Source organism: Corynebacterium sp. NML130628 (genome assembly GCF_001875665.1).
In the GTDB taxonomy this organism is placed as follows: Bacteria; Actinomycetota; Actinomycetes; order Mycobacteriales; family Mycobacteriaceae; genus Corynebacterium.
This window is the reverse complement of record NZ_MLAL01000040.1, coordinates 1-46150: the sequence shown is the minus strand read 5'-3', so window position 1 is coordinate 46150 and position 46150 is coordinate 1. Positions and strand designations below refer to the sequence as shown.

Here is a 46150-nt window from a genome sequence, read left to right as displayed (position 1 = left end):
CAAGGTTCGCGGCTTCACGCCGGTACTCCGGCGTGTACTTCTTGCGCTGTTGACTCACAATGAACATCCTCTCCTACGGACACAAGATCCGCACAAATAGGGTGTCCACTAAACGAGGGTAACCTCATAACGTGTAAGCGTGGCTTCTGATTCCGACGGACCTGGCGCCTCAGCGTGATCAGCACTACCCGTTCATAGCCTTCCACCAGCACGTTCGGCACTTTGAAACGGTTTCACTCGTCATTTTGGAGGCCCATCCCGACCGACAGCACAAAGCCTTCAACCGACGCCCATGCCACTTCACCCTGACAGATGCTCTAGAGTTGTTTGAAACAACTCTGCAACAACCCTCCTCTGAAAAGCCTGGAAAATAGGACATATTAGCAGCTCACAGTAGTTGTTTCGAGTTGTTTGCAAGTTGTTTTGCATTGCCAATTACCTCAATCTCCAACGTGGCTATCATCAGCCACCCACGCCAAACCTAACAGCACACCCACCTGCGGGTTCGACACTTTAAAGCGGTTCCACTCGGCGCATTGCACTCCTAGAACACTCCCTTCGTCGCCCCGAGAGTTGTTTCGAGTTGTTTATTACTCCCATTTTTGCGCCAAATCGGGGTATCCCCCAAAAAGACCACCCTCACCACTCACGCCCACGCCAACTGTAGTGCCAATACAGACATGCACACCACGCAGGAGACCTCAATTGAAACAAAGTGTTCGCCATACATTTGAGTCACACCACCCCAAAGTCTCCTACCCGAACCTCCAACCCTAAAACAGGGCACAAGCGGACCCACATTCACAGTATTTGTGAACATAGATAATCTTGCCACAATAGGAATCGGCAACAGCGCAAATGAGACGCCATCCAGGCCTTTTCTAGTGTGAATATACATGCGCTTGACGCGACTGTGAACGTAGGTTAATCTTTTTTACAGCAAACGCGAACACCACGAAAGGAATCCGGGCAATGAACACACTCCAAAGCGCCCCCAACCCCCAGTCCGACACCCGACCTCGCCGCCTCATTCTGATTGACATTGAAAATTTCAATGGCCAGCCGATTCATAGCGCTGCCCAGGCCAAGTGGTGCAAGAAGATGCTCACTCTTTGGCTAGATATCCAGGAAGGCGAAATCGTAATCATCGCATCGGACAAGAGCGGAATCCTGAATGTGAACGCAGGTTGGAAAGGTCCGCGTTTGCTCATGGGGATGGGGCCCAACGGAGCAGATCATCGATTGATCGAAGAGATTGAACGTATGAATTTCGGACAGTTTGACGAAATCGCATTAGTCTCCGGAGACGGAATCTTCGCCAACCCTGTCGCTTTCGCCGCAGAGTTCGGAGTACCTACCAAGGTGTATTCACACGGAGTGCAGCTTTCTCAGCAACTCTGCTTCGCGGCATCCGAAGTTTTCCTAGCGGAAGATGGGTACATTCCAACCAGCACCAACCTCGAAACCACCCCGACAATGAACAACAATGTAATTCAGCTTCACCCACACACTGAGGAGACAGCATAAATGGTTGCAACCACCGGACACCTCACGCTCAAGGACATCGCAGAGCTCGCACAGGTCAGCCGACCGGCAGTGAGTAACTGGCGCAAGCGCTACGAGGACTTCCCTTCGCCCGTAGAGGAATCAACCCCGCGTAAACCTTTATTCGAGGCGGAAGCCGTTGTGAGTTGGCTCAAGCGCAACGACTTCTTCCCTAAAGATGCTGAGCAAGACCTACAACTCACTGCGCTGTGGGCGGCCGCAAATTTGTTGCGTAATGAGATCCCAATTGAAGATATTCCGCTAGTAATACTGACTCTGCTTGCTCTCGATAAAGATCCCTCCTTTACGCCCCCAGCGGAATTCGAGACATTGCGGGCACACATCAACGAAGAAACAATCAATGACGTCGAGCATGGCATTTCCAAACTTGGTGTCATCGAATACGGCAAAGCTGCCCAGTTAGTAGTCGATCGATTCCTTGGTCTAGGCGCGCGTGGCGCGCGTAGCCAGTATGGGACCTCTCATTCGCTTTCCAGTGCAACAATTGCAGCGGCCGCTTCGACTACCACTAAGGACGTCAAGACGGTACTAGACCCAGCGTGCGGTATTGCCGGAACGCTTCTCGGCGTCGGCAAGCACGCGCCAGGTGCAAAGCTCATGGGCACAGAGATGATGCCCGACTCCGCGACCCTAGCCCGTCTGCTTGTATATCTCACTGGTCAGGTAGCCACCATCAAAACCAGTGATTCTCTTCGCTACGATCCGTTTTCCAACGCCCACGCCGACCTCATAGTCTGTGAACCCCCGATAGGTATGCGCTTTGCGCGAGATGAGCTAGATCACCTGCAGCGCGTTTTCCCGAAATACCCGTTGAGGGGACTTATGAGCGACGAGCTCTTCCTGCTTTACTGCGTGCAACACCTAGCTGCCGACGGTCGCGCGTACGTCATCACGGGGCTTGGTACAACGTTCATCAATCAGTTCAAGGAACACCGGCAGCGCCTCGCAGCGGAAGGGCAAATCGAAGCTGTCGTGCAACTCCCTGGCGGGATACTCTCTGCATCGCGTATTCCAGTTGCACTGTGGGTACTGAGTGCAGGGGGTATCGAAGAGCCGTTGCTCATTGATGCTTCTCACCAGAAGCCGGAATCTGTCCCCCAGCGAATCGCAGATTGGCTCACCGCCGCACGTAACAGGCGAGACACGGACGTGCCGTACGAGGCAGTTACCTTGGCAGATGTTGTTACCAACGATGGATCACTTCACCCATCAACGTATCTCGTTCAGGCCATCGCTATCGACCCCAGCGACGCAGCCGCCGAGTTCGATGCCGCTTTCCAACGCTTACAAACAACCACAAAGGACTTCATGAAAATCTCCGCCCCCCGCGTCTCCGCAGACGCAATCCCGTCTTCAGCCTCGTCCACCACTATGCGCGAGCTCGTCAACGCCGGCCACTTCATTCGTATTCTCGGCAAGTACCGCTTCGACGACAGCCAAGACCAGGGCAGCGCCCGTCTCGCAACTCCGAACGACAATGCGGAGCCCGCCTTTGTTAATGACTTCGATCCCGAAGATGTACTGCAACCTGGTGACATCCTGATGCCCCGGTTGGGAACCATCCCGGTGCGGGTGCACGAGGACGATAGCCAGACTTGGGTCCCTTCAAAGCATTTCACCGTTTTCCGTGCTGTCTCCGATGCCTACGACCCGTACTTCATCGCGGCATGCCTCAACGCCCCGGTGAATCTCGACAGTCGCGGCCAGGTGCCACGACGAAATCCAATAGCACGTCTTGTCATCCCAGAGCTCAATCGTGATCAACAGGCGGTCGTTGCAGAGACGCAGCGTTCGCTCGACAGCGCCCGTTCGGCTGCACACCATCTGGAGCGGGAAACCAAACACGCGAGCGAAGCCCTGATCAATCTTGTCTTCGCAGGAAAGTAGGATCCCAGATATGACTCCGACCCCCGTCAAAGAATTCCAGGACACCCTGTGGAAAGCAGCCGATAAGCTGCGCGGCTCCATGGATGCTTCGCAATACAAGGACATCGTCCTTGGTCTTGTGTTTCTTAAGTACGTCACCGATGCTTTCGATGCCCGCCGCGAGGAACTTCGAGCTGAGCTCGAAGAAGACGGCGCGAGTGAAGAAGATATTCTCGATGATCTCGAAGACCGTGATGCTTACTTGGAGAAGAACGTCTTCTGGGTAGCAGAGACAGCCCGCTGGGATTACCTCAAGCGCCATTCAAAGGGCAAGACTGAAGGTGCTGGCGGTGAGTTTAAGAGCATCGGCAAGCTTATCGACGAAGCCGCTGAAGCCCTCATGGCCGATAATCCTTCCTTGGAAGGCACGCTGCAGCGAAATTACAACAGCGAGAGCGTGGACCAGCACCGGCTTGGTGAGCTCATTGACCTCTTCAGCACCACCCGCTTTACCGCAGAGGGCCCGGAGCGTGCACGCGACCTGTTGGGGGAAGTGTACGAGTATTTCCTCGCCCGCTTCGCATCTGCAGAAGGCAAGCGTGGCGGCGAGTTCTACACCCCACGTTCCGTGGTACGCACACTTGTGGAGATTCTCGAACCGACTGAGGGGCGCGTCTACGACCCGTGCTGTGGCTCAGGTGGCATGTTCGTCCAAGCAGAAAAGTTCCTCGACGCCCACGACAAGGACCCGTCTGCGATTGCTATTTACGGCCAGGAGAACAATGAGCTCACTTGGCGCATGGCGCGCATGAACCTTGCCATTCACGCCTTGAGCGCGAGCGGCCTCGGCGAGCGCTGGGGCGATACGTTCGCCCGCGACATCCACCCCGGCGTGGAGATGGACTACGTGCTGGCCAATCCACCATTCAACATCAAGGATTGGGTGCGCAACACCGACGATAAGCGTTGGATGTACGGTGTGCCGCCGAAGCGCAATGCTAATTTTGGCTGGATGCAGCACATAATCTCGAAGCTGAGCGCCCAAGGAGAAGCAGGTGTTGTCATGGCGAATGGCACCATGACTTCAAATACCTCCGGTGAAGGCGAGATCCGTAAGAACATGCTCGAAGACGACATCGTTTCTTGCGTGGTAACGCTGCCGGCTCAGCTGTTCCGCGGCACTCAGATCCCAGTGTGTGTCTGGTTCTTCGCCAAAGACAAGGGCGTCGGCGATAAGGGGGGGGGGATCGATCGCCGTGGTCAGTTCCTCCTTATTGACGCCCGCTCACTCGGCTACATGGTTGACCGTACCGAGCGTACTTTCTCGGATGAGGATATCCAGAAGATCGCGAACACGTTCCGTACCTGGCGCGGTCGCCCGTCTGCCGAGGGCGTGTACGAAGACGTGCCTGGCTATTGCAAGTCGGTTTCTCTGCAGGAGATCCGCGAGGCGGACTACGCACTCACCCCAGGCCGTTACGTAGGGTTCGTCGAGGCTGAAGAGGACACCGAACCAATCGACGAGAAGATCGCTCGTCTCAAGACAGAACTCACCGCCGCCCTGGACGAGTCCGCGCGCCTCGACGCCGTGGTCCGCGAGCAGTTGGGGAGGTTGAAGTGGTGAAGTCGTTAAAGCTCAGTGATGCCACTATCAAAATCGGTTCTGGCGCGACTCCGCGTGGTGGAAAAAGCGCGTATGTTGGCAGCGGCACCGCTTTCATTCGTTCCCAAAATGTTCTTGATCTTGAAATCACGCTTGACGGCTTAGCATTCATCGATGAGGCCGCAGCCTCAAAGCTTGCTGGAGTTACCGTCAAACAGGGTGATGTTCTGATCAATATCACTGGAGATTCAACTGCCCGTGTAGCGCTTTGGGATTTGGATATGCCAGCTCGAGTCAATCAGCATGTTTCCATTCTGCGGGCTGACCCTAGTCTGCTTAATGCTCGGTGGCTGCAGTATTGGCTCGTTCAGCCAGCGGTGAAAAATCATTTGTTGGTGCTCGCATCCTCCGGCGGATCACGACCAGCACTCACTAAAACTATGCTGGCGAATCTCGACGTTCCACTGCCCCCTATTACACAACAAAACAGAATCGCGACAGTTCTCGGTTCCCTCGACGCCAAGATCGCAGCAAACAAGCACGTTGTTTCCGCTTCTAACGAGCTGATCAGGAATCTCTATCGCGCCCTCCCGGCATCCAGGCGCACGCTAAATGATGTGGCAAGCCTTGCGAAAAATAACGAGCAACCCCATCGCTTTCTGCCAGATAAGCGACTCGTCGGCCTTGAGCATTTCGATCCTAAGTCGCTCTGGCTTCCACGCAGCTCAGCACCGGAAACGGCTACTTCTGCAAAAACTGAATTCCAAGCTGGCGACACCCTGTTCGGAAAATTGCGACCTTACTTCCACAAAGTCGCGATTGCCCCATTCGACGGGTACTGTTCTACGGATATTTTGGTGCTACGCGCGAAGAATCCACTGCACAGTCCACTCGTTGCCGCAGCAGCCAACAGCGACGCAGTCGTGCAGCAAGCGGTCAATTGCTCTAACGGGACCAGGATGCCCCGAGCCAAGTGGACCGACATCGAGGGGCACCCGATCCCAGATCCCGATGCACCAGCAACACTCGAATTCATAGGTTTTGCCGCGACATTGATTCAGGACGCAACAGCGCGCCTTGAAGAGAATAAAGCCCTCGCCAAAACCCGCGATGAGCTGCTGCCGCTCCTTATGAATGGCAAGATCACAGTAAGAGAAGCGAAACAGGAAGCCGCTGCTGCAGGTGCGGAAATCCTGAATGAGGAGAACGAGGCGTAGAGCCATGATGTACAGCGAAGCGATGTTCGAAGTCGATGCACTTGAGCTGCTCGGAGAGCTCGACTGGAAGCCCACCGAAGGCAAAACTCTCGCTCCCGGTAGCGGCGAGCGCGAGAATTGGCACGACATCGTGCTTCGCGGGCGCCTCCTCAACGCACTCCGTAACCTCAACCCCGAGGTACCAGACGAGTACCTGAGGCAAGCGATGGCAGAGGTTGTCACACCGCAATCGCAAAGCGCGATCGCCGAAAACCACCGCCTACATGAAATTCTCGTGGAGGGATACCGCGGGATTGAATACGTCGACGCTGATGGGAAACGCCAGAACCCCACCATCACATTCTTCTCCCGCAACCCATCCAAGAATGACTACATCGCAGCGAACCAGATCACGGTACGAAACCTCGATAAAGAGCGTCGCTTCGACGTCGTACTCTACGTCAACGGTCTTCCGTTGGCGATCTTTGAGCTCAAGCAATCTGGTTCCACAGCAACCGTCGAAGACGCTTACAACCAGCTACGCACCTACGTCGATGAGTTCCCGCTAGCCTTCCGCTTCGCAAACATCGTTGTCTCATCCGACGGCATCGATGCACTCTACGGAACGCCATTCACCCCACGCGAGCACATGAGCAGCTGGCGCGTCGACGACGACGGCATCCCCTTCGAGCAGGGCCCGCTCGTAGTCGTGGACGGGGAAGAAATGACCGAGTTCGACATGCTCATGTGGGGCTTGTTCAACGTCGAACGCTTCGGCCAGATCTTTGTGGACTTCACCGCATTCGACGAGATCAACGGCGAGCTACGCATGCGCGTCGCAAAGCCCCACCAATACTTCGCAGTGACGAAAGCCGCTGGCAGAACTATCCAAGCCACCCATAGCGACAAAAAGGCCGGCGTTGTGTGGCACACAACCGGGTCCGGCAAATCCATGGAAATGGAAATGTACACCGCGAAAATCATGCGCGATGCACGGATGGATTCCCCCACCATCGTGGTACTGAACGACCGCAACGAGCTGGACAAACAGCTTTTCGACACATTCTCCGTCTCAACACTTCTGCCTGAGTCACCAGTCCACATCACGAGCCGTGAGGACTTGCGTGAACAGCTCAGTCAACGCCAATCTGGCGGCATTTACTTCGCCACTCTGCAGAAGTTCGGTCTGCAGGGCGCAAACAACGAGCGCGAGCTGGAACACCCCGTGCTTTCGGAGCGGCACAACATCGTGGTCATCTCAGACGAAGCACACCGCTCCCACTACGGATTCGGTGACACGAACGCGGACGGATACGCACACCACCTGCGTACCGCACTGCCGAACGCCACCATGATCGCATTCACCGGTACCCCAATCGACGAGTGGGACCGAAACACCCGTGAAGTATTCGGTGGTGAAATCGACGTCTACGACATGAATCGCGCCGTCGCCGATGGCGCCGTGGTCCCTGTCTATTTCGAGCCGCGGCTCATCCCTCTCGAGCGAATCCAAGGAATCACGGATGAAGACATCGACGAAGCAGCTGCAGATATCCTCGCCGATATTGATGAAGAGGACCGCGAGAAAGCGCAGCGCTCAGTCGCCGTGCTGAACACCATTTACGGATCGGACCAGCGCCTCACCACACTTGCCGAGGATTTCATACGCCATTGGGAAGACCGTCGTGAAAACATGAGGCAGTTCATCGGCGCACCTGGCAAAGCAATGATCGTGGTACAGACCCGCGATATCGCGGCCAACCTATACGAAAAAATTATCGAACTCCGCCCAGAATGGCACAGCGACAACGACCTCGACGGCAAGATCAAAGTCATCTACTCCGGTTCAGCATCCGATCCAGCTCACCTGCAGCAACACATTCGCAACCAGAGCCGAATGGACGCTATCAAGGACCGCATGAAAGACCCCGATGACGAGCTCGAAATCGCCATCGTCCAGGGCATGATGCTGACCGGGTTCGATGCACCCCCGCTACACACGCTGTATCTGGACCGCCCGCTGAAAAGCGCGCTGCTGATGCAAACACTCGCCCGGGTCAATCGGAAGTTCCGCCAAAAAGAAAGCGGTCTCCTCGTTTCCTACGCACCGCTGATCGACAATCTCCAGGCAGCAATTGCCGAGTTCACAAAGAGCACCACAGAAGAAGACGAAAAAGTTGTCGGCCAAAGCATTGAAGAAGCGCTGAAGATCGTACGGGGGTTCGTCGAAAAGCTCGATGCCCTCGCAGGCGAAGAGTGGCGGGCGCTCGAAGCGGACGGTGAGCACCGCACAGCACGCCTCCAACTACTTGCAAAGCTTCGCGATCCCAAGACTGCTGACGAGAGTGGTGGCTATCCGCTCGCGAAGCAATTCAACGAACTAGCTGGCAAGCTCGCTCGAGCATGGTCCTTGGCATCAGGCAGCCCGAATGCCGACGAATACCGTAGCGACGTCCGCTTCTACTCCGACATCCGCAACCAACTTATCAAGATGGACGCTGCAGACCGGCGTGCCAACGGCGAACCCCTCAGCGAGGAAGTCCTCACAATGCTCAGCCAACTCGTCGTAGACTCAAGCGCTTCTTCAAAGGTCATTGACATCTATGAAGAAATCGACCGCGACCTGCCAAACCTACAAGACCTCAACATCGAAGCACTGCAACTCGAAAAGCAAGGAGGCTCACGTACCGCCCTCCTTATCGACGCCCTCCGCCGCGACCTCCTCCAAGAATCACGCGCCGCGACCGGCAACAACGAAGTACGAGCGAAACAGTTTTCCGAACGCATCCGCGAACTGATGAACCGCTACACCAACCAGCAGCTCACCTCCGCCGAGATCATCGCTGAACTCATCGAGCTATCAAAAGAAATCGTTGCAGAATCCCAACGTGGCGATCAATTCCATCCACCGCTAAGCAACGACGAGCTCGCGTTCTACGACGTTGTTGCCTCCAACGGTTCCGCCGACGAAGTACTCAGCGACGATGTCATCGCCCAGATCGCCCGCGACCTCGTGGAAACACTCCGCCGCGACGCCAAAACTGACTGGACCGTGCGCGACGACGTCCGAGCCAAACTCCGCCGCTCAATCAAAACCCTGCTGCGCAAAAGCGGCTATCCCCGAGAACAACGCAACGAGGCAATCGTGCTCGTTCTAGAACAGATGGAGCGCTTCGCTCCCCGCTGGGCGGAGGTGGCGTAGTGGACCAGCTACTTCCAATCCTCCCAGGCCCCCGAGCTACTAGCGAGGACATCGTGCGCCTCAAACAGATCGAAGGTGTTCGGCTAGCCCTGCGACTCTTCGACCGTCAGCTCGAGGCCAGCGCGAAAGCAACGGCAAACGGCACCCCACAACAACGAGCGTTTGATACCTCCTGCCAGAAGTTTCTGGAGAGCCTCTCCAGCCTCCGATCCGGAGACCGCCTCGAACAGATCCGCGGCAAAGTGGAGAAGACAGTGCAGGAGAAAGCGCAACCATCAGGCGATCAGCCTGCTGAAAAGCCGGATGGTGATTCATCAGCCACTCTCACCCCGTACGACCGTGCACAACTACTGGTCGATAAGGAGGCCGTCGAAGCTCGAACCAAGTATGAAAACGACCGCACGGTATTACTTGACAAACCCAAGCAAATCCAGGAGGGCGAACTTCCAGCCGAGGAAGAACCTGAAGCATCAGGAGCTGTGGGTAGTAGTTCACTGTCCGGGCAAGACGACCCAACAGCAGGAGTGAAGCGACGTCAAAATTTTGAAAACGGAGACCCCCGAAGAACCAATCCTCCTCGACTAAGGAACCTCCGCAAACAGTCGGTCAACGCGCCCCAGGAAATAAGAGATGCGGCAGCAAGATGGGCATCTAGCAAGGCTGGAACTGGATATAACTCACCTGGGGCAGGATATCGATATAATTTCGCTTTCAACAAAAATATCAACGGTAACTCTTTCAATTGCTCTTCTCTAGTTTGGTCTGCATATATGTACGCTTCTCAAAATGAGATTGACTTGGACAAAAACGGAGGACCAGGAGTCTACCCAGACGATGTCAGAGATAGTCCGTTCGTAGAAGACTACGAATAGTACAGGGACGCTCAGATGAGAAAGATGCTCTCGAGAAAACGTAGCTTCCTTTGGCTGGGCGCACCAGCTGCGTTCCTGCTTCTCGTGGGATGCGCTGGCATTGATCGTTCTACCGGCGACAAGGAAGCTTGGACCAATCCTGGAAACTTCATAGTCTCCTACGGCCCCGTGGTCGAGCCTTACCCTTCAAATATTCATAACAGTTATTACTTGTACTCTCCTTCCGGGCAGCGTCTTGCCTCCTCACAGGGGCAAGGAAGCTGGACTCCCGTAGCCTTGACCACCCGCGAAGGAAGTTATGGCTATTTTCCCGATTCAATAAAGGACCTTGGATCAGGTGAAGAAAAAGCTTCCTTTCTGGAGAGAAGCCCCGTCACATTCTATGACGGTTCTCCTACAGGGAATTTGGCCGTAGGCATCGTGAACGATTCCGATTCGGCTGAATTCCACCATTCTTTTATTGTTTTTCACGGACAATCAACATTCAAAGCGCCTGTTCCAACCGTTCCCCACTCCCTTGCTGTAAGCGAGGACGCCGCGCTCGTCGTCGGGGATTCTTATGAAGGCGAACGCCACAAGAAGGACCTCGTATTGGTCCGCAAAGATGGTTCCGTCACGACCATTGATTTCCCCCACGGGTATGACACCTCAATCCCGGATTTCAAGTATCCCCACGTCAACTATTTGGGCGACGGCCTATTCGAGATCCTAGAGGGAAAGACAGAAGGAGAAGTTACCCATTTTACGTCGTTTGAGGTCCGACTCAGCGACGATAATGAAGCTGTTACGCAGCAGATCAGCCATTTTTCCATGGCGCTTCATAAAAACTTTGCTGTCACACGAAGCCTACCGTTTGGCGAGAATGGTTTCATTGACACGAACGGCACCGTATTTATCAACCACCGCGACAGTGAACCCCCTGAACTTACTGGGACAATTCCACGGTTCCAGGAGGAGAATTTTATACCAGTTAACTTTTCGACACAGGCACTCTTCGGAATTCGACGCAAAGATATCATTGAAATCCGTCGCTGGGATGCCCCAGAAAAAATCACAGCCCGCTTAAATTACGAACAGAACGCGTGCTCGGACGAAGCGTGCGGAATCTCCTCTATATCACGCACTTCATAAAGTGACCAGGTCAAACGCAATGAATTTTACCCATTACGCTTCCAACTGAGAATAAGAAAGCGTATTGTGTGATTGTTTTTCAAGTCAACAGTCAACCCACGAATGGGAACGAGGCTGCTGGATATCTCATAACCGCTGCACGTCTCGTAATCACCAGTGCGGGATTGCGGGTTGTTGGTACCGGTGTTCCATTCCGCTAACCGGGTGCCAACGCGTTCCGGGGCAGCTGGTGCCGACCCGGACAAAGTACACAATACTGTGCATCACGCCGGTAGTACACCACAGGTCGGCAAGTGGCAGCCGACTCCAAGAGTAATGCGCACCATATCTCTGGATTTCCCCTAGGTAGGCGCTGGACCATTTTCCCAGGTTGCGAATGGCGCGTGGGGAATTTGGTGCACGCACGCCCTCGCCGCACGAAAAAGTGCCAAAACTTCTCACACAGCCCTAGCGCATAGCCCCCCTTCTGCCTTACCACTATGCCGCCGACGAAGTCGACGGACCAAATGAAACGCTTCGCGCCCCCTGCTGGTCGGAGAGACGGCAGACCACGGGCGAAGTGTGTGCTGTGTTAGAAACCAGCTTACACGGCACTTAGCTATTGGTGACGCAATCATTGGGAGCAGGTGCGCTTTCCACCTATCCTTTGATGTGGTCGTAAATAGCAAAGGATAGTTATCTACGTTTATAGGTTGGATACGACATCACAACTTTGCATGCTAACTTATGACGTATGGTCTGGCCGTGTGTGACTTATGAGACTTTGCCGTGGCAGGCTGCAACCGAGAATATATCGCGTCGGGCGCAGCTACGTACGCCGCGAGAGTACGAGAGCGCCATAGTCCCGCGCATCGCTGACGAGGAATTGCAGCTACGCCCTGAAACGCTTGCAGCCGCGGATCGAGCAACCATCGCGGTGACGCGTTTCGACGCCACACACGCCACAGACGTCATTCCTTTTATCCCGCTTTTGCTGCGCGGTGAGTCCGTCGCATCGAGTAGAATTGAACAGCTCACCTCCTCGTCTCGCAAGATATTTGAAGCGGAACTTTCCGATTCGGGGACGGCCAATGCAAAGCTGATCGTGGCGAATGTTCGACAGATGCAACGGGCGATTGCAGTTGATACAGCAACAACTGAAACGTTGTTGGCAATGCACAGTGTGCTTCTGCAGGACGCTGCACCGAGGATCGCAGGTCGACTGCGAGAGCAGCCGGTGTGGATCGGTGGACCGCACAACCACCACCCGGGCGGTGCATTGTTCGTTCCGCCGCACCACGATCATGTACCGGAGCTGTTGGCGGATCTGGAGAGGTTCATGTCGCGCCGCGACATCCCAGCGTTAGCGCAGGCCGCGATCGCACACGCTCAATTGGAAACCATCCATCCTTTCGCAGACGGAAACGGGAGGACAGGGAGAGCCCTCGTTCATGTGCTGTTAAAAACCCACGACATCAGCGTCAATGGGTCGGTGCCAATCTCTGCAGGTTTGCTATCCCATATTGATGACTACTTTGCTGCGCTGGACGCATACCGACAAGGTGACGCCGACCAGATCGTCAACCTTTTCGCAGCAAGTGCACTCGAAGCCGTCGAGTACGGCACGTGGATCGCAGATGAACTGAATACGCTGCTGGATGAGTGGAAGCAACAGTTGTCCGCACGCTCCGATGCCCTTGCATGGAGGGTGCTCCCCTTGTTGTTGCAGCGGCCGGTAATCACCACGCGGATTGTGGTAGAGGAATTAGGAGGGACGCAGACCTCAGCAGGAAATGCGCTCGAAGCACTCGCGCAGGCCGGCATCGTTACCGGAGCACAGCTGGACAAGCGCACCCGCGCCTGGCGAGCCCCCGACGTGTTGGATTTGCTCGATGAGTTCGCCGAGCGGAGGCGACGCACTTGAGGCGCAGAGCTCAGCGCCGCGATGCCTTCGGCAAGAAGGCGTAGCGTCGCGTCGGGCTAACAGCGTCGGGCTGAGAGTGGCGCGCACCAAATCCCTACTTTTCGGGACAGGGGCGTGCCGTTTCCCCAGTTCGCGACTCCTGAGTGAGGGAATTTGGTGTCAGGCTCGAATACTGTTGCACCAGATTCCCGCTTTTTGGAGAGGCAGGTTCGCAAAAGACCAGGTCGCCACCGCTGCGAAAAGGAATTTGGTGCCGAGCAACCCGAGCAACCCGAGCAACGCGAGCAGCCCGAGCAACCCAAGCTACGCGCTGCACAAACAACGACCCCCTAGTGCCCGCGAGCCTGGTTCAGTGGCTCGCCGTCCTCGAAGTGGGGGCGCAGGTGGTTATCAAACAAGGAGAGCGCGGCGCCGATGGCCATGTGCATGTCCAGGTACTGGTAGGTGCCCAGGCGGCCGCCGAACAGGACGCCGTTCTTGCGGGATTCCTCGGCGGCGAGTTCGCGGTACTTCAGCAGTTTGGCGCGGTCCTCGGGGGTGTTGATTGGATAGTAGACCTCGTCGTCGTCCGTGGCGAAGCGGGAGTACTCCTTCACGATCACCGTCTTATCCGCCGGGTACGAGGTGCGCTCTGGGTGGAAGTGGCGGAACTCGTGGATGCGAGTGTAGGGGACGTCGGCGTCGTTGTAGTTCATCACCGAGGTGCCCTGGAAGTCGCCGGTGTCGAGCACTTCTTGTTCGAAGTCGAGGGTGCGCCAGCCGAGGTGACCTTCGGCGTAGTCAAAGTAGCGGTCGAGTGGCCCGGTGTAGACCACTGGGATCCCTTCGAATTCGTCGCGGATGTCGAACCAGTCGGTGTCGAGGCGGACGTCGATAAGTTCGTGGTCGGCCATGTTTTCGAGCCAGGCGGCGTAGCCGTCGACGGGTAGGCCTTCGTACTTGTCGTTGAAGTAGCGGTTGTTGAAGGTGTAGCGAACTGGCAGGCGGGAGATGATTTCCGGTGGCAGTTCGGTGGGGTCGGTCTGCCACTGCTTGGCGGTGTAGTGCTTCACGAACGCCTCGTACAGCGGCTTGCCGATCAGCGCAATGCCGCGCTCTTCGAGGTTGGTGGCGTCGGCGGGGTCGCGGCCTTCGCGCTGCGCCTCAATCAGCTTGCGGGCTTCGTCCGGCGAGTAGTACTTGCCGAAGAACTGGTTGATCAGGCCTAGGCCCATTGGGAATTGGTAGGCGGTGCCGTCGTGCATCGCGAAGACGCGGTGCTGGTAATCGGTGAATGAGGTGAAGCGGTTGACGTATTCCCACACGCGTTCGTTGGAGGTGTGGAAGAGGTGTGCGCCGTATTTGTGCACCTCAATGCCGGTTTCCGGCTCCTTTTCGGAGTAGGCGTTGCCGCCGATGTGGTGGCGCTTTTCCACTACCAGCACTCGCTTGCCCAGCTCGCTGGCTGCCTGCTCTGCCACGGTGAGGCCGAAGAATCCGGATCCAACAACAATGAGGTCGTAAGTCATACGGCCATTTTGTCACATTTCGTTTCGACGCCCCTCCGCGCGACACGCCACAAGTCTCAAGATTCACTTGAGACTTGAACTTGCACTAGACTGCTCTGGAGACACTTATTTCCCTATAGCCACAGGAGTTGAATCGTGCAACAACGCAAACGCCTGAACGGGTCACCCAGCAGGGTGCGCCCTCTCATGGCTGCGGTGATGTCCGTGGCCCTCGCCGTGACCGCAGCGTTCGGCGGCAACCACATTGTCCAGGTCCAGTCGGCGGCCCCGGCACAGATGGACGTCTATAACGCCAGCGAATCCTTCGCAACGGGCGCGAACATCACCGTGGATGACGCGGCGGTGCGCACCCAGGGCGGGGAGACCGAGGAGCGCCGCGTGGTCAAGGAGTTCACGCGCGACCGCGAGTTCACCATGTTCGGGCTGACGTGGAAGGGCGACCGCGACATTGTCGCCTACGTGCGCTCCCAGCGCGGGGACGGCACGTGGACAGAGTGGTTCGAGATGGATCCGCTCGACGCGGCACCGGGGACCGACACGTTCGGCACCGAGCCAATCTTCGTGGAGCCGACGAAGCGCGTCCAGGTTTCCACGGGCAACGTTGACCTCTTGGAGAACGGCCGCAAGGGCTCCACAGCGCCGAATACGGCGACTGACATCCAGGCCGTGTTTATCGACGGCGGCACCGGCACCACGAACGGCACCATCAAACCGGTCGTGGACTCCTACACCTACGGGATGCCAAAGGTGATCACGCGCGCCCAGTGGGGTGCCGGGAAGAACAGCAACCCGACCTACACCGAGCCGGTTACGGCCGCGACGGTGCACCACACCGCTGGCTCCAACAACTACACCGAGGCGCAGGCGCCGGGCATCGTGCGCGGCATCTGGAACTACCACACCTACACCTTGGGCTGGGGCGATGTGGGCTACAACGCCATGGTGGATAAGTACGGCAACATCTACGAGGGCCGCTACGGCGGGCTCGACCGCGCGGTCCAGGGTGCGCACGTGGGTGGCTTCAACCAGAACACCTGGGGCGTTTCCGTGCTTGGTAACTACCAGACGGCGGTGCCGACGCAGGCGTCGCTGCAGGCGTTGGGCGACATCATCGGTTGGAAGGCCGCCGTCGCGGGGTTCGATCCGATGGGTTCCAGCTACCACTACGCAGACTTCGACTTCAGTGGCAGCAAGTACCGGGCCGGCCAGGGCGGGATGTTCCCGAACATCAACGCCCACCGGGACTTCCACTACAACGAGTGCCCCGGCCAGAACCTCTACGACCGCATGAGCACGGTGCGCACCATCGCGAACACGAAGTACCGTTCGCTGCGCAACAATTCTGGGTTCACGCCTCCTGGCGACTACACGGGCCCAGTCACCGACACCACGGTGGGCGACTTGCTCGAGCGGCTCGGTTCTTCAAAGAAGAATCAGGATAGTGTCACCAACCCTGACGGCACCACGACGCAGGTGACGAACTCTGGTTCCTCCGACAACATTTCCCTGTCACGTATCGCTTCGGGTGACGCAGTGGCGATCGCAGCGGCCGTCGGCACCTTGGCCGGCCTGATTTTCCTCTACGCGAAGGCCAACGACCTCCTGCCGGGGGGCTTCAAGAATATCGCAGGCGTGGAGATCGCTCCGGGATTGACGCTGCAGAAGATCGCGCCGTACATCGAGCCGATGCTGAAGTTCGCGGGTCAGGATGACCTTGCGGCGGTGTGGAAGCAGTTCGAGCCGACGCTCGGCGCGCTCCTGGGTGGCGTCGGCGGCGTGGGCGGTAACGACTTCGGGTTCTTCCAGAACGGCATCGCCGTACGCAACGCGAAGGGCGAAGCCTTCACCATGTTCTCGAAGATCGCGAACGCCTGGCTCCAGCAAGGTCTCGACGCCGGCCCGCTCGGCCTGCCGGTCAACTCCGAGCATCCGATTGGCGACGGCCTCTTCCGCGTCGACTTCCAGGGCGGCGAGATCACGTACAACCAGCACACCAATACCATCAACATCGGCGTGCACTAGCTCCGGCTAGCAGCTAAGCAAGGTTGTAGGAACGGCGCACTGCGTCTTCCCACGCGGCGACAAGCGTTTCGCGAGTCGCCGCGTTTGCCGTATCTTCCCAGGTTGTAGGCGTGCCGAGGGAAAGTGGGGCATCGATACATCCGGCGCCCATCCCCGCCGCCGAAGCCGCGCCCATCACCGTCGTTTCGATGTTGCCGGGGCGCACAACCTTTGTTCCTAGGATGTCAGCCTGCATCTGCATGAGCAGATCGTTGGAGGTCATGCCGCCGTCGACGCGCAGCTCGCGTAGTTCGGCGCCCATCGCTTCGACAACCTCACGGGTTTGCAGGCAGGTGGCTTCGAGGGCGGCGCGCGCAATGTGGCGGCGGTCCACGAAGCGGGTCAGTCCGGTGATCACGCCACGGGCGTCGGGGCGCCACCGCGGGGCGAACAGCCCAGAGAACGCAGGCACGATGACGACGCCGCCACTGTCCGGAACCTCACCGGCAAGTTGCTCGGATTCGGCGGCGGTGCGCAGGATCCCGAGCTGGTCGCGCAGCCACTGGATGAGGGAGCCGCCCATCGCCACGGAGCCCTCCAGCGCGTAGACGGCGGGCTGCCCGGCGCGCTGGTAGGCGACGGTGCTGAGCATGCCGGTCTCACTGAAGGTGGGCGTGGTGCCGGTGTTGAGCAGCATGAACAGGCCGGTGCCGTAGGTCATTTTCGCGGCGCCCTCCTCGAGGCCGCCTTGGCCGAAGAGCGCCGCTTGTTGATCGCCGAGTACCCCGCAGATCGGCACGTTGGCCAGCGGGCCTTGGTTGCGGACCTGGCCGAAGTCGCCGACGGAGGGCCTGATCTCCGGCAGGATTTCGGGCGGCACGCCGATGGCTTCGCACAGGGCGGGGTCCCATTGGAGGGATTCCAGGTCCATCAGGAGTGTGCGGCTGGCGTTCGTCACGTCGGTGACGTGCTGCGCGCTGTCCGGGTCGCGTTGCCCGCCGGTGAGGTTCCAGATCAGCCAGGTGTCCATGGTCCCGGCGAGCAGTTCGCCGCGGGCGGCGCGCTCGCGGGCGCCGTCGACGTGGTCGAGGATCCAGGCCCACTTCGGCCCTGCCGGGTAGGAGTTGCGCAGCAAGCCGGTGGTGGCCTGGAACTCGGTGGCGTCGCCGTCGTAGGTGGTGCGGGTGTCCTGCCACACGATGGCGTTGTAGATGGGCCTGCCGGTGTCGCGTTCCCAGATGACGGCGGTTTCGCGCTGGTTGGTCAACCCAAGCGTGGCGATGGCGGCTTCGTCGATATCTGCGCTGGCCACGGCGTCGCTCATGGCGCGGCGCGTGTTGCGCCAGATCTCGAGCGGGTCGTGCTCGACCCAGCCCTCGCGGGGCAGGATCTGCCGGTGCTCGAATTGCGCTTGCGCGATCACCGTGCCGCCCGTAGTGGCGACTACGAACCGAGTTGATGTTGTGCCTTGATCAATAGCCGCCAGCAACGTCATGAGTTAAAACCAGTGCTCCAATACCTTCGCCACGCCGTCTTCGTCGTTCGACGCGGTCACCGTGTCAGCGGCGTCCTTCACCGCTTCGGTCGCGTTCCCCATAGCGACGCCCATGCCGGCCCACGCCAGCATCTCGACATCGTTCTGCATGTCGCCGAACGCCACCACCTGGGACGGGTCGATGCCGTACTGCGCCGCCAGGTACGACACCCCTGCTGCCTTCGTCACGCCGGGGCGCGAGAACTCGAGCAGCCCCTCCTCCATCGAGTAGGTGACGTGCGCGATGTCCTGGTCGATCTCGGGGGCGATCATGTCGAACATCTCCGCCGCCATCAGGTCGGGGCAGCGAACCAGCAGCTTCGCGGCTGGCTCCGCAAGCAGTTCCTCGACGTGGACGACGCCGAAGCGGGCGTCCCAGGCGTCAGGGTTGTACTCGGGTGTGATGAGGAAGCATTCTTCTTCCGGGTCGAGCGCGCTTTGGCTCAGCCGCTCCACCCCGTAGCCCACGGTCACACCAGCCTCCCCCATCACCTTTTCGACGACCTCCACCGTCTCCTCCATACTCTCTGGGGACAGCGCGAAGGACTTGACCACTTCGTCGTGCTCGGGGTCGTAAATCACGGCGCCGTTCGCGGCCACGCAGACCGGCTCAAACGGCAGCTGCTCCAGCACCGGCAGTAGCCAGCGGTGGGGGCGCCCGGTGGCTAACGCGAACTTGGTTCCGCCGCGCACAGCCCGCGCGACGACCTCCAACAGGCGCGGGGTCACCCGTCCGTAGGAGTTGAGGAATGTGCCATCGATGTCACTGATGATCAGGCTGGGGGCGTTCATGTTATTTCCCTTTCTTTGCCTCGCGTTCTTTTCGGCGAATTTCGGCTGCTTCTTCCAAGGTTGGCGCGCTCCCACCGAGTGAGGCCGGCATCCAGGCTTCGCCGGGCTCGAATGGGCCGAAGCGCCTGTTGTATTCGTCGCGGATGTCTTCCAGCATCGTCTGCATGGCGACCTTGAGCCTGGCGGTTGCGTCCTCGACGGTGCCGTCGAGGGAGACGGGCTCGCCGTAGCGGATGATGACGGGGATCTTGGACCGCCCGAGCCGTTTCGGCTGGTCCTTGGTCCACAGCCGCTGGGACCCCCAGATGACACACGGCACGAGCGGCACACCGGCTTGTTTGGCGATGCGCACGGCGCCAGTCTTGAAGTCTGCAAGTTCGAAGGAGCGGGAGATGGTGCCTTCGGGGAAGATGCCGACGATCGCCCCTTCGCGCAGGGCGTCAACGGCGGCGTCGATAGCCCCGGCTCCTGCTGAGCGGTCCACGGGGACGTGGCCCATGTTGCGCAGCAGCCACCGCAACACCGGAATGTCAAAGACTTCCTTCTTCGCCATGAAGCGCACGAGGCGCTCCCCGCGCAGGTAGGGGCCGATGCCTGCCAGCATGAAGTCAAGGTAGCCGGTGTGGTTGATGGCCAGCATCGCCCCGCCATCCAGCGGGATGTGCTCGAGGCCGTGGACCGTCGCCTTCGTTCCGGCGAACCGGAAGTAGCGCTTCGCCGCGCGCACAATCCGCTGGTAGAAGCGGTTGTGCATGTCGCCGCTGTGCGGGCGCGGGGCGGTATAGCCGTCCGCTACTTCAAACAGTCCATCGAGGGTGCGCATTAGGGAACCAGTACGTCCTTCCCAACCCACGGGCGCAGCGCTTCCGGCACCTTCACGGAGCCGTCCGCCTGCTGGTTGTTTTCGAGGATGGCGACGAGCCAGCGCGTCGTCGCCAGCGTGCCGTTCAGGGTGGCGGCGGTTTGGGTCTTGCCGTCTTCGTCGCGGTAACGGATGCCGAGGCGGCGCGCCTGGAAGGTGGTGCAGTTCGACGTCGACGTCAGCTCGCGGTACGTGCCTTGCGAAGGCACCCACGCCTCGGTATCGAACTTGCGCGCGGCCGAGGAACCGAGGTCGCCGGCGGCGATGTCAATGACGCGGTACGGCACCTCAACGGCGGCGAGCATGTCGCGCTCGAGGCCCAGCAACTTCTGGTGCATCTCCTCGGCATCCTCCGGCTTGCAGTACGCAAACATCTCCAGCTTGTCGAATTGGTGAACGCGCAGGATGCCGCGGGTGTCCTTGCCGTAGGAGCCTGCCTCGCGGCGGAAGCAGCTGGACCACCCTGCGTAGAGCAACGGGCCGTCCGAAAGGTCAATGATTTCGTCGGTGTGGTAGCCTGCCAGCGCCACCTCGGAGGTGCCCACCAGGTAGAGGTCGTCGCGCTCGAGGTAGTAGATCTCCTCGTCGTGCTCGTCGAGGAAGCCGGTGCCCTGCATGACGTCGGGGCGGACCAGCACCGGCGGGATCATGACCTTAAAGCCGGCCTCGCGGGCCTTCTGGGCGGCGAGCATCATCATGCCCAGCTGCATCCAAGCGCCGTCGCCGACCAGGTAGTAGAAGCGCGCGCCGCCGACCTTGGTGCCACGCTTCGTGTCGATAATCCCGAGGTGCTCGCCAAGCTCAAGGTGATCTTTGACCTCGAAGTCGAAGCTCGGGACCTCGCCGACGTGCTCAAGGACGACGAAGTCCTCCTCGCCGCCGGCAGGGGCACCCTGGATCGGGTTCGGGATCTTGTACTGCAGCTCGCGCACGGCCTCCTCGGCCTCATCCCGCTCCGCTTCGGCGGCCTTGACCTTGGCCTTCAGCTCGTTCGAGCCCTCGAGCAGCGCCGGGCGCTCCTCAGGGGAAGCCTGGCCAATCTTCTTGCCGAAGGCCTTCTGTTCCGCACGCAGCTCATCGGCTGCCTGGATTGCCTGGCGGCGCCGCTCGTCGGCGGTGAGCAGCTGATCGACGAGGGAGGGATCCTCGCCACGGGCGGTCTGGGACTCTCGGACGTCGTTTGCATGGTCGCGCAGAAATTTCAGATCAATCACGCTCACAACTCTACCTGGTTCTGCCCTTCGATACGCCACCTGCGCCACCAGCCACTTCTGGTAATAACCAGTGCGCTATGGTGGGGGTATGTCCACGCCCGAGCAGCCCCCCACCAAAATCCAGGAAGGCCCCCTCCCGAAACACGCGCAACTACGCATCATCCTCGAAGAGTACTGCCGCAATGAGCTGTCTCCAGGAGACCCGCTGCCCGGCGAACGCGCCCTCGAAGAGACCTATAACGTCTCACGCATCACGGTGCGCCGCGCGATCGGGGATCTCGTCGCCCAGGGAAAACTCCGCCGCGTGCGCGGTAAGGGCACGTTCGTGGCGCCGAGCCCGCTGGTGAGCAAGCTGCAGCTTGCCAGCTTTTCTGAGGAGATGCAGGCGCAGGGCGTAGTGGCGTCGTCAAGTATTTTGCTGGCGGAGCGCGCGGCCGCACCACGAGAGGTCGCTGAGTACTTCGGCACCCCGCCGCACGCCGAGCACATTCATCTGCGTCGCCTCCGGCTTGGCGACGCCCAGCCCTACGCCGTCGACGACGGCTGGTACCACGGCGAGCTCGTCCCCGACCTGCTGGAACACGACCTGCAAGCCTCCGTGTACGAGGTGCTCGACCGGCGCTACGGCCTCGGCATCACCAAGGCGGAACAGACCGTGACCGCAGTCAACGCTGACTCCCGCGTCGCCGCGCTGCTCGACGTGCCCACGAACCGCGCGCTGCTGCGAATCGTGCGCTATGCGCAAAGCCACGGCACGCGTGTGGAATACTGTGCCAGTGTGTACCGTACGGACCGCTACAGTCTGCACACACAGGTATTGCGCAACCTCGAGGGATAGGAAAGGCACATGGCTACCAAGACAACAGCGCTGCGCGGCTTTCTCGTCGCGCTGCTCGCGGGTGCGGTCGGATTCGGCTCCTACACCTACAACGCGTCGCCCGCGCCGCAAGGCAGCACTGGATCATCTGAGGTATCGACGTCCACTCCGAAGCGCCTGAGCAAAAACAAGCCAGCGCCGTTCACCACAGCGGACCAAGGCGCCTGCCTGACCTGGGAAGCCGACGCCGAAGGCCACATCACCGCCTTCGAGCAAACCGACTGCTCACTTGAGCACCGCTTTGAGGTCTCCGCGCGCGAAGACCTGTCCACCTACCCCACCTCCGAGTTCGGGCCTTCTGCGCCGATGCCGAACCAAACCCGCCAGGCACAACTGCGCGAGGAGCTGTGCGGCGGCGCAAGCCTTCGCTACCTCAACGGCACCTTCGACCCGAACGGGCGCTACTCCATCGCGCCGATCCTGCCACCGGCGGCCGCGTGGGAGCAGGGCGACCGCACCATGCTGTGCGGCCTGCAGGAGACCGACCGCGACGGCACCCCGATCCTGACCACCGGCCGCGTATCCGAGCAGGACCAGGCGCGCACCTTCCAGCCCGGGGAGTGCGTCGCCATCGACGGCGCCTCCAGTCTGAGCACTGTGGACTGCAACGAGCCGCACCAGATGGAGATCACCAGCACGGTCAACCTCAAACAGGTCTTCCCCGACCACACCCCGAGCGTCGAGGAGCAGGACGAGTACCTGCGCGACGTGTGCACCGACGCCGCCCAAAAATACATGGGGGCGGAGGAAAACCTCTACCAGATCGCACTGCAACCGTTCTGGACCACGCAGAAGACATCGGCGTGGGAGGGTGGTTCGCGCAGCGTGAACTGCGCGCTGGTTTTCTCTAACCCGGAGGGGCAGTTCGCTACGCTGACCGGGTCCGCGACCGCCGGGCGCGAAGTGCTCAAGATTGATGGCAACCCACCACCGGAGCGCCCAGAGCGCCGTCCGCTGCGGGAGGAGCAGCCGCGACCATGATGGAGCCGGTCAGCCAGGAAGCGTTCGAGGAAATGATCAACGACGCCCTGGACACCATCCCCGAACAGTTCGCCCGCCACATGACGAACATGGTGGTGCTGGCCCGTGACTTCAACCCGGACGAACCGACGCTGCTCGGCCTGTTTGAGGGCACCCCCCTTACTGAGCAGTACTCAAACCACAGCGGGTTCCTGCCGGACGCGGTGTTCGTGTACAAGGACGCGCTCGAGGCGATGTGCAGCGACGAAGAAGAACTACGCCACGAGGTAAAGGTGACCGTCCTGCACGAGGTCGGCCACTACTTCGGACTCGAGGAGCACGAGCTGCATGAGCTCGGCTGGGGCTAACCCCGTCTAACGCAGTCCATCCACCCAGGCCTGGGCTTCCGCCAGGCGCGGGTTACCACTGGGCCACGTCGCCTGCTGCGCGCACGGCCACGACCCCAAATACGTAATTTGCGAAGCCCGCAGGTACACCGCCCGCAACGCTTCCGCCACGGCGGTGTCGTCGATGTGCCCCACGATGTCCACATGAAAGGAGTACGTGTTCGGCTCCTTGCGTGTTGGGCGCGACTCAATACGGGAAAGGTGTACGCCCCGGAACGCGAACTCCTGCAACGCCGCCACCAGCGTGCCAGGCTCGTTCGGCGTCTGGAACACGATCGACGTCCTGTCGTTGCCCGTGCGCGGCGTCGGTGTTCCGGACGGCCCGACCAGCACGAAGCGCGTCCGCGCCGTGGACAGGTCGGCCACGCCACGCGCGTGCACCTCCAGGCCGAGCAACTGCGCCGCGCGCTCCGGGGCCGCGGCCACATCTGCTTCCCCTTCGGCGACAAGCTGCGCCGCCGCACCGTTGGAGGTCGCCGGGTGGAAGGTCGCGTTCGGGGCGTGCTCGGCCATCCACCGTTTCACCTGCTGGTAGGCCACGGGGTGTGTGGCGAAGCGGGAGGCGTCGACAAGTGAGGTGCCAGGCCGCGTCATGATGGCGAAAGCGATCTCCAGCTCGGTCTCCCCATAAATCTGCACCCCGGGCGCCTCCGCCAGCGCGTCCGTGGTCGCGGTGACCGCGCCGTCAACCGAATTCTCTACCGCAACCACCGCATAGTCAGCGCGCCCGGCGCGAACCTCGTTGAGGGCCTCCGCCGGGGAATCCACAGGCACAAGCTGCGGCTCAGGCAGATCGAAGTCCCAGACGGCCTGCTCCGTGAACGTTCCCGCCGGGCCGAGGTACGCAATCGTTGTCATGGGGCTACTGTAGCCTGCATGCACACTCGGTACCGCGTTGAAGTCCTCCTCGTGCTGGCCGTCACCTTCGGAGCCAGCGGGCTGCGCGCCGCGCTACGCCTGGTGGACTCGCTGCTGCAGGCGCCCCTCAACGAGCAATCGACGACGCTCTACTCCCAGGCGAGCTCCATCGGCTGGCTCGACGTGGCGCTCCAGGCGGTCTCAGCCCTTTCGCTCATCGGTTGGGGCGGCCTGGCGTGGTACCTGCTGGGCACCGCGTGGGTTGCGCCGAAGCGGCGCGACTGGCTGCACGGCGCCGGGTTCGCGGCCCTCATCGGTATCCCGGGGCTGGCGCTCTACATCGGGGCGGTGCACTTCGGCTGGTCCAAGGTGGTCATCCCCACCACCGAAGCCGTCCAGATCCCCACCTCCCTCTTGTGGGCGTTTGCCAACGGGTTCGCCGAAGAGGTCGTGGTGGTGATGTACCTCTGCACCCGGCTGCGACAGATGCGCTGGTCGGTGCCCGCCACGATCGCCGCCTCCGCGATCCTGCGCGGCTCCTACCACCTTTACCAGGGGGTTTCCGCAGGCTTCGGCAACATCGCCATGGGCGCCATCTTCGCCTACTACTACCACCGCACCGGCAAAGTCTGGCCGCTCATCCTCGCCCACTTCCTTATCGACGCGGTCGCTTTTCTCGCCTACCCACTCCTGCCGTCTACACTGTTGCCATGAATACGCCGCATTCCAACGATCCCCGGGATAACCTCGAGGACTTCGTGCTTGGCAAAGACGGCCAACCGCTCGTGGACCGCTACGGACGCCCCATCCGGAAGCGTCGCCCGCAGCAGGAACAGCAACGGCCCGCTGCCCGGCAGAAGCAGCCAACCATCCGTCCGGAGCGGCGTGAGCCACAGGAAACCCGGCAATACCAGCCCCGCGAGTACGAACCGCGCGAATACCGGCCACGCCAGTACCCGCCGCAACAGCGCCCTGTACAGCACAGGCCACAGCAGCAGCGCCCCGAGCGCGAGCCCGTCCCTATGCAGGTCACGCAGCGTCCGCAGCGCCCACAGCGGCAACGCCCACAGCGCTCACTGAGACGGAGGAGGCGTCGTAAAGGTGGCTGCGGCCGTCTGCTCGCAGCCCTCCTCGTGATGCTGCTCGCCCTCACCTTCCTTGTCGACGCCCGGCTCTCCCGCGTCGACGCCCTGCCCGCCGAGCGCATCGCGAACACCTCGGGCACGAACTGGCTGCTCGTGGGGTCCGACTCGCGCACGGGTTTGAGTGAGGAAGAGGCGGCGCGCCTCGGCACCGGCGGCGACCTGGGCACCACCCGCACTGACACGATTATGCTGCTGCACCTGCCGCTCTTCGGGAAAGCGACGCTAGTGTCCATCCCGCGCGACTCCTACGTGGCCGTGCCCGGCTACGGGCAGGAGAAAATCAACGCCGCGTTTGCCTACGGCGGCCCGCAGCTACTCGTCCAGACCGTTGAGCAAGCCACCGGCCTGCGCGTCGACCGCTACGCGGAAATCGGCATGGGCGGACTGGCAAACATCGTCGATGCCGTCGGCGGCGTGGAGATCTGCGTCTCAGAGTCCATTCAGGACCCACTGGCCAACCTGTTCGTCGAGCCCGGCTGCCAGAAGATGGACGGCGCAACCGCCCTCGGGTACGTGCGCACCCGCGCCACCGCCCAGGGCGACCTGGACCGCGTCGGGCGCCAGCGCGAGTTCCTCGGCGCCCTGACCAGCCGTATCCTCTCCCCCGGCGTGCTGCTCAACCCCTTCCGGGCGCTGCCACTGCTGTGGACCGCCCCGGCCATGTTCACCGTGGGCAGCAAGGACCACGTGTGGAACCTGGCCCGCATCGGGCTGGCGTTCAGTATGGGGCTGAACACGGAAACCATCCCGGTGGGCGGGTTTATGGATGCAGACGTCGGCAACGTGATCCTCTGGGACGAGGTCGCCGCCGAGCAGCTCTTCTCGTCCCTCAGGTAGGCCCCTTAGATGGTGACCTGGCGTGACTTGATGTTGTCCAGCTGCTTGCGCTCGTCGGCGCTGAGCTGGGCGTCATTCGCGTACTCGGCCTCGATAGCCTTGTTCAGCGCTACCAGCGCATCCGTGTAGGACGCAGGCTCAACCGCTGGGTCCAGGTCCCACACCGGGACCACGACACCGTGGGTGCGGAACGCCCCCGCGAACTTCGTACCTTCACCCAGGTTGAGCTCACCGCGAGCCGCGATGCGCGCCAGCGCAGCAAGCATCTGGTTCTCGTTGTCCTCGGTGCGCACCCAGCGAATGTGCGCCTTGCCACTGCCTGGGTTAATCCACCACACGGCGCCCGGCGCGTCCGCCTTGACCTCGACGGACGGGATGACCGCGTCGTTCGCGGCCGCCATGGCCTGCTGGATCTGTGGCGGAACCTGCGCGTCCTCCGGGAACCACCAGGAGAAATCGTCGTAGGAGGTGACGTCCACGGAGGCGTCGGCGGGGAAAATGTCCTTCAGGGCAGGCTGCTGGCCGTCAGCCGCGGTGGACTGCAGCTGCTCGCCCTCCTTCGCGCCAAGTACCCAGTTCAGGGCGTGCGCGAGGTCGCGGCCCGGGTTCTGGGAGTGCGCAGCAACCTGCAGCGCGACCAGGCGATCGCCGTCCTCGCGCACCATCGCCGCGACGGCGCCTGGCAGCACAGTCACCAGCTGGACAGGGGTGTCCTTCACGCTCACCTGCGCGGTCGCGGAAGGGACGAACTCCTGCAGCGCCACCAGCTCTGCCTCGGCGGCCAGGCCCTCGTACGGGCGTGGATCCTTCTGCAGCGCCTCCCGCTCAGCGGCGCGGGCAGCGAGTTTCGCCTGGCGGCGGCTCATTCCCTCTGGGAGATTCTCTTGCTTTCTACGGTTCTTTTTAGCCATAGACACACATCGTACAGGCGCTACAGCAGCCCCGCGTACGTCTGCAGCGCCAACTGCGGGTGATCCGTGGCAATTGCGTCGATGCCGTTTTCGGCGCACCACCGCATCTCCTTCGGGTCGTTGACCGTCCACACGTACGTCGGGCACCCATACTTACCGATCAGCTCCGGGCGCCGCTGCACATGCGCCAGCCCCGGCCCGATCCCGTACGGGCTCGAAAGCATCACCGACTTCGGGTTCCACTTCGCCTCACGCACCCTGAACAGGTAATACGTGAGCAAATCGGGTACCATCCGTGTGAAATACCGCACCGCCTTATGCGAGAAGGAAATGATCGCAACCTGCCCCGAATCCAGCATGCCCGCGTACGCCAGCGCCCGAAATGTCGCCTCGTCCACCTCGGGGCCGTAGCGCGTCGGATGTTTCGTCTCAATATAGAGGTGCTTGTCCGGGTAGTCCTGCAGCAGCTCGAGCAGCTCCTCGAGCAGCATCACCTGCTGCGGGCACTCCTTCGTGCCGCAGTTCAGCTCGCGCAGGTCGCAGAAGTCCATCGTGGAGACGCGCCCCATCCCGTCCGTCGTGCGATTCACCAGACCGTCATGGAACACCACCAGTCGCCCGTCGCGCGTGAGCCGCACGTCGCACTCCACGCCGTGAATCGGCAGCTTCAAGCCAGCCTCAAACGCCAAGTGCGTCGACTCCGGGTACATCGCCGAAAAGCCACGATGCGCCACAATCTTCGGCAACATTAGATTCCACACTCCACGCCCGTCGAATGGTGCGGGCAATACCCGTTCGGCACCTTGTGCAGGTACTGCTGGTGCTCATCCTCCGCCAAATAATAATCGACGCCCCACCCCACCTCAGTCGTAATTGGGGCAAAGTCGGCGTCGACAAGCTGCTCACCGTACTGCGCAACCCACCCCTCGATGTCCCGCGCCTCCTGCTCCGTGTCAGTAAAGAGCGCCGAGCGGTACTGCGTCCCCACATCATTGCCCTGGCGGAACCCCTGCGTCGGATCATGCGCCTCAAGCGCCGCACGCACCAACTCCTTCAACGAGACGCGCGCAGGATCGTAGACCACCTCGACCAGCTCAACGTGGTTCGTCTGCCCACTACACACCTCCCGGTACGTCGGGTTCGGCGTCACACCCCCGCCATAACCAACCGACGTCGACTCCACCCCCTCCACCTGCCAAAACATCTTCTCGGCACCCCAAAAACAACCAATACCCACCAGCAAGCGACGCTGCCCCTCCCGCCACGGGCCAGTAATCGGCGTCCCCAACACAGCATGCGGACGCGGATGCGCCAACACCGGCTCATCACGGCCAGGCAAGGTGCGATCTTCAGGAACCAACTTCGGAGTCGGTGCAAACAAGAAACCCATAAAAATCAGCGTACGCCATTGCAGGAATGTGATTCTTATCTATTATGGGGCACGTCACCAACCCCAAACGAAAGGAACTGACAATGGCTGTTTACGAACTTCCAGAGCTCCCATACGCATACGACGCACTCGAGCCACACATCTCGGCCGAGATTATGGAGCTGCACCACGACAAGCACCACGCAAACTACGTCGCTGGCGCAAACGCCGCCCTCGAGGCCCTCGAAGCAGAGCGCAACGGCGACGCCAACCCAGACAAGCTGCGCGCACTGTCCAAGAACCTGGCATTCAACCTGGGTGGCCACACCAACCACTCCATCTTCTGGAAGAACATGGCACCGAACGCAGGCGGCGCACCAACCGGCGCAATCGCCGAGGCAATCGACCGCGACTTCGGCTCCTTCGAGAAGTTCCAGGCACACTTCTCCGGTGTTGCAACCAGCCTGCACGGCTCCGGCTGGGCAGTCCTGGGCTACGACCACATTGCAGGCCGCCTCATCATCGAGCAGCTCACCGACCAGCAGGGCAACGTCTCCGTTGACTTCACCCCGCTGCTGATGCTCGACATGTGGGAGCACGCGTTCTACCTGCAGTACAAGAACGTCAAGGGCGATTACGTCAAGGCTTGGTGGAACGTTGTCAACTGGGACGACGTCAACGAGCGCTTCGCAGCGGCTTCCAAGTAAGTCCTTGTAAAGGCAACCCGCCGTGTTTCATAGAGGGTTATGAAACACGGCGGGTTTTATCTGTATTCACGACGAGTCCGTTGAAGGAACCAGGACCCACTAGAAATATTAGGGTAGGCTTACCTGATAATCAAGAGGGGGTAGCGGACGGGGTTAGCTGGGCCTGGTTTTGGGCAGTCGGCTGCCTGCCTGCGCACCAAATTCCCTCACGCGCCGAAAATGACCTGGGGCTTTACAAACCACGCCGCCGAAACCAAGGAATTTGGTGTCCCCACCGGTGAGTCAGACACCAAATTCTCTCACGCAGCGCCAGCGACCTGGGAAACCCCGAGACCCTAACCGGGAAACCAAGGAATCTGGTGCACACATCCGGAACGCTCCTTGAGGTCCCCGTCACAAAGTGCCAATATGTGGAACATGAAGAAAGGCAGCCCTGAATATCGTCGCGCGACGATCGCGATGCTGCTAGCCGGGCTCGGAATCTTCAACGCCCTCTACGCCACCCAAGCGCTACTGCCCACGCTGGCGGAAGCCTTCGGCGCTTCGCCGTCCACGACGGCGCTCACGGTGTCGGCGGCGACGGGTGGGTTGGCGTTGTGTGTGGTGCCGGCGTCGATACTTTCGGAGAAGTACGGGCGCGGGCGCGTACTGATCGTGTCGGCACTGGTGGCGACGGGGATTGGGCTGTTGTTGCCACTAGCGCAGTCGATAGAACAGCTGGTGCTGCTGCGCGCCCTGCAAGGCGTGGCCATCGCGGGCACCCCGGCTGTGGCGATGACCTGGCTTTCCGAGGAACTCGATGCCAAGGACCTGCCCGGCGCGATGGGCCTCTACATCGCGGGCAACACGATCGGCGGGCTGACGGGCAGGTTGATCCCGACGGGGCTGCTCGCGGTCACGTCGTGGAGATGGGCGCTCGCCGCCAGTTGCGCAACCGCGCTGGCGCTCGCGATCGCGACAGCGGTGCTGCTGCCGGAGCAGCGCAACTTCACGCCGAAGCCGAAGCTACGGCCGGCCAATGAGTTCCGGGCGATGGTTCGGCACGCGAAGAACCCGCGGATTCTGGCGTTGTGTGCGACGGCGTTCATCGGGATGGGCGTGTTCGTTTCCCTGTACAACTACCTGGGGTTCCGCGCGATTGACTACTTCGGTCTGCCGCCGTCGCTGGTGGGGTTGGCGTTCCTGCTGTACTTGTCGGGGACGTGGTCGGCGTCGCGCGCGGGTGCGCTGGTGGGCAAGTACGGGCGCGGTCACGTGGTGATCGGCGGAGCTTCGCTAATGGTTGTGGGGCTGGTGCTGACAGCGATACCGAGCCTGGTGGCTCTGCTGGCCGGTCTGCTGGTGTTTACGGCCAGCTTCTTTGCGATGCACTCGACAGCCTCCGCGTGGGTCGGCATCATCGCGGAGCGGGACCGAGCGGAGGCGTCCAGCATGTACGTGCTCTGGTACTACATGGGGTCTTCGCTGGTGGGTGCGGCGTCCGGCTGGGTGTACGAGCGGTTGCCGTGGGCAGGGTTCACGATGGCGCTAGCCGCGCTGCTCGGTGTGCTCGCTGTGGTCTCCGCGGCACTGTGGAGGGGCGCGCGGTAGTCGGCATCGGGCGCGGTCCGGCTGCTCCCCGGCGGCGCGCCGCATGTGCTCGAGGATGAGGTCCGAGAAACGACCACTGCAAATTCTTCACGTTGTCACCTCATCGTTTCCAACGCCTCGTCCGCTGGCGTTGTGGCGAACATCGTCAAGGCGGGCCGCGACTGCTCCCGCGCCTGCGAACCCTGAGGCAGCGCCGAAGGTGTCGCAGGCATGGACCATCTGAGGCGAATCCCGCTCCGAGGCGTCCAGCAGTACGCGGAGCTAATCTGATGCGTGCGCCGCGCATTGAACATCCCAGACCGTTGCGGTGACAACGACGACGTCACCTTTGCCGATGTCCCCATCGGACCGGGGCAGAAGAAGGAACAGCCGCGTCCCTGCGAGCCCAAGGTTTCGAGGCTATTACGCAGGAATTCAGTCTGGTTCTACCCGAGCATTTCATCACCATCGATCCAGGATTAAACCTATGCCACTCGGACAGGAACCACTGAACACGTGGAGAGTTCTTGGTAGAGGCAGCCTTGCCTGGGTGATTTAAAGCGTGTGGAAGTGAGCCGGTCAGGATTCTCCCGCCTCGCCCCTAAAATACTTATACAGTGTGATTCGCCCAATCCCGAGCCGACGGGCGAACTCCGCCTTGGACACACCATCCGCAGCCCGCTGTCGGGCTTGAACGACCTGAGCGTCGGTGAGTACCTTCGTGCGGCCCTTGTAGACGTCGCGCGCCTTGGCGCGAGCTATCCCCTCGGCCTGGCGCTCCTTGGTAGTGGAGCGCTTAAACTCTGTAACACTACCGATAAGCGCAGCATCAAGGTGGGCATCGGGTCGGCCTTTGTGGTTTAGGTCTATACCTCGTCCGGCTGGGGACGGTGCTGTGTCGAGCCGCTGATCTTCTCTTTCTATATCTCCGCATGGTTGATCTAGTTGGCGGTCCAGGTTTTGCCCCGACGAACTCACGCGGGCCTCACCGACCTTCTGCCCCGCAACGACGTCCTGATGTTCGTCAAGCTCTAGAGGCAGTGATAGTTCTGTTCCGCTAAACAAGATCTCCCCCTACTGAACAAGGAAAAGTTGAAATTCAGAACCGTACACTTAGGGTTTACCCGAGCGGTCGCGATTGCGGTCATGATACGAGTGCACGCCGAGCCATTAAAGGAACTGAGTCACCCCAGTCATAGAGAACGGTAGGGTGAGGCCACTTCTGACGGTTTCTCAAGAAAACGCCATGTGATAACCCGTTTAAGATAAAATACCTTTAATGGTAAAAAATACATATCTACTTCACGCCGCATCAACACAAAAGAGGATTGGTGGAATCCTTTTTGCGGCGGCGACGATATGGGCGACTTCTTTCGCTCCTCCCGTGATCGCCCAAACGAGTGAAGCTTCCCCCTCCAGTTATGAGGATTATGTTTCCGATAGAGACGATCCCCCGATTGAAGAGATGCTTCTTGAGTATGAGAAGGAGCACCCTGAGGCAAAGATTGAGCACGCACGCCAGACCAATAATTCAGGTGAAAATGCCCAGGGCACGACAGACACTACCCCCATGCGAAAAGATGTGATCCCAGACTCTGACGAGCGGATGGCGCTACAAGGGGTGCAAAGCGTGGCTTTCACGCGGCCGGGGTGCGAGGCTATGTGGCCTTCAGGTTTGCAAGTGTGTGGGGCGATATTAGGGGTATATAAGGAACTCGGAGGGCAACTCTCCTGGTTAGGGCCACCGAAAACAAACGAATTTACCAACCCGGATGGGGTAGGAAAAAGGACGGAATTCGTGGGGGGATCCATTTATTGGCATCCCAACGTGGGGGCACATGCAGTCACTTTGGACGGAATGCGTCAATGGGGGACGCTTAATTGGGAAGCCGGACCGCTTGGATACCCCATCTCAGGACCAACCGATACCAACTTTCCCTTGACCCAAAAACAATCGTTTCAAGGAGGTGACAACTATTACAACCCCCTGACAGGAGGCGCCGTGTGGGGGGACATTAAACGCCGGTATGACGAAATGGGCGGTTCGCAACACCCCATCGGTATTCCCATCAATAATGAAACTGTTAATGGAGATCGGTACAGATATAACAATTTTCCTAATGGGACTATCAGCTGGAGAAACGATAGGCAGACCAGATTTATGTATCTAGCCACACAAAGAGTTTGGGCAGCCTTGGGGAGGGAGACTGGGAGCCTTGGATATCCAGAAAAGGATGAGGTAGCCGAATCCCCTGGCGTTTTTCACCTAGTCCCATTCGAAAACCGCGGTGTGATTCTTTGGTCAGCTGCTTATGGCGCCAGGGAACTGACAGGGCAGCTTTATAACTATTGGCATTCCGTTTATCAGACAGCAGATGATTTGGGGATTCCCATTCCCAGCACCCTCAGCGCTGCCGAATCCAGCAGCCAACAATTTACTAATGCAGTGGCATTTGGCTCTGGGGAGAACATCGGGATTATACGTAGAACCGATGCAGCATCTTTAAGGAAGGATGAAAGTTTCTCTGTGCGTTCCGGAATGGATATTCGCCAGGTGCAAGAAAGAGCTATCGCTTTCGCCAATACAGCGGAAAATAGCGGCGCGATCGTAGGGGGATCCGCAGGAAAAATATTAAGAAAGTTGGAGTGGCCTGTACCGAACGAGGGGGTCCGATTTGTGGTTCGTAAAGGCTTCTACGAAAGGTACGCAAACGGAAATGACAAGGGATGGGGCTACGAGAAGCTCACTAGGAAGCATAATATGTACAACCGCGATATCCTATATGAGTTAATTAGGCAGTCGAGGCAGAGTACTGTGGGGGGCACAGCGGAGGGAAACTATAAGTATGCCGGGTGGGTTTACTTTCTAGACTGCCGTGGCTACACATTTGCAAAGAAGCAGGGATGCCGCAATGCAGAAAATCCCATTTATCTGACGACGATTTTCCGCCCAACCGCAATGAATAACTACATGAATCATCCTGCCAAAGACCCAAGTATACGGAATGATTCATACCCGGTGGGAGTAGTTACAGCTTGGTGCTCCTCCGATCCCGGGGGTGAGCGTGTGGAGTCAACGGGTTCTCGCTGCCCTAACTATGTCAACCTCTACAACCAACTGCGCCTCTAACTATCAGGATAATGCTATTTTATACAAGTCGACAGCTTGATGAGCGGTTCTTCCATTCTTGCCAAGGGCTCAAATCAAGGTCATCACTCGTACGTCTAGCGTCAGTGTTTGATTTGCTTCATATCGCTGATGAATGGGCAGCGCTGGACCCCGGCTCTGTTGCGGGTCGGTTACAGGAGATCGTTGATGTTTTGATCACTTTCATTCGCTCAGGCGATCCTCAACAACAGGGCCAGGATCCGACTTTGCGCGCCCGCATCGCCGCTTTCGAGGGTCTTTCCGCAAGATTGAGCGCCCCGTTGCAGGGCGAACAGGCTGGCATACCCACACCTGCGAGTTGGGATGAGTTTTCCCCCAATTACAGCTGGGCATCGCTGGCTCCCGGGTCGGGGGTGCGAAATGCGCAAGTTCGGGTGAATTTCTCGGATATCAACCTGAGGGGTGTGAGGGTGCGCGGCGCCCGACTATCGGGGTTGATGTGGCAGGGTGCGTGCCTGAATTACGCCGAATTCAACAACTGCGTGTTGGACGAGGGAAATTTCAAAGGTGCGTACCTCGATTCGACGACGTTCAGTGGGAGTCTGAAATGGTGCACTTTTTCCCATGCACACGTCAACGCATTGATCGTTCAACAAGCCGATATACGTGGTTCGGACTTCACGATGTGTGACTTGAGCATGTCCCTTTTCGAGGATTCAAAATTAGAGGAGTGCGATTTTCGGGGCGCTATTCTTGTCGCAGCGAATTTAAACGGGTGTAGTTGCGACGCGAACACTTTTGATGGAGCAACGATTGACGAGCGGACGGTGTTCCCCGATGGGTCCAGTCTGCAGGAAGTGGGCAAAGCGGAAATTTGCGAGCGGTGGCCCGGCATCATAATTAAGGAGGGTGTCTTTTAACGACGCTCCGACCCTTGGACCGACCTGGTCACGGCACGATCGATGTAGTAGATACTCAGCTCGATTTCTGCGTTGGTTGCCGCAGAGGTGCGAATAATCGACTCGACCCCGAATTCCTCCCGGTTGTCGTCGATAAACTTGGCGACTACTTGTGTGGGCGGTAGAGCTCGGCCGCGAACCCGGGGATACCCCCTCACAGCGTTACGTCGCGGGAACAACCGGCCGCTCCCGGCCAGCGATTCGCCTACACCTCGCCAAAGTCGGGCACGCCCGGCGCGTCGGCGTCGAGAAATTCGCGGACGGCGCGGGTGGCGCGGCAGTCATCTTCGTTGTATTGCAGCAGGGTACGCTTCGCGTCTTCGTCGCCGCGGATGGCTGCGAAGCGGCGGTCGATGGAGGCTTCGCCGTCCATGTCGTCGTCCTCCCAGTGGAAGCCAACGATCGGTCCAAGCACTTTCAGCCCCAGCCCGTCGGTGCCCACAAGGTGCCTGCGTACCGAGGCGAACACGTCAACCCACTCTTCGGAGGCGATGAACTCCTGCACTTCCTTGGCGTCGATGCTGGCGAAGCGCTGCGCTGACATGCGCAGCCAGTGGTTTTCGCCTGCGGCAGCGTAGCAGTAGGCTGCGAAGGTTTTGCCTTCCGCGTGGGCTTGGGCGCGCCGGTCGAGGAGCCAGCGCCAGAACGCTGCGAAGTTGGCTTCCTCGGCGTCGCCGCCGACCTCCTCCCACGTCACGAACGGACGGTAGCGTTCGCCGTCGAAGGTGCCCCACAGGTAGGCGCCTTGGTCCAGGTAGGACTCCATGTCGATGTCGATCTCGACATCGGCGCGCCGAATGCTGATCGTTCCCGGCCGCCTGAGCAGGGGGATCCCGGCGCGCCAGGCTTCGGCGATGCGGGAGGGTTCGCCGAGCTGGGCGTCGATAAGCTGTTGGACAGTGGTGATGCCTTGGGCGCGGAAGCGGTCGCCTTTGCCGCCGGGCAGCACGAGCGAAATGTCGTCGCGCGCCTCGAGCTCAGGCAGGCACAGTGGCCAGAACCTGCAGGTGGCGCACTGTTTGTAGCGAATGGGGTGTTCGGGCGTGGGCTCGGCAAGTGCGAGCAGCAGCGGCGCCACATACTTTTCGACGTCCACTCCGTACGCCAGCGACCGATCCTGCCCAATGACGCCACCGCGACCCGCGGAGCGCTCCCCGAGCAGCACGTGCGCCATGGCCAGCCGGTAGCCGTCGATCGTGTGGTGGCGGTACTTGCCGGCCACCCGCAGCGGCGAGCCCAGCCCGAGGCGCCCGACCGGCACGGCCCACAGCGTCGACGTCGGGTGCGTCCGTGCGACCCTGTGGTTCGAGATGATGACGGGCACGTAGCCGCCGGCGGTGCGCACCAGGATGTCGACGTCCACCTCGACCGCCACACCGGCGATCTCCCCCTGGAGCGTGACCCGCGTGATCAGGTTGGTACCACGTCGCATCAGGTCGAAGACGCCCTCGGTGGTGAATTCGGCGAGGTCAGCGGCGTCGACGCGGGTGAAGAGGCGGCGCCGGCCGTCGCCAAGCGCTGGCTTGGTAGGCAGCTGGGCGAGCACCGCCTCCTGCGCTGCGATGCGCTGCGGCAGGTGCGCATCAACTTCCTCGCGAGACGGGTAGTCCGGGAACTGGCACCTCCGGCGGAAGCGGAAGCGACATCCCACAAGATCCGACGGCCGCATCCGCGTGCCATCCTGCTGCTTCGACGTACTCACAATGGGCAATACTCTACTAGGCGCCGTGTAGAAACAGGTAAGGTTGATGTCCTAGTGAATGCAACAGCGTAAAGGAGTTAACTCGCATGGGACTGTTCAAATCCATCCGGAAAGCACGCACGAAGGCCAAGGCTGAGATTAAGGCCGCGCAGGCGCACGCCCGCAAGCTTGCCAAGGAGGAGGCGAAGCAGGATTACCGCACCGCCAAGCTGCTGGATAAGGCAGAGAAGCGCCTGCTGAAGGCAGAGAAGCAGGGCCTGAAGCAGAAGCGTAAGCACGAGGAGAAGCTGGCGAAGGCGCACCTGCAGCGCATTGAGGAATCTGGCATCACGAAGAAGAAGGCGAAGCAGTTCCTCGGCGCGGCCCGCCTGCTGTTGCCGGTGCTGTTGCCGCTGTTTTACAAGGGGTGGACGTCCTACCAGCAGAAGCAGGTACAGCAGCGCGCGCAGAGCGTCGGCCTGTCTTCCCAGGAAGTCTCCCGGTTTTCTGAGCGCGGCGGCCAGCTGAAGTCGCGCGTCGACGCGCTCGAGGGACAGGTCAAGACCGCCGAGCTGCCGAAGGGCTTCGCCACCGACGCGAAGGTGCGCCTCGCGGAGCTGCAGACCGCGGTGGAAAACGCGGAGCATATGAACCCGATGCAGCAGCGCCTGGCACACAACTCGATTGAGGAAGACCTGCAGAAACTGTCCGCTGAAGTACAAAAGAAACTCAAATAGTATTATCGGCCAAACTATTTGCTACACTTCCTTCGAACGCGGACACTACTCCCAAGTATCGTTCTTGGGAGTACCGGAGAAAGGAAAGCTTTCATGGCGCGGCAAAACATCACCCAGTTCTTCGACGACCTGGACCACACACCACTGCACGAGTCGGATGTTCGCGTGATCCGATTCGGCCTACAGGGCAAAAACTACGTGCTTGATCTCAAGCCAGAGAACGCGGAGCGCTTCCTGGCAACGCTCAAGCCGTACGTCGAAGCCGCCAGAGAGGTTTGCGACGCCAACGAGCCAGCGTTCGACCCCGCCGAGATCCGCCGTTGGGCACAGAATGAGGGCCTACCCATCGCCAACCGCGGCAAGATCCCCCTCAGCATCGTGGAAGCGTTCCACGACGCCCACCCCTACTACTAGAGCACGCCCTGCTCGCGTGCCGACGCCACCGCCGAAGTACGGGAGCGCACACCCAGCTTGTCGTAAATGTGCACAAGGTGGGACTTTACGGTCGCCTCGGAGAGCATCAGCTCCGCACCAATTTCTTTATTCGACGCTCCCGCCGCCACCAGCTGCAGCACCTCCAGCTCACGCGGTGTGAGCGAGGAACGCGGGGTACGGCTGCGCGTCTCCAGGCGCTCGCGCACCAACGGGGACATCGTGGCGTCGCCACGCGCGGTGGAGCGCACCGCGGCGACGAGCTCCTCCGGTGGGGCGTCTTTCAACAGGTAGCCTACGGCGCCTGCCTCGATCGCGCCGAGGATGTCGGCGTCGGTGTCGTAGTTGGTCACCATCAGCACCTTCGGCGGGTTGGCCATCGAGGCGATGATCTGCGCCGTCGCCTGCGCCCCCGTGGTCACGCGTGTGCCTTCCACGCCTGCGCCGAAACGCAGGTCCATCAAAATGACGTCGATGCCGCCGGCTTGCGCCATCGCGATCGCACCCTCAGCTGTTGCAACTTCGCCGACAACCATAATGTCCTCGGCCTCCTCAAGCACAGCCCGAAGGCCCAGCCGGACGATCTCATGGTCATCTGCCAGCAACACACGAATCATGAAGTTTTCCTCTCAACGTGGTCGGTCTTTTGTTTGATTCTAGTCGGTACCGCAACGGAAAGTGCTGTCGGCCCGCCGGGTTGGGACTCAATCGCCAGCTCACCGCCCAATTCCGCGGCCCGCGAACGCATGGCATCCAACCCTAAATGGCCTAAGCCGGATGGTTTTTGGGCTTGGCTCGCAACGTCGAAACCTTTACCGTTGTCCACCACGTCGAGACGCACCTCGTCATCCCCAAACGTCAGTGTAATGCGCATCCGGCTCGCCTCGGAGTGCTTCACCGCGTTCGACACCGCGCCCTGCGCAATACGCAGCAGGCCCGCCTCGAGTCGCATCGGCAGCTGCCGTGGCTCACCGTCGACCTCCACCTCGATGTCCATGTCGCCCGTCGTACCGAAGTCCGCCGCGATGCGCCGCAGCGCCTCCTCCAGCGACGTCGTACTCAGCGGCGCAGGCGTCAGCGCCGCAATGATCGCACGGGTCTCCGCCAAGTTTCTCGACGCCGCCCTCCGCGCCGTCTCCATCCTCTTCATCGGCACCGCCAGCTCCTCCTCCGACAGGTCCGTGGCCAACAGGTCACGCTCCGCGGCGTGCAGCAACATTTGGATGGAGGAGAGGTTCTGCGCCACCGTGTCGTGAATCTCGTGCGCGAGCCGCTCCCGCTCCTGCGCCACACCTGCTGCACGCTCAGTGCTCGCCAGCTGCTCGCGCGTCTCCAGCAGTTCGCTAATGAGCTCGGCACGCTCGTCGCTCACCTTCGTAATCGTGGTGAAGGCATAGTTGATCGCCAGGACCACCACCGCCGACAGCGCCGGCCCTAACACGCTGCCCAGCGTGATTTGGTCCGGCAGTTGCACCAGCACCGTGATCACAAGCCCAGCGGCAACGCCAGCAATACCGCGCCAGTCGTTAAACGCCCGCATGTACACGAAGAACAGGATGAACACCCAGTACATCGCCACCACGGAGATCGTCGTGTCCAGCATCCACACGCCGGTCAAGCCCACGAGCCACAGCACACGGCCCGGCGTGGCCCAGTAGTGCATATCGGTCATCCCGTAAAACAGGAGGAAGGAAAACGTCGTCACCAAGGTGATGTGCAGCAGCGCCTCATCCAACGACATCCGTGCCAGCGCCGCCAGCGACACCAACACCAGCGACACCGACAGCACCGTAATACCGATATCCAAGGAGCGGTTCATCGGCACCTCGGTGGTCTCTGCCGGGCCCGGCGACAACACAGCTAATCTGGAACCCATGCGTTTGAGAGTACCCACCCTTGCAGCAGTCACGGTATTGAGCGTCCTCGCCGGGTGCGCCGCCCCCGAGCCCGACCACGCGCCTGCGGGCGAAGGGGACGTCGAGAAGCAGGGGGCTGCCCTGCCGCTCGACGCCCTGCCTGCCACCGACCGCAACGCGTGGCAGCCCTGCCCATACCTCGACACCGACTGGGTCGCCGACGCCAACGGGCAGCGCGTCACCGGCGTAGGTATCGACGCCCGCTTCGACCCCCCAGCCTGCCAGTTCTGGTCCTACCCGCCCGAACCACAACTCACCGTGATCGTGCGTCACATGGACAGCCCCGAAGACGCCATGGCCGTCGTCGACTGGGCCACCCCCATCGACTACACCGAGCCCGCCAACCAGCCCGCCGGGTGGAACGGCGGACGCCACGGCGGTGGGGCCGTCCCGAACCGGATCGGGGCCGCCTACTCCGTCGCCAAAGGCAACACGGCCGTGACCGTGTTCACCAACCAAGACGAGTCCATCAAGGCGCAAACCGTCGCCGAGGAGACCATCAAGAACCTGCAGCTCTAAAGGCTCTTGATGGCGTTATACAGCGACGTCGTTGTAGGGCATCTGCGCCGACACCCACGGAAACACCACTTCCATCAGCAGGAAGAACACGGCTACCGCGATCACGATCGCGAGCAGCCACTTCACCGGCGTAGGGCCCGGCAGCATCCGCCAAAGTGCTCCATACATTGTCTATTTCACCTCCGACATCGCCTGCGGCAGCGTCTGATCGCCCGGCGTTTTCGCCAGCACCTCAGTCTGCACGGCGTGAATGATCATGCGCTCCGCGTTCGAGAACTGCGGGTGGCACGTGGTCAGCGTGATCATGCCCAACATGTCGGGCCGCACCTCAATCGAGGGCTGCTCCGGGATCGGGTTGATCACGTTCACGTCTCCCGGCAGCGTAATGTGCCTACCCACCACGTTGCGGTACTCGCCCGTCGCGATCGGCTCGTTGATCTCGGCTGGCACGCAGCCCGCCGCCACGTCCCGGCGTTCCTGCGGGTCCAGGCCCATCGGCAGCACCCGGTACGTCACCCAGGAGTCCTGCGTCTCCACCACGATGGCGTCACAGCTGTTCAGCGCCCCAAGGTCGTTGAACGGCGCCCCCTTGCCCACGCGGTGTCCCGCCACCGCGAAGTTGCCGGGCTCGCCCGGCATCTGCGTGTCCGGGTAGCGCCCCGGCCCCACAAGAAGCTCGGTCTCGTCGGTGCCCTCGATGATGGCGAATTGGTAGTCCGATCCGAACGCGGGGATGTACATACGCGCAAACGCGTCCCCAAGCTGGGGCGTGCGCAGCTGGCGCGGGTTCTTCCACTGCTCCGACAGCGTGTCCTGCGCTTCGTTTTGCATCTTGCCGGACGCGATATTGGTCCAATAGGACTCGTAAAACGCGAACAGCAACAACAACGCCCCGAGAGTCAGCAGCACCTCGCCGAAGACCTGGGAGGCGCGTACCTTGCGTCTGGGTTGTTGGTAAACCATGGCCTAACATTAGCGAATGATGGAAATCCTCGTCTATCCCGTATCCGCCGTGCTGCAGTTCTGGCACTGGCTACTTGCCGACGTCCTCGGCGCCCCCGTTTCCGGCGCCTGGATCGCGTCCATCATCCTGCTCGTCATCACCGTGCGAGGCGCCATCGCCCCCTTCACCTGGAAAACGTACAAGGTGGGCCGCACCAGCTACATGATGCGCCCGCACATGAAAGCCATCGCGGACCGCTACGGCAGCTCCACCGCCCTCGAAGACATCGAGGCGGAGCGCGAAGCCATCAAGAAGCTGCGCAGCGAGCACGGCTACAACCCACTCGCCGGCTGCGTGCCCGCCATGATCCAGCTGCCGTTCTTCTTCGGTCTGTACCGCCTGCTGTACTGGCTCGCCGTGCCCGGCGTTGGCGACAGCCACCGCATCGGCCTGCTCACCCCAGCGCAAATCGAGAGCTTTCGCAGCACCACACTTTTCGACGTCCCCCTCCCCGCCTACGTCTCCATGACACCCGAGCAGTTTGCCTCCCTCGGCACCACGGTCGACGCCGTCCGCGGCCTCGCCATCCCGATGCTCGTCGCAGCCATCTGCTTCACCAGCATCAACCTGCTGCTCTCCCAGATCCGCAACCGCACCACACTCGAGTGGGAAAACGCGTTCACCCGCGGCAGCTACCGGTTCCTGTACTTGATGATTCCCTTCATCGCGCTGTCCCTGACCACGGCGGGCATGCTCGGCCTCGTACCGATCGCCCTACTGCTGTACTGGGTAGTCAACAACTTCTGGACCGCCTCACAGACCGTTCTGCTCTGGACCCTCCTGGTGAAGCGGTTCCCCTCCGAGGAGATCCACCGCAACCATGTGCGTGAGGCGCGCGAAGCGTACGTCGAAAAGAAACGGAAAAAGCGGGAGCGCAAACGGACCTGGCGCCGCAAGAAGGTCGGCGCACTCGTGCGGCCGGCAACCATCCTGGCGGTGCGGCGCGACATCCGCGCAGAAAAAACCGCCCTTGCCCAGGCCAAGCGCGAGGAAAAACGCACCAAAAAGGCCATCGAGAAAGAGCGGTCGAAAGTGCAGCGGGAAGCTAAATTGAATAGTCGGCAGGAGGAGTCCCAAGCGTAGCTTTCGCCAGCGCACGGGCGGTTTCCAGCGGCGCAACATCACGCGCGAAACGAGCACCCGCCAGGCCACCGTCAAGGAAGATCAGCAACTCGTTCGTCTGCGACGCCGAGTTATAGCCGTTCTTCACGCTGAGCAGGTGCGTAATCGTGTCGTACATCCACTGGCGGTGCTCCTTGCACGCCGCGACGATGCGCTCCTCAGACTCGGTGTCGGGGCGCGGGTACTCGTTCGCGGCATTGAGGAACGGCGAGCCGCGGAACTCACGGTCCGGCTCCTCCTCAATCGCCATATCGAAGAACGTCAGCACCTTCCCGTCCGCGTCGTAGACGTGCTCGGTGCGCTCCGCCCAACGCTTCCGGTACTCCTCATCCAGCCGCTCAATATACGCGATGACCAGGTTATCCTTCGACCCAAGCAACGAGTACAGCGACGCCTTCGCGACGTCCGCCTCCCTCAAAATGCGGTCAATACCGATGACGCGGATGCCCTCTTCCTGGAAGAGTTTCGTGGCGGCGTCCAACAGCCGCTGCCGGGGGCTGGGACGATTCCGCCTCCTGGAAGCGCTCTTTGACTTGCTGGTTGTTCCGCTGCTCACGCGACTGCTCCTCCAATATTCCTAATAGACAAACCAGTACGTTCACCTTACTCGCGTCCCACGATTTCTGAAAAGAAAAATACCGGCCGGGGGTGTGCCCCTCCGGCCGGCGAATTCATTGAGCGCAGTGCGCGCTAGTGGTTATTGGCGTTGCTTGCCTTTCACAAAGTTGACGATGGTCAGCAGGATCACCGCACCAAGGATGCAGGTGAAGAAGCTAAACCAGAGTCCGCCACCATTGACGTCCACTCCGAACTTCGCCAGCAACCAACCACCAATCAGGCCGCCAACAATACCAACAACGATATTCAGGCCGATGCCCATATCGGCGTCCTTGCCCTTAATCTTCGAGGCGATCCAGCCTGCAAGTCCACCAATAATAATCCAGCCGAAAAAGCCAAGTCCCAGCATGTATACGTTCCCTTCTATAATGATCGTTTAATGTCTACTGACCATGGTGCCTCTCATTCGGGCATAATGCCACTACGATTCGGGCACCAACCGGTAACGATCCGGGAACGATGCAGCTGGGACCTGGTTTCTTCCGGGGAGATTAGTCGTTCGGACGCACCACCATCATCGGGCACGGTGCCGACTGCAGCAACGCACGGGAAGTGGAACCGAGCAGCATCCCCTTGAAACCGCCACGACCATGGGAACCGGTGACCAGGAGCTGTGCACCCTCAGCGGCCTCGGTAAGCGCGCGAACTGGCCGGTCACGCGTAATAACCTTGCGGATCTGCACCTCCGGGAACTTCGCGGCGGACTCCTCCAGGTACCCGTTGAGGATCTCGTCCTTCTCGTCCTGCACGGCCTTCCAGTGCTCATCCGTCACCGAGAAGCCAGCGCCCGGGCCCTGCACCTGCGTATCGATCCACGTGTGCACCGCAACCAACTCCGCACCGCGAGCGTGCGCCTCCTCAAACGCGACCTCCGTCGCGTGGCGGGACACCTCAGAGCCGTCGACGCCGACGACTACTGGGCCGTACTTGTTCTCATCAGTCACGTTGTTGTCCTCGCGGACCACAACAACCGGGCAGCTTGCGTGGGAAACAACCGCGCCCGACACAGAGCCCAGCACCATGCCGGAAAGCCCACCCAGACCGCGCGAACCCATCACAATCATGGTTGCGGTCCGCGACATCTCCAGCAGCATGTCGATCGGAGAACCCTCCGCGACAACGTGCCCAACCTTGATGTCCGGGGCGACCTCAAGCGCGATGTCTCGCGCCTCGTCGACCTTCTGGATGGTTTCCTTCTGCAGATCATCGAACAGTTCCTTTGGCGGAACCATCCCTTCCGCGTAAAGGAACTGTGGCATCGTGTAGCTCGCGGCCAGCTGCAATGCAATTCCGCGCTTTGCCGCGGTGTTCGCCGCCCAGCGGACCGCGTTATGGGAAGCTGGGCTTCCGTCTACAGCAACAACGACCATTTCTTCATTCGACATGTGTTTCGCCCTTTCTCAAGAAGGTAGGCAGTATCTACCCCCATTGTAGACAAAACCCACATCGATATCGTGGCCCTTATTTGGGAATTTCGACCGGCTTTGCACCCTCAGCGTTTGCGGGGAAGAAAGTCTCGTACAGCGCACGCATCACGTCCGCGATGACCTTCCCAATGCCCTCGTTGAAAAACGCCAGTACCGGTTCCAACATCGCTCCAATATCCATAGCGACTAATCTAGCAAAGGATATGAGTAGAAAACGAAGGAAGTCGTCCCCGCCACTGCCACCGCGCGACGGCCTCGGCGCGTCACGAGTCCGCGTTCCAGACGCCCCGATCGCCGCCGGCGATTTCCTCACCGAAGTCGTCATGGGGCAGCGCCACCGCCACCCAGACGACGACGCCACCGCCGTCCTCCAACGCTTCACCGACGGCGAAGTCGTCCTCCGCGACGGCACCCTGCTTACGCCTTCTGGCATCCTGCAGCCCGGCACGGACGTCTTCTTTTATCGACGCCCCGCCCCCGAAACTCCCGTCCCGTTCACACACACCGTCGTCTTCGAGGACAACAATGTCCTGATCGTCAACAAACCACCCTTTTTAGCGACGATGCCCCGCGCCGCCCACATCACCGAGACCCTCACCGTCCGCCTCCGCCGTGAGACCGGCAACGAAGAGCTCACACCAGCCCACCGGCTGGACCGCATGACGAGCGGCTTGCTATTGCTGACGAAGCGTCGGGAAGTCCGCGGAGCGTACCAGGACATGTTCGCCCGCCGAGAAGTGCGGCGCCTCTATTCCGCGACCGCTCCTTACGACCCGGCCCTACTCCCGGGCACATGGCGGCATCACATTGTGAAAGAGCACGGCGAACTCGCTTCCAGATTTGTCCGCGGGGCGGAACCCAACTCGGAAACCGTATTTCTCGGAGCCTCCCGCTTGCCCGCCGCCGAAGAGCGCGCCCTTCAACAACGCTACGGCGTGACAAAACCCATCGGGCGATATCTTCTAGAACCAATCACCGGACGAACGCACCAACTGCGCGTCCAAATGCTCGACGCGGGCGTCCCTATCATCGGCGACACCATCTACCCCGTACCTCACCCGTTCGGCGAGGACGACTTCAACAAACCAATGCTCCTCGAATGCATCTCAGTCGCCTTCACGGACCCCTTATCCGGCAAAGACGTCCACTTCACTACGGACCCATCAATTTCCTGGCCGTAATCTCTATTGGTGCACCAGTAATGCGTCCCAATGGCAGCAGCGGGGAAAGCTGTGCACCACATTCCAATGTCGCACGCAGGAGACCAGGCATAACACAGCGAGGTGTAACACGAAACCTGGAATCTGGTGCACACCCCCACCACCACAACGATCCTGTGCACCACATTCCTACACCACGCACAGGTGACCAGGCACAACACACCGCGGTGTACCACGAACCCTAAGAATCTGGTGCACACCCCCACCACCACAACATTTACTGCACCACATTCCGGGTCTTCGGGACTACGTCGTGGCATTTGCCCAGTACACGCCTCCTGCGCACAGGAATCTGGTACGCACATCCCCGGCACGTGGGGCACCCCACCCCCACACACAAAGCACAAAAAGGTGGTGGACGTAAACACCCACCAAAAAGCGGGTATCACATCCACCACCATGAAATTATAAGGCCGGCAGTAACCTACTCTCCCACACCCTCCCAGGTGCAGTACCATCAGCGCGGGCGGGCTTAGCTAAACCGGGTTCGGAAAGGGACCGGGCGTTTCCCCGCCGC

42 protein-coding genes and 1 rRNA gene are annotated in these 46150 nt (G+C 60.5%); 23 read left to right on the top strand and 20 right to left on the bottom strand.

Annotation, left to right across the window (positions count from 1 at the left end):
• The first annotated feature begins 972 nt into the window (after positions 1–972).
• The 8 genes from BJP07_RS09645 (at position 973) to BJP07_RS09610 (ending at position 13339) form a co-directional block, all read left to right on the top strand.
• Positions 973–1527: an NYN domain-containing protein gene (locus BJP07_RS09645; RefSeq protein WP_071567257.1), complete on the top strand. Its 555-nt coding sequence runs from the start codon at positions 973–975 to the stop codon at positions 1525–1527.
• Positions 1528–3453: an N-6 DNA methylase gene (locus BJP07_RS09640; protein ID WP_071567256.1), complete on the top strand. Its 1926-nt coding sequence runs from the start codon at positions 1528–1530 to the stop codon at positions 3451–3453.
• Between the two features lie 10 nt (positions 3454–3463).
• Positions 3464–5056, top strand: a complete 1593-nt coding sequence (locus tag BJP07_RS09635; RefSeq protein WP_071567255.1) for a class I SAM-dependent DNA methyltransferase — start codon at positions 3464–3466, stop codon at positions 5054–5056.
• Entirely contained in the window at positions 5050–6252 is a 1203-nt protein-coding gene (locus tag BJP07_RS09630; protein ID WP_071567254.1) for a restriction endonuclease subunit S, read from the top strand. The genes BJP07_RS09635 and BJP07_RS09630 overlap by 7 nt, the downstream gene beginning before the upstream one ends.
• A gap of 7 nt (positions 6253–6259) precedes the next feature.
• Complete coding sequence (locus BJP07_RS09625) at positions 6260–9433, top strand: type I restriction endonuclease subunit R (protein WP_177222555.1); 3174 nt, start codon at positions 6260–6262, stop codon at positions 9431–9433.
• A gap of 53 nt (positions 9434–9486) precedes the next feature.
• The gene (locus BJP07_RS09620; protein WP_143111772.1) at positions 9487–10305 is read left to right on the top strand and encodes a hypothetical protein; all 819 of its coding nucleotides are present in this window, start codon (positions 9487–9489) and stop codon (positions 10303–10305) included.
• Positions 10306–10320: 15 nt separating this feature from the next.
• Positions 10321–11436 carry a hypothetical protein gene (locus BJP07_RS09615; RefSeq protein WP_143111771.1) on the top strand — a complete coding sequence of 372 codons (1116 nt, stop codon included), beginning with the start codon at positions 10321–10323 and terminating at the stop codon, positions 11434–11436.
• Between the two features lie 748 nt (positions 11437–12184).
• The gene (locus tag BJP07_RS09610) at positions 12185–13339 is read left to right on the top strand and encodes a Fic family protein (RefSeq protein WP_255365975.1); all 1155 of its coding nucleotides are present in this window, start codon (positions 12185–12187) and stop codon (positions 13337–13339) included.
• 329 nt (positions 13340–13668) lie between these two features.
• Here BJP07_RS09610 and glf read toward each other — a convergent pair whose 3' ends face one another.
• Positions 13669–14847 (bottom strand): UDP-galactopyranose mutase, encoded by a 1179-nt coding sequence (gene glf, locus BJP07_RS09605; protein ID WP_071567249.1) that lies wholly within the window; start codon positions 14845–14847, stop codon positions 13669–13671.
• A gap of 186 nt (positions 14848–15033) precedes the next feature.
• On the opposite strand from glf, the gene BJP07_RS09600 reads away from it, so the two are divergent.
• Positions 15034–16869 carry an N-acetylmuramoyl-L-alanine amidase gene (locus tag BJP07_RS09600; RefSeq protein WP_255365974.1) on the top strand — a complete coding sequence of 612 codons (1836 nt, stop codon included), beginning with the start codon at positions 15034–15036 and terminating at the stop codon, positions 16867–16869.
• A 13-nt stretch (positions 16870–16882) separates the two neighbouring features.
• On the opposite strand, the gene glpK is transcribed toward BJP07_RS09600, so the two are convergent.
• The 4 genes from glpK to serS are packed head-to-tail and all read right to left on the bottom strand — an operon-like array spanning position 16883 to position 21250.
• On the bottom strand, positions 16883–18343 hold the full coding sequence (glpK, locus tag BJP07_RS09595) for a glycerol kinase GlpK (RefSeq protein WP_071567247.1): 1461 nt from the start codon (positions 18341–18343) through the stop codon (positions 16883–16885).
• A gap of 3 nt (positions 18344–18346) precedes the next feature.
• Positions 18347–19174, bottom strand: a complete 828-nt coding sequence (locus BJP07_RS09590) for an HAD family hydrolase (protein ID WP_071567246.1) — start codon at positions 19172–19174, stop codon at positions 18347–18349.
• A gap of 1 nt (position 19175) precedes the next feature.
• Positions 19176–19997, bottom strand: a complete 822-nt coding sequence (locus BJP07_RS09585; RefSeq protein ID WP_071567245.1) for a 1-acyl-sn-glycerol-3-phosphate acyltransferase — start codon at positions 19995–19997, stop codon at positions 19176–19178.
• On the bottom strand, positions 19997–21250 hold the full coding sequence (gene serS, locus BJP07_RS09580; protein ID WP_071567261.1) for a serine--tRNA ligase: 1254 nt from the start codon (positions 21248–21250) through the stop codon (positions 19997–19999). Before serS ends, BJP07_RS09585 begins: the two co-directional genes overlap by 1 nt.
• An 88-nt stretch (positions 21251–21338) precedes the next feature.
• Here serS and BJP07_RS09575 point away from each other — a divergent pair, with 88 nt between their 5' ends.
• Genes BJP07_RS09575 through BJP07_RS09565 form a run of 3 tightly spaced genes read left to right on the top strand, consistent with a single transcriptional unit; the run spans position 21339 to position 23455 of the window.
• Entirely contained in the window at positions 21339–22088 is a 750-nt protein-coding gene (locus tag BJP07_RS09575; RefSeq protein WP_071567244.1) for a GntR family transcriptional regulator, read from the top strand.
• A 9-nt stretch (positions 22089–22097) separates the two neighbouring features.
• A complete protein-coding gene (locus BJP07_RS09570) occupies positions 22098–23108 on the top strand; it encodes a septum formation family protein (protein WP_071567243.1) in 1011 nt (336 codons plus the stop codon).
• On the top strand, positions 23108–23455 hold the full coding sequence (locus BJP07_RS09565; RefSeq protein ID WP_071567260.1) for a metallopeptidase family protein: 348 nt from the start codon (positions 23108–23110) through the stop codon (positions 23453–23455). Before BJP07_RS09570 ends, BJP07_RS09565 begins: the two co-directional genes overlap by 1 nt.
• A 6-nt stretch (positions 23456–23461) precedes the next feature.
• Here the strand turns inward: BJP07_RS09565 and pheA are convergent, their stop codons facing one another.
• Complete coding sequence (gene pheA, locus BJP07_RS09560) at positions 23462–24352, bottom strand: prephenate dehydratase (RefSeq protein ID WP_071567242.1); 891 nt, start codon at positions 24350–24352, stop codon at positions 23462–23464.
• Between the two features lie 18 nt (positions 24353–24370).
• Between pheA and BJP07_RS09555 the strand changes: the two genes are divergently transcribed.
• Together BJP07_RS09555 and BJP07_RS09550 are read left to right on the top strand one after the other, a co-directional pair.
• A complete protein-coding gene (locus BJP07_RS09555) occupies positions 24371–25066 on the top strand; it encodes a CPBP family intramembrane glutamic endopeptidase (protein ID WP_071567241.1) in 696 nt (231 codons plus the stop codon).
• Complete coding sequence (locus BJP07_RS09550) at positions 25063–26334, top strand: LCP family protein (protein WP_071567240.1); 1272 nt, start codon at positions 25063–25065, stop codon at positions 26332–26334. The genes BJP07_RS09555 and BJP07_RS09550 overlap by 4 nt, the downstream gene beginning before the upstream one ends.
• A gap of 5 nt (positions 26335–26339) precedes the next feature.
• On the opposite strand, the gene BJP07_RS09545 is transcribed toward BJP07_RS09550, so the two are convergent.
• From BJP07_RS09545 to msrA, 3 genes are read right to left on the bottom strand one after another with little or no spacing between them, the layout of a single operon-like run.
• On the bottom strand, positions 26340–27245 hold the full coding sequence (locus BJP07_RS09545) for a DUF5926 family protein (RefSeq protein WP_071567239.1): 906 nt from the start codon (positions 27243–27245) through the stop codon (positions 26340–26342).
• 20 nt (positions 27246–27265) lie between these two features.
• The gene (locus BJP07_RS09540; RefSeq protein WP_071567238.1) at positions 27266–27994 is read right to left on the bottom strand and encodes a glycerophosphodiester phosphodiesterase family protein; all 729 of its coding nucleotides are present in this window, start codon (positions 27992–27994) and stop codon (positions 27266–27268) included.
• Positions 27994–28635 (bottom strand): peptide-methionine (S)-S-oxide reductase MsrA, encoded by a 642-nt coding sequence (gene msrA / locus BJP07_RS09535; protein WP_071567237.1) that lies wholly within the window; start codon positions 28633–28635, stop codon positions 27994–27996. Before msrA ends, BJP07_RS09540 begins: the two co-directional genes overlap by 1 nt.
• Before the next feature lie 83 nt (positions 28636–28718).
• On the opposite strand from msrA, the gene BJP07_RS09530 reads away from it, so the two are divergent.
• Entirely contained in the window at positions 28719–29321 is a 603-nt protein-coding gene (locus BJP07_RS09530) for a superoxide dismutase (RefSeq protein WP_071567236.1), read from the top strand.
• Between the two features lie 417 nt (positions 29322–29738).
• The gene (locus tag BJP07_RS09525; protein ID WP_071567259.1) at positions 29739–30911 is read left to right on the top strand and encodes an MFS transporter; all 1173 of its coding nucleotides are present in this window, start codon (positions 29739–29741) and stop codon (positions 30909–30911) included.
• Between the two features lie 558 nt (positions 30912–31469).
• Here BJP07_RS09525 and BJP07_RS11260 read toward each other — a convergent pair.
• Positions 31470–31955 (bottom strand): helix-turn-helix domain-containing protein, encoded by a 486-nt coding sequence (locus tag BJP07_RS11260; protein WP_177222554.1) that lies wholly within the window; start codon positions 31953–31955, stop codon positions 31470–31472.
• A gap of 214 nt (positions 31956–32169) precedes the next feature.
• On the opposite strand from BJP07_RS11260, the gene BJP07_RS09510 reads away from it, so the two are divergent.
• Positions 32170–34020 carry an LGFP repeat-containing protein gene (locus BJP07_RS09510; RefSeq protein WP_071567234.1) on the top strand — a complete coding sequence of 617 codons (1851 nt, stop codon included), beginning with the start codon at positions 32170–32172 and terminating at the stop codon, positions 34018–34020.
• A gap of 104 nt (positions 34021–34124) precedes the next feature.
• The gene (locus tag BJP07_RS09505; RefSeq protein ID WP_071567233.1) at positions 34125–34919 is read left to right on the top strand and encodes a pentapeptide repeat-containing protein; all 795 of its coding nucleotides are present in this window, start codon (positions 34125–34127) and stop codon (positions 34917–34919) included.
• Between the two features lie 244 nt (positions 34920–35163).
• On the opposite strand, the gene BJP07_RS09495 is transcribed toward BJP07_RS09505, so the two are convergent.
• The gene (locus tag BJP07_RS09495) at positions 35164–36660 is read right to left on the bottom strand and encodes a TM0106 family RecB-like putative nuclease (RefSeq protein WP_369822353.1); all 1497 of its coding nucleotides are present in this window, start codon (positions 36658–36660) and stop codon (positions 35164–35166) included.
• An 86-nt stretch (positions 36661–36746) separates the two neighbouring features.
• Here BJP07_RS09495 and BJP07_RS09490 point away from each other — a divergent pair, with 86 nt between their 5' ends.
• Both BJP07_RS09490 and BJP07_RS09485 read left to right on the top strand, forming a co-directional pair.
• Positions 36747–37376, top strand: a complete 630-nt coding sequence (locus BJP07_RS09490; RefSeq protein ID WP_071567230.1) for a DUF6474 family protein — start codon at positions 36747–36749, stop codon at positions 37374–37376.
• A gap of 93 nt (positions 37377–37469) precedes the next feature.
• On the top strand, positions 37470–37790 hold the full coding sequence (locus BJP07_RS09485; protein WP_071567229.1) for an Lsr2 family protein: 321 nt from the start codon (positions 37470–37472) through the stop codon (positions 37788–37790).
• Here BJP07_RS09485 and BJP07_RS09480 read toward each other — a convergent pair.
• Both BJP07_RS09480 and BJP07_RS09475 read right to left on the bottom strand, forming a co-directional pair.
• Positions 37787–38425 carry a response regulator transcription factor gene (locus BJP07_RS09480; RefSeq protein WP_071567228.1) on the bottom strand — a complete coding sequence of 213 codons (639 nt, stop codon included), beginning with the start codon at positions 38423–38425 and terminating at the stop codon, positions 37787–37789. The two genes, BJP07_RS09485 and BJP07_RS09480, sit on opposite strands and share 4 nt — an antisense overlap.
• On the bottom strand, positions 38422–39684 hold the full coding sequence (locus BJP07_RS09475; protein ID WP_071567227.1) for a sensor histidine kinase: 1263 nt from the start codon (positions 39682–39684) through the stop codon (positions 38422–38424). The genes BJP07_RS09480 and BJP07_RS09475 overlap by 4 nt, the downstream gene beginning before the upstream one ends.
• Between BJP07_RS09475 and BJP07_RS09470 the strand changes: the two genes are divergently transcribed.
• A complete protein-coding gene (locus BJP07_RS09470; protein ID WP_071567226.1) occupies positions 39683–40243 on the top strand; it encodes a DUF2020 domain-containing protein in 561 nt (186 codons plus the stop codon). The genes BJP07_RS09475 and BJP07_RS09470 overlap by 2 nt on opposite strands.
• Before the next feature lie 15 nt (positions 40244–40258).
• On the opposite strand, the gene BJP07_RS11255 is transcribed toward BJP07_RS09470, so the two are convergent.
• Entirely contained in the window at positions 40259–40411 is a 153-nt protein-coding gene (locus tag BJP07_RS11255) for a hypothetical protein (protein WP_168156155.1), read from the bottom strand.
• A gap of 3 nt (positions 40412–40414) precedes the next feature.
• Positions 40415–41206, bottom strand: a complete 792-nt coding sequence (locus BJP07_RS09465) for a class E sortase (protein WP_071567225.1) — start codon at positions 41204–41206, stop codon at positions 40415–40417.
• A 49-nt stretch (positions 41207–41255) separates the two neighbouring features.
• Between BJP07_RS09465 and yidC the strand changes: the two genes are divergently transcribed.
• Positions 41256–42329, top strand: coding sequence for a membrane protein insertase YidC (gene yidC, locus BJP07_RS09460; RefSeq protein WP_255365973.1), 1074 nt, complete (start codon positions 41256–41258; stop codon positions 42327–42329).
• Here the strand turns inward: yidC and BJP07_RS09455 are convergent.
• The 4 genes from BJP07_RS09455 to BJP07_RS11250 form a co-directional block, all read right to left on the bottom strand.
• Positions 42292–42924, bottom strand: coding sequence for a TetR/AcrR family transcriptional regulator (locus tag BJP07_RS09455; RefSeq protein ID WP_071567223.1), 633 nt, complete (start codon positions 42922–42924; stop codon positions 42292–42294). The two genes, yidC and BJP07_RS09455, sit on opposite strands and share 38 nt — an antisense overlap.
• 141 nt (positions 42925–43065) lie before the next feature.
• Positions 43066–43335 carry a GlsB/YeaQ/YmgE family stress response membrane protein gene (locus BJP07_RS09450; protein ID WP_071567222.1) on the bottom strand — a complete coding sequence of 90 codons (270 nt, stop codon included), beginning with the start codon at positions 43333–43335 and terminating at the stop codon, positions 43066–43068.
• A gap of 142 nt (positions 43336–43477) precedes the next feature.
• Positions 43478–44371, bottom strand: coding sequence for a universal stress protein (locus tag BJP07_RS09445; protein ID WP_071567221.1), 894 nt, complete (start codon positions 44369–44371; stop codon positions 43478–43480).
• A gap of 76 nt (positions 44372–44447) precedes the next feature.
• Positions 44448–44594, bottom strand: a complete 147-nt coding sequence (locus tag BJP07_RS11250) for a hypothetical protein (protein WP_177221703.1) — start codon at positions 44592–44594, stop codon at positions 44448–44450.
• A 22-nt stretch (positions 44595–44616) separates the two neighbouring features.
• Between BJP07_RS11250 and BJP07_RS09440 the strand changes: the two genes are divergently transcribed.
• The gene (locus tag BJP07_RS09440) at positions 44617–45594 is read left to right on the top strand and encodes a pseudouridine synthase (RefSeq protein ID WP_071567220.1); all 978 of its coding nucleotides are present in this window, start codon (positions 44617–44619) and stop codon (positions 45592–45594) included.
• Between the two features lie 450 nt (positions 45595–46044).
• Here BJP07_RS09440 and rrf read toward each other — a convergent pair.
• Positions 46045–46150 (bottom strand): 5S ribosomal RNA (gene rrf / locus BJP07_RS09435); the annotation flags it as partial.

Bases quoted from the DNA above. Each gene is read 5' to 3' on its own strand.
- BJP07_RS09645 (WP_071567257.1), top strand. From the start codon at position 973: ATGAACACACTCCAAAGCGCCCCCAACCCCCAGTCCGACACCCGACCT.
- BJP07_RS09640 (WP_071567256.1), top strand. From the start codon at position 1,528: ATGGTTGCAACCACCGGACACCTCACGCTCAAGGACATCGCAGAGCTC.
- BJP07_RS09635 (WP_071567255.1), top strand. From the start codon at position 3,464: ATGACTCCGACCCCCGTCAAAGAATTCCAGGACACCCTGTGGAAAGCA.
- BJP07_RS09625 (WP_177222555.1), top strand. From the start codon at position 6,260: ATGTACAGCGAAGCGATGTTCGAAGTCGATGCACTTGAGCTGCTCGGA.
- BJP07_RS09615 (WP_143111771.1), top strand. From the start codon at position 10,321: ATGAGAAAGATGCTCTCGAGAAAACGTAGCTTCCTTTGGCTGGGCGCA.
- glf (WP_071567249.1), bottom strand. From the start codon at position 14,847: ATGACTTACGACCTCATTGTTGTTGGATCCGGATTCTTCGGCCTCACC.
- BJP07_RS09600 (WP_255365974.1), top strand. From the start codon at position 15,034: ATGGCTGCGGTGATGTCCGTGGCCCTCGCCGTGACCGCAGCGTTCGGC.
- glpK (WP_071567247.1), bottom strand. From the start codon at position 18,343: ATGACGTTGCTGGCGGCTATTGATCAAGGCACAACATCAACTCGGTTC.
- BJP07_RS09590 (WP_071567246.1), bottom strand. From the start codon at position 19,174: ATGAACGCCCCCAGCCTGATCATCAGTGACATCGATGGCACATTCCTC.
- BJP07_RS09585 (WP_071567245.1), bottom strand. From the start codon at position 19,997: ATGCGCACCCTCGATGGACTGTTTGAAGTAGCGGACGGCTATACCGCC.
- BJP07_RS09575 (WP_071567244.1), top strand. From the start codon at position 21,339: ATGTCCACGCCCGAGCAGCCCCCCACCAAAATCCAGGAAGGCCCCCTC.
- BJP07_RS09570 (WP_071567243.1), top strand. From the start codon at position 22,098: ATGGCTACCAAGACAACAGCGCTGCGCGGCTTTCTCGTCGCGCTGCTC.
- BJP07_RS09565 (WP_071567260.1), top strand. From the start codon at position 23,108: ATGGAGCCGGTCAGCCAGGAAGCGTTCGAGGAAATGATCAACGACGCC.
- pheA (WP_071567242.1), bottom strand. From the start codon at position 24,352: ATGACAACGATTGCGTACCTCGGCCCGGCGGGAACGTTCACGGAGCAG.
- BJP07_RS09555 (WP_071567241.1), top strand. From the start codon at position 24,371: ATGCACACTCGGTACCGCGTTGAAGTCCTCCTCGTGCTGGCCGTCACC.
- BJP07_RS09550 (WP_071567240.1), top strand. From the start codon at position 25,063: ATGAATACGCCGCATTCCAACGATCCCCGGGATAACCTCGAGGACTTC.
- BJP07_RS09545 (WP_071567239.1), bottom strand. From the start codon at position 27,245: ATGGCTAAAAAGAACCGTAGAAAGCAAGAGAATCTCCCAGAGGGAATG.
- BJP07_RS09540 (WP_071567238.1), bottom strand. From the start codon at position 27,994: ATGTTGCCGAAGATTGTGGCGCATCGTGGCTTTTCGGCGATGTACCCG.
- msrA (WP_071567237.1), bottom strand. From the start codon at position 28,635: ATGGGTTTCTTGTTTGCACCGACTCCGAAGTTGGTTCCTGAAGATCGC.
- BJP07_RS09530 (WP_071567236.1), top strand. From the start codon at position 28,719: ATGGCTGTTTACGAACTTCCAGAGCTCCCATACGCATACGACGCACTC.
- BJP07_RS09525 (WP_071567259.1), top strand. From the start codon at position 29,739: ATGAAGAAAGGCAGCCCTGAATATCGTCGCGCGACGATCGCGATGCTG.
- BJP07_RS09510 (WP_071567234.1), top strand. From the start codon at position 32,170: ATGGTAAAAAATACATATCTACTTCACGCCGCATCAACACAAAAGAGG.
- BJP07_RS09490 (WP_071567230.1), top strand. From the start codon at position 36,747: ATGGGACTGTTCAAATCCATCCGGAAAGCACGCACGAAGGCCAAGGCT.
- BJP07_RS09485 (WP_071567229.1), top strand. From the start codon at position 37,470: ATGGCGCGGCAAAACATCACCCAGTTCTTCGACGACCTGGACCACACA.
- BJP07_RS09480 (WP_071567228.1), bottom strand. From the start codon at position 38,425: ATGATTCGTGTGTTGCTGGCAGATGACCATGAGATCGTCCGGCTGGGC.
- BJP07_RS09470 (WP_071567226.1), top strand. From the start codon at position 39,683: ATGCGTTTGAGAGTACCCACCCTTGCAGCAGTCACGGTATTGAGCGTC.
- BJP07_RS09475 (WP_071567227.1), bottom strand. From the start codon at position 39,684: ATGGGTTCCAGATTAGCTGTGTTGTCGCCGGGCCCGGCAGAGACCACC.
- BJP07_RS11255 (WP_168156155.1), bottom strand. From the start codon at position 40,411: ATGTATGGAGCACTTTGGCGGATGCTGCCGGGCCCTACGCCGGTGAAG.
- BJP07_RS09465 (WP_071567225.1), bottom strand. From the start codon at position 41,206: ATGGTTTACCAACAACCCAGACGCAAGGTACGCGCCTCCCAGGTCTTC.
- BJP07_RS09450 (WP_071567222.1), bottom strand. From the start codon at position 43,335: ATGCTGGGACTTGGCTTTTTCGGCTGGATTATTATTGGTGGACTTGCA.
- BJP07_RS09445 (WP_071567221.1), bottom strand. From the start codon at position 44,371: ATGTCGAATGAAGAAATGGTCGTTGTTGCTGTAGACGGAAGCCCAGCT.
- BJP07_RS11250 (WP_177221703.1), bottom strand. From the start codon at position 44,594: ATGGATATTGGAGCGATGTTGGAACCGGTACTGGCGTTTTTCAACGAG.
- BJP07_RS09440 (WP_071567220.1), top strand. From the start codon at position 44,617: ATGAGTAGAAAACGAAGGAAGTCGTCCCCGCCACTGCCACCGCGCGAC.